This is a genomic window from Cryocola sp. 340MFSha3.1 (assembly GCF_000383315.1).
In the GTDB taxonomy this organism is placed as follows: domain Bacteria; phylum Actinomycetota; class Actinomycetes; order Actinomycetales; family Microbacteriaceae; genus Leifsonia.
Genome location: NZ_KB911088.1, coordinates 280,422 through 336,291, shown reverse-complemented (window position 1 = coordinate 336,291; position 55,870 = coordinate 280,422). Strand labels below are relative to the sequence as shown.

Here is a 55,870-nt window from a genome sequence, read left to right as displayed (position 1 = left end):
ACCTCCACGGGTCGGGTGCTCGTCACGATACCGGTGGCCCAGCGGTGGGCTGAATCCGTGCGGCCACCCAAAAGGCCACCGTGCGGTCGCGGAGCCGCGCCGTTCACCGGCCGTTCCCCGCCACGCCCTACGCTGTGGCTATGACAGGTGCCGAACCCCGCGGCGTCGACGGCGACGCCCTGGTGACGACCGCGAGCCCGCTCTTCGCCGACAGCGCGACCGACCGCCGCATCCCCCGCGGGTGGGTGGTCGCCTGGGCGGCCTGGGACTGGGGCGGAGCCGCCTTCAACGCGGTCATCACGACCTTCGTGTTCACCGTCTACCTGACCAGCAGCCTCTTCGTCTCGCCGTCGATCGTGGCGGCTCGGGATGCCGAGGCCAGTACGTCGGGACCGGCGCATGCCGCGTACGACGCCGCTGTCGCCGTGCTGTCGAGCGGGCTGGCGTGGGGCGTCGGCATCGCCGGCGCGGTCGTGGCCCTGCTCGCTCCCGTGCTCGGCCAGCGCACGGACGGATCGGGACGCCGCAAGCTGTGGCTGGGGGTCAACACCGGCGTCGTGGTGCTGGTCACCGCATCCATGTTCTTCGTGGTCGGCGAGCCGTCGTACTTCCTGCTCGGCGTCGCGCTTGTGGCGATCGGGACGGTGTTCTACGAGATCGCGACCGTCAACTACAACGCGATGCTGGTTCAGGTGTCGACGCCGAAGACGGTCGGGCGCGTGAGCGGGTTCGGCTGGGGCGCCGGCTATCTGGGCGGCATCGTGCTGCTCCTCATCGTGTACTTCGGGATGGTGACGGGCTCGGGCGGTCTGCTGCATGTCCCGACCGAGGACGGCCTCAACATCCGCATCATCGCGCTGATCGCGGCGGCGTGGACGCTGATCTTCTCGCTCCCCGTGCTGTTCGTCGTGCCCGAGATCCCGCCGAACGCGCGCACCCCACGCGTGGGCTTCTTCCGGTCGTACGCGGTGCTCGTGCGCGACATCGGCAAGCTCTGGAAGGAGAGCCGGAACACCGTCCTCTTCCTGATCGCGTCCGCCCTGTTCCGCGACGGACTGGTCGGCGTGTTCACGTTCGGCGGCATCCTCGCGCAGGGCACCTTCGGGTTCACCAGCGGCCAGGTCATCATCTTCGCCATCGCGGCCAACGTCGTCGCCGGCGTCAGCACTCTCCTGTCCGGCCGGCTGGACGACCGCTTCGGCCCCAAGTCGGTCATCGTGACGTCGCTGATCGGACTGATCGTCGCCGGCCTGGCGGTGTTCTTCACGCACGACCTCGGCGCCGCCGCGTTCTGGGTCGGCGGCCTGGTGCTCTGCCTCTTCGTCGGGCCGGCGCAGTCGGCCAGCCGCACGTTCCTCGCGCGGGTGACGCCGGCCGGGCGCGAGGGCGAGGTGTTCGGGCTCTACGCGACGACCGGTCGCGCGGTGTCGTTCTTGGCGCCGACGCTGTTCGCGGTGTTCGTGGCGATCGGCGGAGCACAATACTGGGGCATCCTCGCGATCGTGCTCGTGCTGGCGGCGGGGCTCGCGCTGCTCCTGCCGGTGCGGGCGCCGCGCCGGTCCGCCGCCTGACAGGCGGGGGCCTTCCGCTTCCGTAGGTATGAAACGTTCGAAACTCCGCCGCACCGCGGTGCGGATGGCGATTCGGCCCGAGAACGGCGGAATGTCCGACGGTGGCGGCCGGCGGGCGCGGCTCAGCCCGAGACGGGGTCGCCCTCGTCGACGAACGTGGCGAGCGGCTCCCCCACCTCCACGATGTACGTCGAGAGCATCTCGCCGGTGCCCGGCCCCACATCCAGCGCGTTGTGCGGCGTGCCGGGCGGGATGAGGAACCCGTCGCCCGCGTCCAGGTGGAGCGTCGGCCGGTCGTGGATGCGCATCTCGACCGATCCGGCGAGGATGTAGCCGACCTCCTCACCGGGATGGATGTGCCAGCCCGACTCCACTCCCACCGGGATCTCGGTCAGCACCTGGACGATCTCGCGCCCAGGGATCGACGACGGCTGATGCTGCACCTCCGTCCGCCGCAGCTTGCCCGCCAGCGCATCCGACATCAGGAGACCGCTTTGAGCGCGCGGAGGATGTGGTCGGTCACGGCGCGCGGCTGCGAGATCATGATCACGTGCGAGCCCTCCAGCTCGATCGCATCGGCGCCCGCCCGCTCGGCCATCGAGCGGATCACGTCGGCGCCGGCCGCCTTGTCGCCCGCGGCGACGACGGCCCACGACGGGAGGGTCTTCCATGCGGGCGACCCCGTCTTCTCCGCGAAAGCGGCCGCGGCGACGGGGCGCTGCGACGCCCCGAGCACGGCCGACTGGTCCGGCGGCAGGTCACTGGCGAACGCCTCGTGGAACCGTGCCGGGTCGACGTAGAGCTCTGGAGCGGGCTCGCCGTCGGTCGGATACGTCGCCGGCTTGAGCGCCGCGTTCAGCACGCTGTCCGTCGAGCCAGCCTCGACATCCCCGAGCGCCTCCCCCTCGTCCGGCGCGAACGCGGCGACGTAGACGAGTCCGCGCACGTTGGCGAGACCGGTGGTGGCGTTCGTGATCACAGCGCCGCCGTAGGAGTGGCCGACGGCCAGCACCGGGCCCTCGATCTGCTCGATCACGCTGCGGACGTAGGCGGCGTCGGCGGCCAGGCCGCGCAGCGGGTTCGCGGGCGCCTGCACCTTCACGCCCTCAGCGAGCAGCAGTTCGACCACCCCCGCCCAGCTGCCGGCGTCGGCGAAGGCGCCGTGCACGAGCACGACGGTGGGAGAGGAAGCGGCGTTATCGGTCATCGCGGGTCTCGTCTCTGAACTCGCCGGCCGCTCGACGACCATCGTCAGCGAAGCGAGGTGAGGCGGTTCATGCGACCGGGTGCGCCGTCGCCCGCGAGCCGGGAGGGCCCCAGGATAGGGAGCGGCCGGGGCGGCGGCAAGAGGATGCGGTCAGCTCTCAGCGTCCCTCTCGCCGGGGCGCGGCCACGCCCGCACGAAGCGGTCGAAGAGTTCGGCGAAGGTGCGTGCCTCCTCCGGCGTGAACGCCGACAGCGCCGCTTCGACCGCGGAGCGGCGGTGCGACCGCAGCTCGGTCAGCTGAGCCTTTCCGGAGGTGGTGAGCTGGATGAGCGCGCGCCGCGCGTCGGACGGGTCCGGCACCCGACGCACGAGGCCCCGCTCCACTCCCTCCTGCACCAGGCGGCTCGCGCGCGGCTGGTCGACGCCGATGGCCTCGGCCACGCCGCTCACCGACAGGCTGCGACCATCGGCCTCTGCCCCCTCCAGCGCCTCCAGCATCCGCACCCGGGCGATGCGGCCGAGGGAGCCGTCGCGGCCTCGGCGTCCGGGACCGGGGCGCGCGGAGTCGCCGAAGGGCGCGCCGGCCGGTGCACCGGGACCGCCGGGCGCGGCCCCGGACCCGCCCGACCCGGGGGCGAAGGGGCCGGCCCCGAACGGTCCTGCACCGAAGGGACCGCTGCCCCAGTGGCCGCCACGACCCCCGTGGTGCCCATGGCCGTGGGGCATTCCGTCGGCCCACGGCGGGCGCCTCCGCGACTGGTCGCGGCGCACCGCGAGCAGTGCGCTCTCGACCATGGCGACGATGTCCGCCTCTGGCGGAATCGGCGGATCCTCTTGACGTCCATCGCTCATGCATGTAACTATACATTTACTTGTAACAGTACATACATCGAAAGGAGAGTCCACGATGACGAACATCGATGACTCCGCACAGACACCACCCGCACAGACGCCGCCCGGATACTGGTTCGGCGTGATCGAAGGCCGGCTGCACGACCGCATGCGCGACGCACTGGCCGACCAGGGACTGCGCCGCGGAAGCTGGCGCATCCTCCACACCCTCGCCGACGGACCCGCGACTCCCGACGAGCTCGCCGCCCGGATGCCGCACGGCGGCCGAGGCGACCATGGCAACCGAGGCGACCGTGGCGACCGGCCGGAGAAGTCCGGTGGCCGCGAATTCGGCCGCGACTACGGCCACGGCCATGGGTTCCGGCCCGGATGGCGCGGCCAGGAGCCGCGGGACGAGCGACCGGCCGGCCCCTCTACCGAGCACGGCGGCGCACATGAGCACGGCGGCGCACATGAGCACCACGGCGACGACCCCCGCGGTGACCAGCGCGGACACCACGACCACCACCACGGCCACGACCACCCGAACGCCTTCGAGCGCGGATACGAGCGCGGCTTCGACCGCGGGTTCGCGTTCGGCACCGTGCGCGCCGGCCACCCCTTCGCCGCCTACCCGCCGCACGTCGGCGGCCCCTTCCCCGGCGGATACCCGTTCCCGGGCCCCGCTCGCGACTTCGGCGGACCGTGGGGCCACCGCCACCACCCGTTCGACCGCGATCGCCGCGGCGGACGTCGGGGCGCCCACCGCATCCACCGCGTCCTCGCCGAGTTCGTCGAGCGCGGCTGGGTCTGGTTCGACGGCGACCGCGCGACGCTGACCGAGGAGGGACGCGCCGCTCACGACGAGGCCTTCACCCGCGTCCAGACTGTGCGCGCCGAACTCGCGAACGGCATCTCGGAGCAGGACTACGCCACCACGATGAGCACGCTGGAGACCATGGCGCGCAACCTCGGCTGGCAGCCGGGACGCCCGGCCGGGTCGCAGGATGGCGCGCCTAGTATGGACGCATGACGCCACCCCGCGAAGAGGTCGTGCTGCTCGCCGAGGACGGCACGCCCATCGGCACGGCGGACAAGGCGACGGTGCACACGGAATCCACTCCGCTGCACCTCGCCTTCTCGTGCCACCTCTTCGACGGGGAGGGTCGCATCCTGGTCACCCGCCGCGCTCTGACGAAGAAGACGTGGCCCGGGGTCTGGACCAACTCATTCTGCGGGCACCCCGGCCCCGGTGAGGCGATCGAGGATGCGGTCGTCCGGCGCGCGGAGCACGAGCTCGGCGCCCGCATCGACAACCTGACGATCGCGCTCCCGGACTTCCGCTACCGCGCGGTGGATGCGGCGGGCATCGTCGAGTACGAAGTGTGTCCGGTCTACACCGCGACCGTCGTCGGCGAGCTGTCGCCCGCCGCGAGTGAGGTCGCCGAGTGGGCGTGGGCCGACCCGCGCTCTCTGCTCTCGGCCGTCGGCGAGACGCCGTGGGCGTTCAGCCCCTGGCTGACCCTCCAGTTGCCCGCGCTGTACGCCGACCAGAGCCTCGAAGCTTCGGGCCAGCTGTGAGTCCTGCTCATATTTTCCACCTGTGAAATTGACTGTGGATAACTAGCGCGGCGTATGCCCGCGCGGGCATCCCTGATGGCACGAATCAGTTCGCCCAGACCCGGTCGACCGAGAGCGTCGGCACGAACACTCCGCCGGCGCGGTCATCCGGCCACTCCGGGAAATCGAACACGGCGAGCATGAGCTGCAGCGGGTACTGCGGGGGCGCATCCAGTATCCGCACCACCCGGCCGTCCACCCGGAACGTCGCCTCGTCGCCGTCCCAGTGCGCTTCGTAGGCGTGCGGCTCGGTCACGTCGATCGGCAGCCGGATGCGCTCGAAATCCTCGGTGAGGCGCGGGTCGCGGAACGCGTGAAAACCCATCCCGACCAGCGCTTCGTCCTCCTCGACGTCGCGGCCGAACACCTCCATCACGCACAGCTCCCCGCTGCGCTCGGGCTCGTCTTCGAAGCCGACAAGCCAGAGCGAGGCCATCGACCGCGGGCTGAGGTAGAGGGAGGCGCGCATGCCGACCGTGCCGCGGTCGACCAGGCAGCCGCGGAACTCCTCCTGCGCCTCCCGGACGCGCAGTCCGTCGCGGAACGGCTGCTGACCGACGGTCGAACCGACCGGTCCGGAGAAGTTGCCGGTCTGCATCCCGGAGACCCGCAGCGGGGGCTGGTGCTCGTCCGGGCACCACAGGCCCTGATCCGGCGGGATGCTCAGCTCCAGGCGGGAGTCGTGGATCAGGTAGCTCGCACGCGTCTCGGCGAGCGAGCTCCACGCGGGCAGGTAGTGCGGAAGCCAGACCGAGCGGTCGAGCTGCGGCGCGTCGAAGTCGTCGAACACCGCGCCGGCCTCATCCCGTGCGGGTGGCGTCGATGTGCTGCTCGAGCCACCAGGTGCGGCCCTCGTCGTCGGAGACCCAGCCGTCCCACTCGAACGAGTCGTCGGTGATGTTGGAGAAGTTCCAGCGGATGGGGCGGCCATCGGTCTGTGTGCCGTCCTGCCGGATGCCGTCACGGCGGTAGGGCGTCGCGACCAGGGTGCAGAAGTCGCCGGCCGCCGCCCCGAACCAGCTGACCCGCCAGGCGCCGAGAGCCGTGTCGTACACACGGACCGTCGAGCCGCGGCCGCGGGTGCCGTCCGGGTCTGTCTCGTCGCGGATGACGAGGACGTCCTGCACCGCCCGGCCGCCGAGCGTGTAGGCGAAGATCCACTCGTTGGTGGACTCGTTCCACACGCCGGTCTGCTCGTCGAGCAGCCGGACATCGGCGGTCCAGCTGCCGACCAGCCGGCCGAACAGGTGCATCCGCTGCGGGTTCTCCGGCATCGGACCCGAACTGATCAGGGCCCGTGCGAAGGCCGCGTCGGTGGTCTCGCTCATGGTGCCCCTCTCGGTCGGCGTGCGGGTCAGGCGGGACGACCCGCCTCGGTGGTGGAGACGTCGGTGCGGTGGAAGTTGAGGTACGACCGGGACGCCGTCGGCCCGCGCTGCCCCTGATAACGGGACGAGTACTCCGCCGATCCGTACGGCCGCTCGGCAGCGGACGACAGCCGGAAGAAGCACATCTGGCCGATCTTCATGCCCGGCCACAGCTTGATCGGAAGCGTAGCGACATTGCTGAGTTCCAGCGTCACGTGACCCGAGAACCCCGGGTCGATGAATCCGGCGGTGGAGTGGGTCAGCAGTCCGAGCCGGCCGAGCGAGCTCTTGCCCTCCAGGCGCGCCGCGACGTCGTCGGGCAGGCTCACCAGCTCGAACGTCGACCCGAGCACGAACTCGCCGGGGTGCAGGATGAACGGCTGATCCGCATCCACCTCGACGAAACGGGTCAGCTCGGGCTGGTCTTCCGCCGGGTCGATGAAGGGGTACTTGTGGTTGTCGAACAGCCGGAAGAACCGGTCGAGCCGCACGTCGATGCTCGACGGCTGGACCATCTCCGCCTCGAACGGCTCCAGAGAGATCCGCCCGGCACCCAGCTCGGCCTTGATGTCGCGATCGGAGAGAAGCACGTGGCCAGCCTATCGGGTGGGCGTGGTCGCGCACCCGTCGTTCTCGGCCGTCCCGTCGTGTGTGCTCAGTCTCGGCGGAACCCCTGGGTCGCGTCGTCATAGGTGGTGTGCGGGCGCTTGATGGGGCCCTGCACCGGCGGAGGGACGTCGGCACGCGCGAGGGCGTGGAGGACGAGCTCCTCCACCATCTTCGCGGCGGTCGTGTGCCGGTGCTGGGCGATGCGGACCAGGGCGGCGTACTCCGGTTCGCCCAGATGGATCTTCAACGGCATCCCACCCGGAACACAACCGGGACCGAGGGTGGTGGGTGCCGTGATGTCGGCTTCACTCATGGCCGAAGTGTGAACCTCCCGGCGCGCCGCGGCTAGACAGCACCTGCCGCCGGCCCTCCGGAGCCCGGCCAAGTGGTGCATAGCCAGAAGCGCTGTCGGAGGCGCACCATTCGCCCAACAGGATCACTGGGAGGTGCGAGATGTCGGACGTCAGAACCACCGGCTGGATCGGCTGGGCTTATTTCGCGGCGGTCATGCTCTTCATCGGGGCGGCGATCGACCTGTTCTACGGGATCATGGCGATCATCGGCCCCAATACGGCCTACTTCGTCGGGTCCGGGGGCGGCGTGGCTTCGTTCAATGTGGCGGCATGGGGGTGGTGGTCGCTGATCGTCGGCGTGCTGATGCTGCTCGCCGGCCTCTTCCTGCTCCAGGGGGCCACCTGGGCGCGCGTCGTCGTCGTGATCATCGCCGCGATCAGCGCCGTGTCTCATGTGATGTCGCTGCCGGCGCAGCCGTGGTGGTCGATCATCGCGATCGCCCTCGATGTGCTCGTGATCTACGCCGTCACGGTGCACGGCCGAGAACTGCGCCGTTAGCCGCCCGGAGGTGTCGCGTGAGCGCTGAGACGTACCGAGCCCTCTTCCTGCACCCGGATGAGGATGAGGACGATTTCAGCGCTCAGCTCCCCGTGGTGAGTACCGCTCCGCCCGCGCTGATCCGGGCCGCGACGACCTTCGCGGGCGCCCAGGCGGTCGCGGTCTACCGGCTGGCGGAGGCGAGCGCGTGGCCGGAGGCGGCCGCATTCCTCTACGAGAAGACCATCCCGGGCACGGTGCCGGACGGCGAGCTGCTCGAGCAGGTCGAGACCCCGGACGACTGAGTGCGTCGGACCTCCGAGAACGTCAAGAAAGGTGAAGGAAAGATGACCGATCAACCGTATGTGGCGATCGCCGCCCAGTACGCGAGCGAGGACGAGGCGGTGGCGGACTTCGACCGTCTCCACGCCCACTATAAGGAGCGCGGACATCACGCCTCGTTCGATGCGGCGGTGGTGGTGCGCGACAAGGAGGGCAAGGTCTCCATCCCGAAGCGGGACGACGGCGGCAAGCACCACGGTGGCCGGAAGGGCCTGGCCATCGGGCTTGCCGGCGGCCTGGTGGTCGCGCTGTTCCCGGCCGTCGCGCTCGGCGGCGCGCTCCTCGTGGGCGGCGGTTCGGGGGCGGGCATCGGCGCGCTCGCCGGCCACATCTCCAAGAAGTCGTCCGCGCAAGACCTCAAGGCGATCAGCGAGACCCTGCACGCCGGGAGCTCCGGCATCGTGGTCGTGGTCGATCCCAGCGAGGCAGACGAGATCGAACGCCTGCTCACCAACGCGACCGGGATCACCAAGAGGGAGATCGCCGTCGACGAGGAGAAGCTGGAGAACGAGGTGCAGGACGCGGCGGACTGACGGTCCGCCGCGGGATCAGGCCTTCCGGCTGCGGCGACGTACGACGCCGGCGAACACGCCCGCCGCGATCAGACCGAATGCGAGGGACAGGGGGCCGGTGACGTTACCGGCGGTGACGTGACTCCCCGTGTCGGCCAGCGTGCTCTGCGCATCCGTTGCGGCGGAGCCGTCGGTCGGGATGGGCGGGGCGCTGCCGATCGGGGTGCTGCCGACCGGCGTGGCGACGGCAGGGAACGTGACCGCGGCGACGTTGGACGGCGCGCTCGCCCCGGCGTTGTTGAGTGCGAACACGCGGTAGCGGTAGGTGTGGCCGGCGGTGACGCCGGTATCCGTGAAAGTGACAGCGGTGGACTGGGTGTCGCCGACGAGCGTGGTGAACGCGGCGCCGTCCGTGCTGCGTTCGATGCGGTAACCGCTGACCGCGTCCCCGCCGTCGGAGGTGGGTACGGTCCAGCTGAGCTCGGCGGTCACGCCGACGGCTGTCGCGGTCAGGTTCAGAGGAGCGTCGGCTGGAAGGGCGGCGACGACGAGCGTGTACGACTGCGTGGCCGTCGCCGGGATGCCGCTGACGGTGCTGCTCGCGGCGAGCGTGAACGTGTACGAGCCGACGGCTGTCGGCGTGCCGCTGAGGATGCCGCCGGCCAGCGAGAGTCCGGGAGGCAGCGCTCCCGCGCTCACGGAGAGCGTCGGCGCCGGGGATCCGGTCGTCGCGATGGCGGTGGAGTAGGAGGAACCGATCGTGCCGCCCGGGACGGTCGCCGTGGTGATCGCGGGGAACGTGTCGATCCCGATCACGGAGACGGTGTCCGACGTGGTGTTCGCGACGTAGGCGAAGGCGCCGTCCGGTGAGATGGTGAGGCTGCGCGGCGTCACGCCGACCGCGATGGTGGAGACGACCGCGTTCGTCGCCGTGTCGATCACCGACACCGCGTTCGCGGTCGAGTCGGTCACGTAGAGCCGTGTGCCGTCGGGGGTGACGGCGACATCGTACGCGCCGGGACCGGCGGAGATGGTGGCCGTGACGGTCCCCGTGGCGGTGTCGATCACTCGCACGAGGCCCACATTGGCGCTCGCCACGTAGAGGGTGCTGCCGTCGGCCGAGATCGCGAAGCCGGTCGCGGCGTCCGCGAACGCGCCGATCGCGACGGTTCCGGTCACCGTGTTCGTCGCCGTGCTGACGATGGAGATGTCGTGAGACGAAGGAGCGGTGTGCGAGACGTAGAGCCGACTCCCGTCGGGCGACACGATCATCGACCGCGGCCCCGGCGCATCCACGATGCTGGTGACGAGCGTGTTGGTGGCGGTGTCGACGACCGACACAGCGGTCGACCCGTTTCCGCTGGAGTTGCTGACATACACGCGGGAGCCGTCCGGCGAGATCGCGATTCCCGCCGGCGACGACCCGACCGGGACGGACGCGACGGCCGCTTGCGTCGCCGTATCGACGACGACCAGGACGTTCGCGGGGTTCGTCGACACGACGTACAGGCGGGATCCATCCGGCGAGATCGCGAGCCCGATGGGACCTGCGACCGGAATCGTCCCGAGCACCGTCCGGGTGGCGGTGTCGACGACGGACACCGTCCCGGCGTTCGTGTCGGACACGTACAGCCGCGAGCCGTCGGGCGACACCACCACGGTCGGCGTGGCCGACGACGTCGTGGAGGCGACCGGGATCGTGCTCACCACCGAGTCCGCGGCCGCAGCGATCGGCACGCCGACGCTCAACGTCACGGCGCCGACGACCACGGCGACAGCGGCACCCCAGCGCGCAGACACAGCCCGACCATCCATCTTGCGAGAGCGCACGCTCTTCCCTCCGCCACGGAGCCGCGACGTCTCTCCGGATGCGAATCGACGTGCCGGTCCTCGGCGAGTCTCCCGGATGCCGCGAAGGGAGCGCAACGGCGTCGCAGAGTTTTCACCCCGGCTTCACCCCCGGGTCGCTCCGGAGCGATGGGCGACCAGGACGGCATCCCCTCGTGCGCTGCTCGCGGGGTCATCCACCCGAACGCCCGAGCTCCTCACGTCGCCGCACATACTCCTCGTGATCGATCTCCCCGCGCGCGTAGCGTTCATCGAGGATCACCCGCGCGGACGAACTCGGCGGCGAGACCGGCCCCGCACCGGACGGACCGCGCCGGGTCAGGCCGACGACGAGAAGGACCACGATCGCGATGACCAGCAACAGCAGGAGCAACCACAGAATCCACCACGCGCCTGGGCCACCCATCATCCACCCGTACACGTCCACCACCTCCAGAGCGAGTCTCCGACCAATATGAACACCGATCGGCGGGGGAAGGCGGGGCCATAGGTCCCGCCGAGGTGGATACCCCAAGCGGGTATTCAGCGGACTCCGTTATGGTGACCGGCGGAGAGGAGGACGCATGCTCGCCGATTGCATCTCGATGCGCACCCGCACCTGGCGCTGCGTGATCGTTCTCCTGGTCGCGGTCGCAGGAATCGTGACCGGCCTCCTTGCAATGCACGTGGTCAGCACGACCGCCGGCCACCCGCACGAGTACGCCGCCGCGCCGACGGTTTCACATGCTTCTGCCGATTCGTCGCACGCAGTCGAGGCGCACGCTATCCAAGCGCACGCAGGGATGTCCGGCGTCTCCCTGGACAGCGGATGCGCCGGCGGGTGCGACCCGACGCACGACATGACTGTCATGGTGTGCACGCTCGCGCTGCTGGCCGCAACCATCCTCCTGCTCGCTCCCGCGTGGAGCCGAGCGATGCCCGGTACCGGTCCGAGGGCCGCAGCGCCGAACCTGATCGGGATCGTCGCCCGCTCCGTCGGATCGCGTCCACCCCCCTCTCTTCTCGCCCTCTCCGTCGATCGCAGATGACGCACGCCGCACCCCCGCGAACCGCGCGGTGGTGCTCCCGCCTGCTCATTATCCGCAGATACACGACGAAAGAGACCGCAACAATGAAGACCAGACTCATCGCAATCGCCTCCGGCGCGCTCCTGACCGCAACCGCATTGACCGGGTGCGCCGCCGGCTCATCCGAGAACGACTCCGGGATTGGTGACATGGCCGGAATGGACCACGGATCCTCGAGTTCCGCAACGACCACCTCCGAGCACAACCAGGCCGACGTCACCTTCGCGATGGACATGGTGGCCCACCACCGGCAGGCCATCGAGATGTCCGACACCCTCCTGACCAAGCAGGGCGTGGACGCGCGTGTGACCGAACTCGCTCAGAAGATCAAGGCTGCTCAGCAGCCGGAGATCGACACCATGAACGGCTGGCTCTCCACCTGGGGGCAGGAGACCGGAATGGGAGGGATGGACATGGGCGGCGATGGGATGATGTCGCAGCACGACATGGAAGCACTCGAGAACGCGCCGGGAGCGGAAGCGTCGAAGGTCTTCCTCAGCCAGATGATCCAGCACCATCAGGGCGCCATCACGATGGCCACGACCGAGATCGAGAAGGGGCGAGCGACCGACGCCGTCGCGCTGGCGAAGAAGATCGTCGCCGCCCAGACCGCCGAGATCGAGACGATGAAAGAGCTCCTCGCGAGCCTCTGACCCAGTCCCGCCCCGCCGGCGCGGGCGCCGTCGCGTCTCCTCGATGACGCGACGGCGCCCGTCGCGCTCGTGGAATCCCGGTCGCCTTCGTCCGGACGTGGACGGGCGGTGGGCGACCGGCGGGTTTGGCCAAAAACCGTCGACCGGGTAGTCTGGGCGGCAGCCTCACATCCCAGTAATTCACTGGGATTCGCGGGCCGCGCGAGTGTAGTTCAATGGTAGAACCTCAGCTTCCCAAGCTGATAGCGCGGGTTCGATTCCCGTCACTCGCTCCAGTTGTCACTTCTTGAGCTATCTGGGCTTTTCTCGTTCTACTTGGGCATGGGCGCGGAGGCAATGACGGAGTCCGTCGCTCGAAAGCCGGCGAGGCACGCCTCCATGGGCGCAATCAACGCCACACCCTGAGGTTCGATCACGAGCCCCAGGCTGTCGGCGTTGGACAAGAGGTCTGTGCCTTCCTCGCCGAGCGTTACGGCTGTGGTGCCGTGATTGATCACGAACAACGTGTCGCCGCGCTGCACGGTCTCCACGAACCCGCCTTCGCCGTCGATGAACGGCGTCCGCACGTGGACGCCGCTTTCCGCGATGAGCTGTGCCACGAGAGCGGCGGTGTCTCGGCGACCGAGCCTGGTCGCCAGGTACCACGCCGCACCCGCACCATGCGCTTTGCGGGTAAGAGCCGGCCATCCGCTCAGGTGACCCTCCTCGAAGACCGCGCGGACGGTGGCATCTCGCACGTGGACGGACTCGCTCCATTCGACTCCGTCAATGGCCTCCGGGCCAAAGACGCTGCCGCGAACTCGCACGGTCGGCGCGACCGTTGACTCTGGTGCCACGGGGATGGCGCCTGGGCGAGCCCAGGCGCCTCCGAGCGGCCAGAACTCCTCGATCCACACGCCGAGGGTCTGCTGGAGTCCGCCGAGGTATCCCCCGAGGCGGGCGTGGAGGTTCTCGTCGACGACGCCCGTCTGGCTGGTGACGAGAACGACCGAGCCTGCCCGGGCGGCTGCGTCGATGGCTTTCGCCTGCGCATCGGTGAGCACGAACAGACTGGGCACGATGACGATCGGATAGGCGGTCAAGTCTTCGTCGCCACGGGTCAGATCGACGGTCAGCCCGGCCTCGGTCAGCGCCGCGTGCCAGGGCGCGACGAGCGCAAGGTAGTTCGACGTGGCGGGAAGGCCGGTCTGCTCGATGGCCCACCGGCTGTCCCAGTCGAAGACCAGCGCAGCGTGCGCCTGGGTCGATGCTCCCACCAGGTCTCCGAGTTCTCCGAGCTCCGATCCGAGCCGCACCACCTCCCGCCAGATGCGCGTCTCCGTGCCGGCGTGCGGAAGCATCGCTGAGTGGAACTTCTCGGCACCGGCGGCAGACTGCCGCCACTGGAAGAAGCAGATCCCGTCGGCGCCGCGCGCGATCGCCTGATAGGAGAGGGCACGCAGTTGTCCGGGTGCCTTCGGGACGTTCACCGGTCGCATGTTCACGGCAGCCGTCGACTGCTCCATCAGCAGCCACGGTTTGCCGCGCCCGAGTGAGCGCATGAGGTCGCGTGCCAGCGCGGCTCCGCGCGCGGCGTCCGGGTCGGCGGGGTCGGGGTAGAGGTCGTCGGAGATCACGTCGACGTGGGGCGCCCAGGTCCAGTAGTCGACGTTCCGGAAGGTGCCCATGAAGTTGGTGGTGACCGGGATGTCGGGAGTCACATCCCGCAGCACCGCTTTCTCTTCGAGGAAGCAGGCCAGCAGTTCGTCGGAGCTGAAGCGATCGAAGTCGAGCGACTGCGTCGGGTTCGGAAAGGCGGGCGTCGCGCGTGGAGGCAGAATCTGCTCGAAGGACCCGTACGACTGAGACCAGAAGGCGGTCCCCCACGCCGCGTTGAGTGAGCCGATAGTCTCGTACTTGGCCTTGAGCCATCGTCGGAATGAGGCCGCCGATTCGTCGCAGTAGCACCGTGAGACATGGCAGCCGTACTCGTTGTTGACGTGCCACATCACGACGGCGGGATGGGATCCGTAGCGCTCGGCGAGCGCCCGCGCGAGGCGGCGCGCGGCTGAACGGTAGGCCGGCGAGCTGGGGCAGTACGCCTGGCGCGATCCGGGCGAGAGGCGGACGCCGTCCACCGTCACCGGGAGCGATTCCGGATAGCTCTCTGAGAACCAGGGCGGCGGCGCGGCGGTGGCCGTGGCCAGGTCTACCCTGACGCCGTTGGCGTGGAGCAGGTCGAGTGCGCGGTCAAGCCACCCGAATTCGTATCGGCCCTCCTCCGGCTCCAGCAGCGACCAGGCGAATACACCGACCGTCACGAGGTTCACGCCTGCGCTGCGCATCAGCTCGACGTCCTCCTCCCACACCTCCTCCGGCCACTGCTCGGGGTTGTAGTCGCCGCCGAACCAGGGAGTGTCGGCAAAGGCAGGACGAAGCGTCACGGAGTTCCTTCCGGAGGGGTGGACGGCTACTACTTGATGGCGCCGGCGCTGATGCCGTCGACGATCTGGCGCTGAGCGAACAGGTAGAACACGACGACGGGGACGATCGAGATCAGCGTCGCCGCGAGCAGGATCTGCGGCTGCGGCGTCTCCGCCGACACGAAGCTGGTGAGTCCCCGCTGGACGGGCATCAGCGAGGTGTCGTTAAAGATCACGAGGGCCATCAGGTACTCGTTCCACACGGCGAAGGCCTGGATGACCGCCACCGCTGCGAGACCGGGCTTGGCGAGCGGCAGCATGATCCGGAAGAAGATTCCGAGTGCGGATGCACCGTCGAGCGCCGCCGCCTCCTCCAGGTCCTTCGGCTGCGACGCGAAGAAGCTGCGCATGATGAGGGTCGAGATGGGGATGCCCGTCGTGATGAGGATGAAGATGTAACCCGGGCGCGTGTTGGCCAGATCGAGCGCGAGCAGCACCTTGTACTGCGCCAGGAACATCGCCGGCGCGGGGATGATCATCACAGCGAGGATCAGCGCCATGAAGATCCCCTTGCCGCGGAACTCGAGCCGCGCAAGCGCATATCCGGCCAGGCTCGAGACCAGGAGGATGCCCGCGACCGCGCACAGCGTGTAGATGATGCTGTTGGTCAGGTACACCCCGAGGTTGCCCTTGACCCACGCGGTGGCGAAGTTCTGCCACTGCGGTACGGCCGGCAGGAGCGCGTCACCCTTCAACAGCTCGGGCAACGTCTGCATCGATCCGGAGATCATCCAGAGAATGGGGAACAGGGCGCTCAGGGCGGCTGCGACCAGCAGGGCGTAGAGCGCCACGCGGCCCGGGCGGACCGGCTTACGCGAAGCACGCACTGTTGCTGCCGCCGTCTTGTCGCGGCGCGCCACATACTCGGGCGCGTTCGTCGTCGTCGTCATCGTCGTCTCCGTCTCTGGTCAGCCGTTCGCGCGACGCCGGGAGAAGCCCAGCTGAAGCAGCGACAGGAGGATCAGGGCGCCGCCGAAGATCACCGACATCGCAGCGGCTGCGCCGTAGTTGTTGTAGGTGAAGGCCTGGGTGAAGATCTGGAGCGTGGGCACCATCGTCGTGTAGCCCGGGCCGCCGTTGGTGAGCACCTGCACGGTGCCGAAGATCTGCAAGGCAGCCAGCAGGGTGAGCAAGCTGACCACCGTCGTCACCGGGGCGAGCTGGGGCCAGGTGATGTAACGGAACTTGGCCCAGCCGCGCGCGCCGTCCAGCTCCGCCGCTTCGTACAGATACTTGGGGATGTCCTGCAGGCCGGCGAGGAAGAGGATGAACCCGAATCCCCAGTGCAGCCAGAGGAACACGGCGATGACCGCGAGCATCGCGACGTTCGGGTCGTTCAGCCAATCGTGCTTCAGGAACCCGAGGCCGACCCATCCGAGGATCTTGTTGATGACGCCCGACCGCGGGTCCAGCATCGCCGAGAACACCATGCCGACCACGACCACCGACAGCACACTGGGAAGGTAGTAGACGGTGCGGAAGAATGTGCGGCCTTTGCGAATCGCGTTCACCGCGAGCGCCATGATCATCGAAACCCCGTTGCCGACGACGAAGCCGACGATGCCGAAGATGAGGACGTTCTTCATCGATGCCCAGAACGCGACGTTCTTGAACGCCGCCTGGTAGTTGAGCCAGCCGACCCACGGAGTGTCCGGGCTGACGCCGTCCCAGGACTGGAAGCTCAGGACGATCGACTCGACGAACGGCACCAGGGTGAAGACGGCGATCAGAGCGATTGCCGGCAGAAGGAACAGGTAGCCCGTGAACGCCTTGCGGCTGCCGATCCGGCGCCGCCTGCGCGGCGCCCCGAGGGAGCGCCGCGCAGGGAGGGCGGTGGTCGAGGTGGTCACTGGCTGGCGTCCTGCGCGCTCTGCACGTCGGCGAGCAGATCCTTGACCGTCATCTGACCGAGCACGAGGCTCTGCACGTCGCGGTTGATGGCGTCGGTGACCTGGGCGCTGAAGGTGTTCGGGATCACCTGCTGGTTCTTCGCCGCCGCGGCGAAGCCGGTGAGCGAGTCCGGCAGCTTGGAGCCGCTTTTCAGCAGTTCCGGGCTGGTCGGGATGATGTACGCCTCCTTGGCGAACACCGCCTGCTGTGCCGGCGCGGTGAGCCACTTCACGAAGTCGAGGGAGGCCTGCACGTGCTGGCCGCGCGGGTTGATGACCGCGCCCTTTCCGGGAACTCCCGGGGAGCGAGGGGTGTACTTGGCGTCGGATGCCTTCGGCAGCGACATCGAGAAGAACGACGTGTAGTCCGGAGCGGTCTTGTGGGCGACGGAGACGCCGGGCGAGGCGTCGAAGATGGTGCCGACGCTGTGCTTGGTGAAGAAGTTCGTCTCGACCGTCGGGTTGTCCGTCTGCCCACCGGGGATCGCTCCGCCCTGGATGGCGCCGGCCTTCTTGAGGTCGGCGATCACCTGGAACGCTTTTTCCCAGCCGGAGGACGTCCACTTGTACTTCCCGGCGAACGTGTCGTTGATCTGCGCGTCCGTGAGCCAGTTCGATGCCAGGTACTGCACGAACTGCGGCGTCAGCGATGCGGCGACCGAGAACCCGCCGTTCGCATCCTTGTTGCTCGTGGCGAGCTGCTTGATGAGGTCGGAGACCGACTTCGGCGGGTTGGCGGAATCGATTCCCGAGTTCTTGGAGTCCGAGATCAACCCGTACGCCTGGTTCTCCCAGTGGACGGTGTAGATGCCCGGCTTGACGCCGAGGTTGTTGCCCTTCGCGAAAGTGGCGAGCTTGAGGACCTCAGGGGTGAAGTCCTTGCTCCAATCGCCCTTCAGCTCCTTGGTCAGGTCCAATGCCCAGCCCGCCTTGTAGAACGGCGCCATTGAGACCGGGTTGAACGAGGAGTAGATGTCGGGCATCTTCTTCGACTGCGCGTCGGCCTGCAGCTTGGGCAGGTAGTCCACCGGTCCCGGCGTGTCGATGGTGACCGTGACGCCGGTCTGCTCGCCGTACTTCTTCGCCAGCTCATTCAGCACCGCCTCCTGGCCGCGCGACTGATTGAGGAACGCCAGCTGGACGTCCTTCTCGGCCGTCGCGGAGGCTGACGACGTGGCTGCGGGAGTCCCGCCGCTGCAGCCGGTCAGTACCAGCGCGATGGCCGCTGTCGCCGCCGCTGCGATAGCGATGCGTCGATCTTTGTATCGATTCAACTTGCGTGAAAGCATTCGTCCTCACCTTTGAGTCGTGGATGGGATGTGCAGGACGCCAACTCTGAGTCTCTTATAGAGTTCGCAATCGCGATGCTAACCAGCACCGGCCCTCGCTGTCAATTCTTAGTGGCTCATAGTTTTAAGATTTTCTGAGCTAGGGTTTCCGCATGACGAATACGGTGGGCGTCCGCGGTCCTCGCGGCGCATACGCCAAGACGAAACAGCGCCGTCGAGCGATCGCGGAGGCGGCTCTGGAGATCGTGCTCGAGAAGGGCCATCGCTCCCTCATCACGGCGGACGTGGCTCAGCGGGCCGGCTTGAGCGAGCCCGGGGTCCTATACCACTACCCCACCAAGGACGACCTACTGCTCGCCGCCTTGCGCCTCTCCGACGAGTTCGAGTGGTCGACGATGCCGCTCGGCGAATCGGTCCGCCGGGCGCCGGCGCGCGCGGCGGAGAGCCTCGCCCGCATCAACGTCGTGCGGCTGCACACGGCGATGTTCGGCGAGTCCAGCGATCCAGCACATCCCGCGCACGAGTACTTCAAGGAGCGGTGGCGCGCCGGCGACGAGCGCATGGTGGAGAGCATCCGGCGGCTCCAGGCCGCGGGCACCGTCGACAGCGCGCTGGACCCCTACCGCGCCTCGCGCTGGATCCACACGGCATGGGAAGGCCTGCAGCTCCAGTGGCTCGCCGAGCAGAACTTCGACATCGAGGCGGAGCTGGGATCGCTCATCGAGCGGATCCTCGGTGTCACCATGGAGGAGATCGACCGCGCCTCGAAGCCCTAGAGAGTCTCCCCCGCGTCAGCTAGCAGTGTGCTGCCGGTCATGATCAGCGAGAGATCGCTCGCGGCGAAGAGCACGACACGGGCGATGTCGTCCGGCGTGCCCAGGCGTCCGATGCGGCTGTGGGACATGACGTCGAGAGCCGGCATCTCAACACCGGCCGCGGCAGCCTGTTCAGCTCCTGCTTTCGCCGCCGCGATGTTGCCCTCCGTCGGGACGAAGCTCGGTGCGACGCCGAGCACGCGCACACCCAGCGGCGCCAGGTCGACCGCGAGCGACTTGGTCAGGCCGCGCGCCGCATGTTTCGAGGCGACGTAGGCGGCCATGCCGGGGAACGCGACCTGGAAGCCGGCCGTCGAGATGATGTTGACGATGACGCCGCCGGAGCCGTCCGCCGTCATGCGACGCGCGGCCTCGCGTGAGCCGAGGAACACCCCGCGGGCATTGACCTCGAAGACGCGGTCCCACATGTCGTCCGGCATCTGCAGCACCGGCGCGTTGGGGAACAGCCCGGCGTTGTTCACCCAGATGTCCAGACCGCCCAGCTCGGCGAGCGCCAGGTCCGCCGCCGCGACCACGGACGCCGTGTCGGAGACATCGGCGCGGGTGCCGATCGCCGTCACGCCGTACCTCTCCGCCAGCTCGGCGGCCGCCGCGCGGGCCGGCTCCTCGTTGATGTCCACCACGACGATGTCGGCGCCGGCCTCGGCGAGGCGCTCGGCGATGGCTTTGCCGAGGCCTTGAGCCCCTCCCGTGACCACCGCGCGCCGGCCGGCGAGCGAGATGAGTTCGGCGAGGGATGCGCCGGACACATCGGCGAAGGGAAAGGACATGGGTGACCTCCTGGTGAGATGAACGGGTGAATTGGGGCGCAAGCGCTACTCGAGCAGGTCCTCGATCCTCCGGACGTGGTCGCCGTAGCGGGCGAAGCCGAAGCTCTGCGGGGCGCCGCCGTCTGCGGTTCCGAACAGCAACCGGGTCCCGTCGCCGATGCCCGACCACGAGGCGCGCAGGTGCATCTCCCCGCCCACGTCACCGGTGAGAGTCAGATCCGCTTCGTAAACCGCACCGCTCGCCATCGACCCGTGAGACCGCTCCACGCCGTCGTAGAGGTTGCGCCCATCATCGCTGTAGGCGACGTAGCGAGCTTCGACCGACCAGGTGCCGCGGCCGTCGGAGCTGCGCTCAAACTCGAGGTGCCCTGAGTGGGCGCCCGCGATCCGTCCGGAGGGGATGAAGGCGGCCGTCCGGGCGAGCAGCGCGTCGGCTTGCGGGCCGCCGATCGCATACGGCGTGGTCGCGGGCGTCGCCGTGATCGGCACCTGTTGCCCGGGCACATGGTCCAGCAACTCGGCGGTGCGGATCCGAAGGGTTCGGTCGAAGCCGTCGCCGCTGCCGCGCTTCATCTCCATCCAGGAGACGTGGCGCCCGTCCGAATGCCAGGACATGGGAGAGACGTACACCCACGAGCCGTCAACGCACGCCAGCGAGGCGCCCGTGTAGTCCGGTTCGTTGCGGGAGCGCTCGACGTCGATGAGCACTGGACCGATGTTCCCTGGACGGAAGCGTCGGACGCCGTCGACGGCGTACTGGTAGAGCACCCAGGCCAACGGCATGGTGACCAGTGTGGCGTGCGGGCGAGGCAGCAGCCCGAGGAACGCCGGGTCGGTGCGCGCGGAGGCCCGCGCTGTCATGACGATACCGAGCCGCTCGTCCGGTGACAGGATGGTCGTCTCGTCGTACCCGGGGGCGCGGGTGATCGGTTCGATGGAGTCGGTCAAGAGATCCTGGATGACCGAGTCGGTCAGCGGCGCACCCCCGTCGCCGACCGACGAGATCGCCGTCCCTCCCCGCACGAACTGCTTGACCTCGCCGCCCAGCATGCGGTGCGCGCGGAAGTATCCGTCGCGTTCCGGGTCCGGTTCCAGCGCGTCCGAGCTGCTGATGATGACCGGATCGATGATGGTGTAGCGGTCGGCGTCGCGCCGCAGTCCCCCCAGCGCCACGACCGCGGTCATGTCGGTGCGGAGGATCGTCCAGGCGATCCGTTCTCCGTCCGGTGAGACGATGATCTCCGACCAGTGGTGCGATGTCAGAGGGTCGTCGGTCAGCCCCCAGGGGTACTCGACCGGAACCAGGTCCACGGAGCGCGGATCATCGAACCCGGGTGTCGCTTCGAGCACGTGATCGCCTAGGAGCACGCGCCGCCCGTCGGCGAAAGGCATGTGGCGGATGCCGTTGGCCGTGGGCCGCTGAGGGATCGGACCGGCGAACACCTCGTCGAAGTCGGATCCGTCGTCATCGACGACCGCGGCACGCCACCAGTCCGCGGGATCGCCGTCCACCCGGAAGAGGAGGAACAGGCGTCCCGACGGCAGGTACGTGGCGCTCGGCACGCGGACCTGACCGGGCAGCGGGACGGTCGTGATGCGGATGCGGCCGAGCGCAGGGTCCGCGACCTCCTGCAGGTCGAGCTGTTCTGCGCCGGAGGCCCAGCCGTCGATGCGCGCCGCGACCTGGGCGGGTGCGACATCGATGGAGAACACGGCGCCGTCCTCATCATCGCCGAGCGGCTCGAGCGTCTCCAGCTGCGAATCGAGGAGGGCGGGCGGCATGAAGTGATCGGCCCGCGCCTCCATCCGCTCGCGGATCACCTCGCGCTCGCCGGACAGGTGCGCGAACAACACGCGGCCGCCCGCCTCGTAGGTGATGGCGTCCCGGTACCGCCGCCGCAGCGCCGAACATGCGACGACCACTCCCGAGGCGTGCTGTCCGATCGTCCGCGCGACCGTGCTGAGCCATGGCGCGCGGTCCTCATCGGTGAGCGGGATGCCGCCGGCCATCTTCGCGCGGTTGGCCTCGGGATGGAGGTCGTCCGCGTCCACGAACGGCAGGCCCAGCCGGTGTGCCAGCTCCCGTCCGACGGTGGACTTGCCCGAGCCGGAGACGCCCATCACGATGATCGCAGTCATGTCAGCGGACGCTCTTGACCTTGGTGAAGATGATCAGGCCGCCGACGAGGGCGAACACGGCGCCGATCAGGTAGAGCGCGGTGTAGTTCTTGTCGGCCCCGACGGCGCCGATGGTGATGATCAGGGGTGCGATGAGCGGCGCGATGGCGCTCGGGATCTTCTGGGCGAAGGCGACGACGGCCAGGTAGCGGCCGGCCTCCGCGCGGTTCGGCAGCACGGCGAAGACGATCGCCTGGTCGACAACGCTGAACGCGGCGATCGCCAGCTGCATGAGGACGGACCCGACGATCAGCTGCACCAGCGAGTGCGCGAAGGCTTCGGTGATCGCACCGCCGACGAACAGCAGCGCGCCGATAAGCGTGAAGAGCTTGCGGCGTCCGAGCTTGTCCGACAGGAACCCGCCGAGCAGCGCTCCGCCCATCGCGGCGACGACGCCGATGATTCCGATGGCCGCGACGATTCCCGCGACCTGGACCACCGGGATGTGCAGCCGCTGCGCGTAGAAGAAGGTGCCGAAGGTGGTGTTGAAGTACAGCCCCATGAAGAAGATGAAGCGTCCCAGCCAGTTCCAGCCGAAGTCGGGGTGCTTGCGCGGGTTGAAGACGTAGCTGTTGAGCAGCGTCTTCACGCTCACGGTGTCATCACGGACGATCTCGCGCGAGCTGCCTTCGCGCTTGATCAGGACGAAGGCCAGGATCATTACGAGTCCGACGAGGGCCGGGACGAGGAAGACGAGCAGGGTGGACTTCACGAAGGCGTAGGCGATGCCGATTCCGATCACCGGGGCGATCTGCGTCGAGACGCCGGTGAGGGCGGAGGCTCGTCCGCGCTGCTGCTCGGGGACCCGGTCGGCCAGCATCGTCTGAATACCCTGGCCCGCGGTGGCCCAGCCCAGCAGGCCGACAACCCAGCCCACACCGATCAGCAGCAGGTTCGGCGCCAGGGCGATGAAGGCGACCGCCACGACTCCGAGCAGCGCGCCGCCGACGATGAAGGGGGTGCGCCGTCCGAACGGCGAGCGCAGCCGGTCGCTCCACACGCCGAGCAGCGGGCTCAAGATCAGGTAGATGAGCTGCGCTGTCCCGGTCACGTAGCCGAGGACCTCCTCGTGCCCGGGTTCGAGCTGCGAGATTCGGACGGCCAGGGAGTAGGACAGCGGCACCATGAGCGCGAGGCTCGCCCCGAAGTTGGCGACCGTGATCCAGAACAGGTAGCTCGCGCTGACTTTCTGGAGCGGCGGTGCGACGAGGTCGGGGCCATTGAGCTCCTGGTTCTGCGGACCGGCGGCGGGGCCGGCGGTCGGCGGGAGCACGGTGGCCGCCTCCACCCGCACGGCTCGGGAGGATTTGGTGTCGAGGTTGCTGTACTTGCGCATCGGGTTGACTCCTTCGTCAAGGGTGGTGCTCAGGGGCGGGGGTCGTTCACCAGTCGTGGACGGTGCCGTCGGCGAGCCGGTTGTAGGGCAGGTAGGCGCGGATGTAGGGGTACTTCCCGGCCTCGTCGGTATCGAGTTCGACGCCGAGACCGGGCTGGTCGCCGGGGTGCAGGAACCCGCCGGACCAGGTGAAGGACTGCTGGAAGACGCTGTCGGTCTTCTCGCCGTGCTTCATGTACTCCTGGATGCCGAAGTTGTGGATCGCGAGTCCCAGGTGCATCGCGGCGGCCATGCCGACCGGGGAGATGTCGGTCGGGCCGTGCATGCCCGACTTGATCTGGTGCTGCGAGGCGTAGTCGAGCACCTTCTTGAGGTGCGTGATGCCGCCGGTGTGGGTGACCGCCGAGCGGACGTAGTCGATGAGCTGCTCGCGGATGATCTGCTGGTAGTCCCAGACGCTGTTGAAGATCTCCCCGATCGCCAGCGGCGTCGTCGTGTGCTGGCGGACCAGCCGCAGCGCCTCCTGGTTCTCGGCCGGAGTGCAGTCCTCCAGCCAGAACAGGTCGTAGGGCTCCAGCGACTTCCCCAGCTGAGCGGCCTGGATGGGCGTCATCCGGTGGTGCCCGTCGTGCAGCAGCGGCAGCTCCGACCCGAACTCGGCCCGGACCGCCTCGAAGACCGTCGGGATGTGCCGTAGGTACGAGCGGGTGTCCCAGTCCTCCTCGTTCGGCAGACCGCCGCGCTGGGCGGGCTCGTGGTCGTACCGGACGCCGGTGTTGGCCTCGTAGGTGGCGTTGGAAGCGATCCCGTAGATCGACTTGAGACCCGGAACCGCCGACTGGATGCGGATCGCCTTGTACCCCTGCTCCAGGTGCTCGTTCACGCTGTCGAACAACTCGGGCAGGTCACGCCCGGAGGCGTGCCCGTAGGCGAGCAGGCCGTTCCGTGACGCGCCGCCGAGCAACTGGTACACGGGCATCCCGGCGGCCTTGCCCTTGATGTCCCACAACGCCATGTCTACCGACGCGATCGCCGCCATCGTCACCGGGCCGCGCCGCCAGTACGCGCTGCGGTACAGGAACTGCCAGGTGTCCTCGATCCGCGACGGATCCCGCCCGATCAAAAGCGGGACGACATGCTCGGCCAGATAGGCCACCACCGCCTGCTCGCGCCCGTTGAGCGTCGCATCCCCGAGACCGGTCAGACCGTCGTCCGTCGTCAGCTTGAGCGTGACGAAATTGCGGTCCGGGCTGGTGACGATCACCTCGGCCTTGTCGATGATCATGCGCGGTCCTCCTTCTCGTGCGCGCCGGGCTTGCGTCCATCGAGACCGCGCCAGCGGTCACGCAGCGAGAACGCCGCACCCTTCGGCTTGCGGTCGCGGGTGAAGACGCCCTTCTTGTTGCCGTCGACGCGGTGGATGCCGGGCCCGGTCATGAAGTCGGCGAAGTTCCAGATGTGTTCGCCGACGAACTCCGGGATGCGGTCGAAGACCCGATGGTACGTCGCCAGCAGATCGGTCTGGTACTCCTCGGTCCACGGCATGTCCCACACCGAGTGCAGCCCTGGCTGGGTGTCGGCGCCGTACTCCGACATCATGATCGGCTTGCCGAACCGCTGCACCCAGCCGCGGAGCTCCTGCTCGAGCACGCCCTCCGCAGTGCCGAGATCGCCGGTGAAGACGTACCAGCCGTAGTAGCGGTTGATCGAGAGCACATCGAAGAGGTCCGCGATCTTGTCGTTCGTCGGGTTGGCGAACATGACTGCAGCGTAGGTCAGCGGCCGGGTCGGGTCGAGCTCGCGAGCGAGGTCCACGAGCGGCTCGAAGTACTCGCGCGCGCCGTCCTCGTTGGAGGCCGGCTCGTTCGCGATGCTCCACATCACGACGCTGGGGTGGTTTTTGTCGCGTGCGATGAGTTCGCGCAAGTGCTGGGCGTGCACGTTCTTCGTCTCGCCGCCGAAATTCTCCTCGGCGAAGGTCGGTGTCGGCGGAATGCCGGTGAGGCCCCCCTGCACGCCCAGGTTGAGGCCGACGGCGGCCGTCTCGTCCACGACCACGATGCCGTGCCGGTCGGCGAAGTCGAGCACCTCCTCCGCGTACGGGTAGTGACTGGTGCGGAAGGAGTTCGCGCCCGTCCACTCCAGCAGCTGGAAGTCGTGCACGAGGTACGCGTCGTCGTGGCCCTTGCCTCGCACCGGGGTGTCCTCGTGCTTGCCGAAGCCGGTGAAGTAGAACGGCTCACCGTTGATAAGGAACTGCGTGCCGCGTACCTCGACGGTCCGGACGCCGAACGGGAGAGTGTAGCTGTCGACCACGGCGTCCCCAGCGATCATTTCCACCAGGAGGTCGTAGAGGTAGGCGGCACCCGGTTGCCAGAGGATGACGTCGTCGAGACGCAGGCTGCCTTCCGCGCCCCCACTGGTCGCCACGACGGCGCCGCTCTCATCCAGGACCCGGATTCGGATCCCGTCGGCGTCCTCGCCTCCGGTGACGACCGCGTAGTCGACGAGGCCGGCCGGGCCGTCGATTCGCGTGACGACGGTGATGTCGTCGATGTAGGACGCGGGCGTGCTGTAGAGCTTCACCGAGCGGGCGATGCCTGCGTAGTTGTAGAAGTCGTGGAAGTAGGCCTGCCGTTCGCGTCCATCCGGGCCGGTGGTGACGGTTCCGGGCGGGATGGTGATGTTCGTGAGGCGGTTGTCCACCGCCACGGTGAGGCGGAACTGCCGCCCGGGCGCGGCGACATCCGTCAGGTCGGCCTCGAACGGCGTGTATCCGCCCACATGCTCGGCGATCAGAGTGTCGTCGACATAGACCTTCGCTGCGTGCGTGACCGAGCCGAACCGCAGCACCACGCGCTCGCCCGACCAGCCACGGGGCACTCGCACGTCGCGTTGGTACCAGACGACGCCGACGTGATCGCGGATGCGGGAGTCGGTGAAGAGGTCGTTGTAGCTCGCGGGAACCGGAGCCTCGAGCGCGGTGTCGAGCCGGGATTCCCAGGGCCGTTCGCCGGCGTCCGAGTCGAGGGCGAAGCGCCAGAGCCCATCGAGGGCGACGACATCGCGGGCGGGGGTGGTGCGGGTGCTGAGCATGGTTCTCCTACGCGGCACTGCGGGGACAGTGCACCTAGTACAACAGCTTTTTGGAGATTTGGCAAGCGATTGCCATAATGGGGCGACAGGACACGTTCTTACGCTTATAGGAGGCGATGACGCCGATGACCGAGAATGCCCCGTCCGGACTCCGGATCGACGCGGGAGGCGACCAGTTCGCGGTGTCGGGCGAGCGCCCGCGGCTGTCCTGGCTCCCCCTGAACGGCGCGGAGGGCTACGAGCTCGCCGCCGACATCGACGGCATCGAGCAACCGATCGCCACCGCGACCACCCACCGACTCACCGCGTGGCCGTGGCGCGATCTCGCCAGCGGCGAACAGGTGCGCTGGCGAGTTCGCACCCCCGGCACAGCATGGAGCGACGAGCACGTGTTCGAATCGGGGCTCTTCGATCAGGACTGGACAGCCCAATGGATCTCTCCGGCCGATCCCGGCCACGGAACATACGGCAAGCGCCCCGGTCACCTGTTCCGGCGCGAGGTCGCGATCGCGGACGAAGTCGTTGCCGCCCGCCTCTACTCCACTGCGCTCGGCGTCTATGAGGCCTTCGTCAACGGGCAGCGAGTCGGCTCCGCCGAGCTCTCGCCCGGCACGACCTCCTACGACAAGACCCTGTACGCGCAGGCGGCGGACGTCACCGACGCGCTCCGCGCGGGCGACAACCTCCTCGAACTGATCGTCACCGATGGCTGGTACCTCGGTCAGATCGGCGCCTTCCACGCGCCCGCCGCCTGGCGAGGCGAAGACGTGGCCGTCCGCGCCGAACTCCACCTCGAGCTCGCCGACGGATCGACCGAGGTCGTCCGCACCGACGGCGACTGGACGAGTTGGTCCTCCACGATCGTCCGCGCCGGCCTGATGGACGGGCAGGCGACCGATCTCACCGTCGAGCCGCAGCTGCTCGGGCCCGTCCGGGTCGGCGTCGTGTCGGCTGCGCCGGTGTCGTGGTCGCCCGCCCCTCCCGTCCGACGCGTGGGAGAACGCGCGCCGCAGAAACTGACCCGCCTGGGGTCGGGCGCCTGGATCGCGGACTTCGGTCAGAACGCGTCCGGCTGGACCCGCCTGACCAACCTCGGCCCCCGGGGCGTCCGCACGGTCATCGAGCACGGCGAGCACCTGGATCCCGCCGGCGACCTCGATATGTCGCACCTCGACTCCGAGCGCGAGGGTGACGGCCTGGTGGTCCTCGACCAGCGCGACGAGGTCGTCTCTGCCGGCGAGACCGGCGCGGTCTTCGAGCCGCGACACACGGTGCACGGCTATCAGTACGCGCGGATCACTCGCGAGAACGCGCCGCTGACCGCCGACGACGTCCGGATGATCGTGGTCAACACCGATCTCACTCCGACCGGCTCCTTCCGCTGCAGCGACGACGACCTCAACCGTCTGCACGAGGTCGCCGCGTGGAGCTTCCTCGGCAACGCGGTCGACATCCCCACCGACTGCCCCCAGCGCGAGCGACTCGGCTGGACCGGCGACTACCAGGTCTTCGCCTCGACGGCGGTGCGGCTGTTCGACGTGCACGGCTTCACGCGCAAGTGGCTGCAGTCCGTCCGTGACGACCAGCTCGACGACGGACGCATCGCCAACTTCTCCCCCGACGGTCGCCAGGTGAAGCATCACCCGGACCTGCAGATCGCGCAGATGACCGGGTCTGCCGGCTGGGGCGACGCGGCCGTCCACGTGCCCTGGGTACTCTACGAGGCCTATGGCGACCGAGATGAGCTGGCCGCGAATTGGGACACGATGACCCGGTGGGTGGAGTGGGCCCTCGAGACCGCGCGCACTCGGCGTCACCCGTCGCGGGTCCAGCGGTCGGCGGAGCCGCTTCCGCACGAGGAGTTCCTCTGGGACGGGTCGTTCCACTGGGGGGAGTGGTGCGAGCCCAAGCTCCGCACCCCTGAAGGCGAGCTGATCGACCCGGTCGCCGACAACCCGATGGCGTGGTTCGTGGAGGACAAGGGCGAGATCGGCACCGCCTTCCTGTACCGCTCGGTGTCCGAGTTGGCGGGAATCGCCCAGGTGCTCGGTCGGACCGCCGACGCGGACCGCTACGACGAGCTCGCCCGCCGCGTGCTCGACGCCTGGCGCACCGAGTTCCTGCGGCCCGACGGGCGGACGGTGAAAGACACGCAGGCGGCGTACGTTCGCGCCCTCACCTTCGGCCTGATCCCCGACGAACTGCGTGCGGCCTCAGCTAGTCGCCTGGTGGACCTGGTTCGCGCCGCCGGCACGCACCTCGGTACGGGGTTCCTCTCGACTGCCGACCTGCTCCCGATCCTGGCCGCGACGGGCCACGCCGACCTGGCGTACGAGCTCCTCTTCCAGCGCACGTCCCCCTCCTGGCTAGGGATGCTGGACCGCGGGGCGACGACGATCTGGGAGGACTGGGACGGAGTCGATGAGAACGGGGCCGCGCACGAGTCGCTCAACCACTACTCCAAGGGCGCCGTGGTGCGGTTCCTGCACACGCATCTGCTGGGACTCGACCAGGCTCCCGGCTCGGTCGCCTGGGAGTCGTTCGTGCTGCGCCCGGTGCCGGGAGGTGGTGTGACCTGGGCCGACGGCTCCTACACGACCCCTCAGGGCACGATCGAGGCGTCCTGGTCTATCAAGGACGGCCACATCGTCGTGACCGGACGTGTCCCAGCTGCGACGACGGGGACGGTCGTGCTGCCCGATGGCACGACCGTCCCCGTCGGAACCGGAGGGTTCCGCGTCAGCGGCTCGCTGTGAGCGCCTGAGCGTTCTCGCGGGCGACGCTGCCGAGCCAGCCCAGGCTCGGCTTCGGCGTGCGCACGAAGGTCTCCCGGTCGACCTCGATCAGCCCGAAGGTGGGCTCCCAGTGGCCCCACTCGTAGTTGTCGAGCAGGCTCCAGTGCAGGTAGCCGCGCACATCGATACCGTCGGCCATTGCGAGCCCGAGGTGGCGCAGGGCCTCCCCGGTGTACGCGATCCGGCGGGTGTCGTCGTGGGTGGCGATGCCGTTCTCGGTCACGACGATCGGCACGCCCCCGGTGACCTCGGCCGTGTGCCGCACCGCGATGCCGAGCGCGTCGGGCCGGTACGCGGTGCCGACGAGCGTGTTGTCGGGGTGCGCGGGGTACGGCTCGATGCCGTCGGCGTTCACCCACTGGGCCGAGTACGACTGGACGCCGACGAAGTCGTCTCCGCGCGACCCCTCCAGATAGAGGTCCTCCCAGATGTACTCGAGTTCGCGGCGCTTCTCCTCGCCGCCGGGCCGGGTCTCGAAGGCGCGGTTCGCGACCGTCCAGCCGACCTTCGCGCCGGTGCGCTCGCGGACGATGTCGCGTACAGCGTGGTGCGCCTCCACGAAGATGCGGCCGATCTCCGGACTAGGCGCCGGCAGGGCGGGTCGCGGCCCGTCGGTGTCGACGGTGGGACTCTGCCAGCCCTCGCCATTCTCCTGCGCTTGCTGCATGAAGACCGCCATGCCGGTCATCATCGCCAGCATGTTCGGTTCGTTCATCGTCGCGACCCACTCGACCCCGTCGAGGATGCCGGTCGCGGCCTCGACGTAGGAGCGGAACCGGTCGATCGCGCCCGGTGCGGTCCATCCGCCCTGCTCCGCGAACCAGCGCGGGTTGGTGAAGTGGTGCAGCGTGACGAACGGGGTGATGCCGAGTTCGTACGCGGTGTCGATCATCCGGCGGTAGTGCGCGAGCTCAGCGCGGGAGATCAGGCCGGGCTCCGGCTCGATGCGCGCCCACTCGATCCCGAACCGGTACGTGTTGAGGCCGGCGTCGGCGAGGAGCTGCATGTCCTCGCGGTAGCGGTGGTAGCTGTCGCACGCATCGCCGCTGCGTTCCATGCCGGGGACGCGTCCCTCGTTGGCCCAGAAGTCGCTGTTGAGGTTGTTGCCCTCGATCTGGTGCGGGGCGGTGGAGGCGCCCCAGAGGAAGCCGGGTGGGAAGTCGGTCATCGGGCTCTGCTTTCTATCGTGTCGGGCCGACCGGGAGGGTCGACAGGAGATGGCGCACGGTCGCGACGAAGTGCTCGTCCCGGCCGAGTGCGGGTGAGAGATCACGGGTGACGGTCGCGACGTCCGAGTCGGGCGACTCCTGCCGGATCCACGCGGCGATCGCCGTCGCGCACCCGGTCGCCGCGCGTCCCGCGGCGCGCTCGGCCTCCGCGACCGGGACGATGCGCAGGCGGAGTTTGGTCTCCGACCCTTCCGCGATCTGGGCGAGACGATGGACGATCCGCGGATTGGCGAAGCGCTCGGCGAGCGCGGAGCGGTAATCTCGGGTCTCCACGTCCGCCAGGTTGGCGGCGGCCTCGTCCCACAGCCGCTCGACCTCGGCCCGGCAGTCGGGGTCGGCGAACGCCTCTGCTACGGTCGCGTGCCCACGCAGCCGTCCGGTCGAGGCCAGGAGCGTGTGCGCGCCGTTCAGCATCCACAGCTTCCGTGCCTCCCAGGGAGCGATCTCGTCGACGAAGCGGGCGCCCGATGTCTCCCACCTTGGTCGGCCGGACGGGAACTCGCCCGCCAGCACCCAATCGGAGAAGGGCTCGGCGACGACAGGCACCTGATCGGACCAACCGGTCGAGGCGGCGACCAGCGCCCGGTCATGTGGATCAAGTCGCGGCGTGATGCGGTCGACCGAGGTCGAGACGAAGGATGCACCCTGCGGAAGCCACGCGGCCAGCGTCGGATTGACGCGCTCCGCAAGCCGGGTCAGCGTGCGGCGCACGAGGTCGCCGTTCGCCGGCAGGTTGTCGCAGGGGACGATCGCCACGGGCGGCGCCTCCGCCTGACGGCGGGCATGGAGGCCGAGGAGTAGGCGCGCCGGAGCGGTCCGCGGGGACGTCGAGGGGATCGTCCCCCCGTCGACGACGAGGTCGCGGAGCAGAAGGATGTCAGAGGCGACGACCGGATCGTCGAGGTCGAGCTCCCCCGCGGCGGTCAGCCGATAGCCGGCCTCCGTGATGGTGAGCGTCACGACGGCGACAGCCGGCGCGGAGACCGTGCGAACGAAGCGGGTCACGTCATCGCCGGACCACGCCTCGACAATGCTCCCGATCGCCTCATACCGGTCGCCCTGCGCGTCCCGCTCGACCAAGGTGTAGACGCCCTCCTGCGTGCGGAGCGCTGCGGCGGCATCCGGGGTGCGCCCGGTGAAGGCGGCGATCCCCCACTCGGCGGAGTCCTCCGCGCGAGCGGTGTACCAGGCCTGATGGGAGCGGTGGAAGGCACCCAGACCCAGGTGGACGATGCGCACCGGAGGCACCGGTTCGGGCTGAGCGAGCGCCCGTCGGGTCAGCGCTGGTGCGGTGGCGGTGTCGATCGTGGTCACAGCTTGAACACCCGCTTCGGCTGGGCGCCCACGAGCTCGTCCGCGATCTGCTCCGCCATCGCGAGCGTGATCCGCCCCTCCGCGACATAGCGGGCAAGGAAGCCCGCGTCTGCGCGCCGAGCGGTGTCGTGGCGCGCCGGAATCGACAGGAACGCGCGGGTGTCGTCGATGAAGCCCGACCCACGGAAGAACCCGGCTGTCTCCGTGACGGCCGACCGGAACCGGCCGATCGCGTCCGGCGCATCCAGGAACCACCACGGCGCGCCGATGTACACGCTGCGGTAGAAGCCGGCGAGCGGCGCGATCTCGCGCGAGTACACCGTCTCGTCGACGGCGAACAGCACGAGGTGGAAGCCGTCGGCGTTTCCGAAGCGCTCCAGCAACGGCCGCAGACCGTGGACGAAGTCCGTCGTGACCGGGATGTCGTGCCCGGTATCGGGTCCGAACCGCTCGAAGGTCGCGGTGCTGTGATTGCGCAGCACACCGGCGTGGACGGTCATGACCAAGCCGTCGTCGACGCTCATCCGGGCCATCTGGAACAGCATGTGACCGCGCAGCACGCGCCGCTCCTCCGCGGTCGCGCGCCCGTCGAGCGCCCCCGCGAACAATTGTTCTGCGTTGGCGGGCGGAAGGTCGAAGGTGACCGGTTCCTGGACGCCGTGGTCGGCCGAGACTGCACCGTGTGCGATGAAGTAGCGCCGCCGCTCCTCCAATGCCGTGAGGTAACCGGCGAAGGTGGTCGGCTGTCCGGTTGCGGCGAGCAACCGTTCGACGCTGTCGCGGTAACCCCGCGCGTCCGGGTCGAGATAGCGATCCGGGCGGAAGGTGGGGACGACGCGGCCGTTCAGTCCGACGTCCCGCAGCCGGTCGTGTGCCGCGAGATCGTCGAGCGGGTCGTCCGTGGTCGCCAGCACCTCGATTCCGAAACGCTCGAACAGGGCGCGCGGGCGATACTCCGGTTCGGCCAGTCGTGCGGCGATCTCGTCGTAGATGAGGTCGGCTGTCGAGGCGCTCAGCTCCTCCTCGATGCCGAGCACGGTGGTCAGCTCCTCCTCCAGCCAATACCCGGAGGCGGTTCCCGCGAAAAGATGCCAATTCGCGGCGAGGAGGCGCCACACCGCACGCGGGTCGGCCGCGCGCCCCAGCCCGAGCTCGTCGAGATCGACGCCGCTGGCGTGGAGCAGACGCGTCACGTAATGGTCGTGCGTCACCAGCAGGTCGGCCGGATCTCCGAACGGACGATCGTCGGCCAGCCAGTCGATGGGCACATGGCCGTGAGGGGAGACGATGGGCGCCTCCGCCACGCGTTCGTAAAGATCGCGGGCGATCTCGCGGGTGCGTGGATCCGAGGGGAGGAGGCGATCGGGGTCGCGTCGTCGCGGCTGGAGCATGGGTCCAGTCTCGCCGTCCAAATCGGCGTTTGTCAACCGATTGCCAAACTTGGTCGGCCCGGTATCCTGCCGAGGTCGGAGGGCCGACGATAGACTGTGCCAACCGTTTGCCGGGCGCGAGCGGGTGGAAGGAGCCGCATGAGCGAGTCAGAGGTCAGCAGCCCGCCGCGCGCGCATACGCGGAGGCCACCGGCCACGATCTACGACGTCGCGAAGGCGAGCGGCGTCAGCCCCTCAACTGTGTCTCGAGCCCTCAACAAGCCGGGTCGCCTCAAGGAGGCCACCGAGCGCCGCATCCGAGACGTCGCGGACGAGTTGGGTTACCGGATCAACCCGATGGCCCGCGCACTCCCCACCGGCAAGACCGGTACCCTCGCCCTCCTCGTTTCCGACATCACGAATCCGGTGTACTTCGACGTCGTCCGCGGCGCGGAGCGTGTGGCGACGGCCGCGGGGCAGACGCTGGTCTTCGCCGAGTCCCAGGAGTCGCCCGAGTTGGAGCTGGCGACGGCAAGGCGTCTCCAGACGTCGGTCGACGGCCTGTTCCTCGTGGCCTCCCGTCTCTCCGACGAGGAGATCATCGACCTGGCTTCGGTGAAGCCCCTGATCGTCGCCAACCGGCAGGTCGAGGGCGTCTCGGCCGTCATCCCCGACCCGCGTCCGGGCATCGCCGGGGCGCTCGACCAGCTCCGCGAGTTCGGCCACCGGCGTATCGCCTACCTCGCCGGCCCCGACGCCTCATGGATGAACGACGTGCGCTGGCGGACGCTCTTCCACTTCGCGGTCGATGCAGGGATGTCGATCGTGGAGATCCCGTCGACCGCCCCGACGCGCGCGGGCGGCGCCGACGCCCTTCCACGTGTGCTCGCGGCCGATGTGACCGCCGTCTTCGCCTACAACGATTTGATAGCCCTGGGCCTGCTCCGGGCCGCGCGTGACCGGGCACTCGACATCCCTCGCGAGCTCAGCATCGTCGGCTTCGACGACATCTTCGGCGCCGATCTGCCAACTCCCGCCCTCAGCACGATTAAGAGCCCGCTTCGCGAGGTCGGCGAAGCGGCCATCCACCGCCTCCAGGTCGAGATCGCCGGCATCGAGGAGAAGCACGAACCGCGCCTGCCGACCACCTACATCAGCCGGGAGTCGGTCGCGGATCTGGGGCGGGACAGGACGCGATAGTCAGCGCACCCGGCGCGGTCAGTGCCTTCGCGATCTCGGCGGGCGGCGGGGCGTCCGCGATCAGGCCCGTCACCTCGCCGAGCGCAGCCACCCGGTGGCGGGCGACCCGGCCGAACTTGGATGCGTCAGCTAGCACGTACGCGGCACGTGAGTTCTTCAGGATGCTGCGGAACGTCGCCCGCGCCCGGGACGACGCTCGAACTCGGCTCATCCAACTCGCGTGTCGCCCGCGCCATCGCCGCACTGCTGAAGCGCGTGCACAAGGACGCCACCCGCTACGGCTACCGGAGGACGGGACCACGCGGAGCGGTCCGCGCGGTGTTCTTCAGCGCGTTGGGCGCCACCCTCCTCGCCATCGTCGGCGCGGTGCTGTGTCTCGCGGGCGTCTTCGGAGGCGCACTGCCCGTCGGAATCATCATCGGCGCCATCCTGCTCCTCATCGTCACCGCCATCCTGCTGTCGCACTCGCCCCTGAGCACCACCGGCAGCACCCTCCGCGAGTACGTGGAGGGCCTCAAGATGTACGTGCACCTCGCCGAGGCCGACCGCATCCGCTACCTGCAGTCACCGCAGGGGGCTGAGCGCGTGCCCGTCGCCGTGAACGACCCGCGGGAGATGCTGAGCCTCACCGAGCGCCTCCTCCCCTGGGCCGTGCTGTTCGGCGAGGAGAAGAAGTGGCTCGCGGAGCTCGGACGGTTCTATGAGGAGACCGGACAGAGTCCGACCTGGTACGCCGGTCAGACCGCATTCAACGCGGCCGTGCTCTCCCAGATGGTCAGCGGGATCTCCTCCAGCACGACCATCGCGAGCAGCTCGTCGTCCGGCGGCACCGGCGGCGGTGGGTTCTCCGGCGGCGGTGGGGGCGGCGGAGGCGGAGGGGGCGTGTAGGCGCCGCCCTCACCTCACCTCACCTCGACGGCCACTGTGTATCCCGCGCACGAGCCAGAGCGGCTCTTGCCGCACTCGTCGTACGGGCTTCCCGTGACGGCGACGGTCGCCGGCCCCAACGGGAAGTCGGCGGGGATGGGGAGTGCCGCCGAGAAGCGCCCGTCCCGATCCACATCCGCCCTGATCGGCGGCGAACTCACCCCGACGGCCCGCAGCCGAATGATGTACTGATGGCCGGGCTCATAGTTCAGATCGCACTCGGGCGGATCGGCGGAGACGGTCACGACGTCACCCGGCGCGACGATCGCAGGATCCACGTTCATGCGGGCGGGAAGGCACGACGCGTAGCGGGGAAACCTCGAGCCGGAGCACCCCGCGGTCGCCAGCGCGCCGGCAGCAATCAGCATCACGGCAACGGCGCGTGCCCCCCGACTTCGCATGGTCCGGAGCATACCGGCCGCGACCGCTCAACCACCCCTCGTATGCGGGTCTGCCGTGCCGCGGCCACTGCCGCAAGACTGAGGCGATCACCCGAATCTCCGAGGAACTCTCATGCGCAATCGAACGCTGCTCTCCACCGTCGTGCTCGCGGGAGCCGTCATCGGCTCGCTGCTGACCGGGCCGGTGCCCGCGACAGCCGCTCCGACCGAAACCGTCATCACCGTGCCCGTCACAGGGGCTAAGAAGGTCGTCGTTCCGAAGGTCGTCGGTCTCGACGGCGCAGCAGCGAGCAAAGCGCTGAAGGCGGTCGGGCTGAAATGGAAGTGGTCCAAGTTCGTCATCGTCAAGAGCAACTGGACCGTCACGAAATCCTCGCCGAAAGCCGGCGCGAGCATCAAGCGTGGGGGAACGGTGAAGCTCACCGTCACCAAGGGGACCTCCGGGAGGCAGACGGCAACGCCCACGCCGACCACCACAGCAACCCCACCGGCTCCGGCACCGGCTCCTGTTGCACCGGCACCCGCACCCGTCGCGCCAGCGCCCGCGCCGGCTCCGCCGGTGCCAGCTCCGGCCCCGCCTGCGCCTGCGCCGGCACCGGCACCGGCACCGAGCGTGGACTACCCGAACTGCACGGCCGTCCGCGCGGCCGGCAAGGCTCCGCTGTACGCCGGTCAGCCGGGCTACTCCCGCAAACTGGACCGTGACGGCGACGGAGTGGCCTGCGAGTAAGGCCGCAACCCGCCCCCCACGAACCGCACCCACGGCGGTACCCTTCCACCGTGGACGACGACGCCGCGCGATTCCAGGGGTCCATTCCCGAGTTCTACGACTCGGAGCTCGGACCCGTTCTCTTCCGCCACTACGCCGATGTGCTCGGGGAAGCGGTGGCGTCGACGGCGCCCGAACGCATCCTCGAGGTGGCGGCCGGGACCGGGATCTCGTCGGCAGGGATCGTCGCGCACAATCCCGGGGCGGAGCTCGTCATCACCGACCTGAACGAGGCGATGCTGCAGCGGGCCGCCGGCAAGGTGCCGGTCGGGACGCGCATCCAGGTCGCGGATGCTCAGGCGCTGCCGTTCGAGGACGCGAGCTTCGACGCGGTGGCGTGCCAGTTCGGCATCATGTTCCTGCCGGATGTCGGCGCGGGATTCCGGGAGGCGCGGCGCGTGCTCGCCGACGGCGGCGTGTACGTGTTCAGCGTGTGGGACAGCCACGACCGCAACCGGTTCGCCGGGCTTGTCGACGCGCTACTGACGGAGACGTTCCCCGACGACCCTCCGCCGTTCTACCGGGTGCCGTTCGGGATGAGCGACGTCGAGCGGCTGCGGAGGCTGGCGCAGGACAGCGGGTTCAGTACGCTCCGCATCGACGTGCTGCCGCACGACGCGCCCGTGGCCTCGTGGTCGGACTTCGCGGACGGCCTGATCCGCGGCAATCCGGTCTCCGATCAGGTGCGGTCGCGATCCGGAGACGTGGATGCGCTGATCCGCGCGGTGGAGGAACGGCTTGCGGCGGAGTACGGGCCCGCGCCGACGACCATCCCGGTGCAGACGATCCTGTTCCGCGCCTGGGCCGCCTGAACGCGACCCGACCCGACCTCGGACCCGGCGCAGCACGAAGGCCGCCGAGCGACGCCCGGCGGCCTTCGTGGTGATGGGTGCTAGGTGTTACTGATGCGGCGTCGGCGCAGGAAGAGCAGCGCTCCCCCGGCGGCGAGCAGGATGCCCGCCAGGCCGCCGACACCCCAGCCGATCGTCGAACCGGTCGAGGCGAGGCCCGCCGTCACGGCCGGGTCGTCGACGCGGTGGCTGGTGGCGCAGTCCGGGTTCTTGTCCGGCGCGGGCACGCAGAGCGCGTCGCCGTCGGGGCTGGTGACGACGTTGGCGATCTGCTTGTCGCCGTCTCCGGTGACCACCACCGAATAGGTCACGGTGACGACCTGCCCGACGGCGAGGTCACCGGTCCAGGTGAGAGTCGAGCCCGTGCGGGTCACAGTTCCCGAGGTCGCCTTCTGGTCGCCGGCCCAGGTCGCATCGTCGAGCACCTTGCTGAGGTCGTCGACGACGTTGCCGCCGGTCACCGGCGCCGCGCCGAACTGGGCGATGGTGAGGGTGTAGGTGATGCGGTCACCGGTCTTCACCGCGTGGCCGGACGCCGGGTCCGACGTCTTGGCGAAGGTGTAGCTGCCGAACCGGTGCACCGTCTCGCAGTCGGAGGCGGGAGCGCAGCCGTCGGAGGTCACCACGTTGTCGAGCGTGCCGTCGCCCATCGAGCGCGCACCCTTCACGGTCACCGAGTAAGTGATCTTCGCCACCGCACCGACACCCAGCGTTCCGGACCAGGCGATCGAGCTGCCGGTCACCGTCGCCGTGCCCGCATCCGCTGCGACGTCGCCGTTATAGGTGGCGTCGTCGACGACCTTGCTGAGGTCATCGGTGAAGGACGCCGCCGACGGGACCGGCCCGCGCTGCGTGACGGTCACCGTGTAGTGGATGACGTCACCCGAGTGCACGACCGAACCGGGAGCAGGGTCGGCGGTCTTCACGACCGAGTAGCCCGCGATGTCGATGCCGGCCGGGTCACAGGGGATGGTCGGAGCGATACCCGAGTCCGCCGGGGTGTCGGCGGTGGCGCAGGCCGTGTTGACGAACCCGCCGCCAGGCAGTGTCTCGTCGAGCACCAGGTCGTACTCGTGCGACTCGGAGGCGCCCGGCGCGAGCGAGGCGATGTGGAAGGCACCGGCCCTCGGGCTCTTGTCATCCGTCAGGTCGACGTTCGTCAGCGTGCCCTGACCCGTGTTCGTCACGGTGACGCGGTAGTGGACCGTGTCGCCGTAGTGGAACGCGGGGTAGTCGACCGAGCTGTTGGCGTCGTGCCAGGTGCCGTCGGCCGCCTGCACCTCCTTGAGGATGGTCGCGGAGTAGTAGTTCGCCACGCTGATGGCCGCGGAGGTGCGCATCACGAGTGCGGTGTGACCCGCGATGGCCTGCGCCCGGTTCACGAGCGTGTCGCCGCCCTTCACGCCGTTCGTCGTGATGTGGACGCCGAACTGCTGGGTGGCGCCCGGCGCGAGGCTGCCGCCGATCACGCGGACCGCGGTCGGGTTCGCCGGCATGGTCGTCGTCCAGCCTGCGGTGTTGCCGGTCGGGTCGCCCGGGGCAGCGCCGTTCTGCGCAGCCGACGGGTCGTCGGACAGGGTCGTCGGGTCGGCGGTCGTGTAGTACACGGTCGCTCCGAGCGGGGCGTTCACCGAGGTGAGCGCGTACGAACCGGAGTAGGCGGTGCCGCGTCCATCGCCGTTGTACGGGAGGATGTCGATCGTGTCCGTGAACGGCTGGGTGACCGGGTCGTACGACTTCACGGTGACCGTCCACGAACCCGTGCCGGTCCCGTCGCCGTTCACGTTCGGGATGAACGGAGCGTCGGCGGTCTTCACCACGGTCGTGTAGCCGTCGGTGGCGACGGTGACCTGGGCGGCGGCGGACTTCGTGATGCCGGCGTAGGTGGCGCTGACCGAGTTGACCAGGGCGGAACCCGGCGTCACGCTGCTGTCCGCGACCGCCTGGTAGGTGAGGGCGTGGTCGGCGTTCGTGGTGACGCCGTTCAGGGTCCATGTCAGCACCTGCTGGCCGGAGCCGTTGGTCGACACCGCCGGCTCGGGGGATGCGGTGCCGGGCACGTAGGTGACGCCCGCCGGCAGCGTGTCGACCAGCTGGTAGCCGTCGACGGTCGCCGGGATGGCGCCGGCGCCGTTCGCCGAGTAGGTCAGCGTGTAGACGGCCGGGTCGCCGGGGCTGACGACCGAGCGGTCGGCCGACTTCGAAATGGCGGGCGTGGCGGTCACGATGCGGACCACGTCACGGAACCCGGTCGTGCAGGGGTAGCGCGAGCCCGCGGTCGGGGTGATGCACCCGGTGCCGTTGAACCAGCCCTCGGTCGTCGCACTGAAGTCGACGATGCCCGAGAAGAAGGACCACACGTCCGTACCCGCCGGCACATCCGGCTTGATGGTCTGCGTCACGACGGCGGTGATGTTCGTCATCGTCGAGAGCTGCTCGAACTGCCCCTGCGTTCCGATGATGCGAAGGGCCCTCACCGTGCTGAGGTCGGCCGGAGGCGTCGTCGTCCACCCCGTGGTCGAGCCGCAGTCGAAGGCGTTCGGGTCGTAGCCCGCGCTGGCCGGGTCGACGGTCGGGTCGTTTCCGACGTAGTACTCGGCCGTGGCGCCGATCGTGTTGGCCAACGGCTGCGCCCACGCCCATCCGCCGAAGGTCACGTACTTGGTGTCGAGGGCGGTACACATGCCGACGTGGTGGTCGTCAGCGCGATCCGTGTGCCGCTGCCATGCCGTGTCCATGTACTGGCCGAGGACTGTTCCGGCGGACACCCGATAGGTGTCGTCCCACTGCGTTCCACCACTGCCGGTGTACCCGCGACCCCACCCGGACGAGTAGATGCCCAACGTCGTCCACGCCTTGGACTCGGAGTTGTTGGACAAGTCGTCCTGAGCTGTCTGCCCGCTGACCGAGGTGTAGGTCGGTGCATCGGAGTTCAATACGGCCGAGCCGGAGGATGCCGTGTTGACGCGAATCCAGATGGAGCCGGATGCGAGGGCGACCTGGTCGACAGGAAGGCGGTTCCCGGCCGAGTCCAGGGTCGGCGGGTTCGCCGGAGCGTAATCGATCCCCGTGAGGGTCATCTGGAAGGTGTTGGGTCCGGTCTGGGTGATGGTGCACGTCCCCGCCGGTACGGTCATCTGGCTCGCCGGGTGCGACCCGCCCGACCAGGGGTGGCCGTCCGCGGCTCCCGGACCGGTGAAGGGTGTGCACCCCTGAGCATCGACGGAGACGGGGGAGCCCTGTGGGGAGGCGATGTTGAGGTTGTACGTCAGGGTCTGCGGGCCGGCTTCGCTGCCGAGCGCCTTGCTCAGCGTCCACTCGTAGTCGACGAGGTAGCCACCGTCGCCGAAGGTGAAGGCAGGGCTACCGACACCCCAGCGGATGTCCATCCCGAACGGATTCGTGATGTCGATCGGGCTCAGCGACGCGGTCTGACCGCCGATGCTGCCGTCCGCGGTGATCTGGTCGTCGGTCGCGCCGTCGGCGACGATGGGCGCCTGGATCACCACGGCGGTGCCCTGGTCGCGCGTCCCGACGTTGCAGACGAGGGTGTGCCCGTCGGCGGAGATGCTGGAGGCGGGCGTGACGCCCGTGGTGAGACAGAGCGAGGGGACCGCCGTGTAGCGGCCGTTCTGCGCCGTGATCGTGACCGTCACGTTGTCCACCGGGTCGTTCGACGGCGCCGGGGCGTCGTCGTTGACGTTGATGCGCCAGACGCCGGTGACCACGTCGCCGCTTTTCACGGTCGTCGGGGTTCCTGCGGCCCAGGATGCTTCGATCTGGTAGACCGGCGCCGCCATCGCCGGCGCTCCGACAAGCGCCGCGGCGAGTGCGAGCGTTCCAGCGACCACTGCGGCCAGCCAGCGCCAAGGCGAACCCAGCGCGATTCGACCCTCGCGGCGACGGCCGCGCCCATCCTGGTGTGCAGACACAGCAGCATCCCCTTCGTCCTGCGTCATGGAGCGGCGGAGCACCACCGAGACCGGTGCCCGCCGCGCCACACGCTAGCGGCGGCCCAGCGGGCTGCGGCCGGATTTCACCCCGGCTTCACCCCCAGAAAGGTCCGATGACCCCCGAACGAGTGACACCTCCATTCGCATGCCGCGGCGCGGGTCGTCAGCGGTGCAGCGGCGGGAGCGAATGGAGCGGCGACCCGAGCAGCGAGGCCCCGAACACCGCGGCGGCCACCGTGACGATGAAGCACAGCCAGTAGAGGGCGGACACGGCTCGGCCGCGCGACACCCACCGGGCGAGCGACAGGACGAGGAATCCGCCGACGGCGCCGGAGGTGTTCAGGATGACGTCGGTGACGTCCGAACTCCCCGATGCGAGAACGTACTGTGCCGCCTCCAGAGCGCAGCTGGTCAGCGCCGCCACGACGGCGACCGGCCAGACGCGCCACCGGGGCGCGAGCACCCCGAGGTAGACGCCGAACGGCACGAACAGAGCGACGTTCGCCAGCATCTCGGACGGCCGGTTGACGCCGAACCCCTCGCTCGCGACGAACGGCACCAGCTTGACGGCGCGCACGCCCTCCCCGCCGAAGTCGGGCACGTGGAACTTCCACAGCACGGCCCACACCAGCAGCACGAGGTAGACGGCGAACAGCACGGCCGGAAGCGAGCGGGGAGCGGTGCGCGCCGGATGCGTCGGACGGAGGGAGAGGGATGCGGTCACCTTCTCGACGCTACGGACCGCGCCCGCGGCGCGAGTCAGTCGCGGGTCGCGACGGTCTACGACTTCCGAGGGATTGCCGGGGAAGCGACCTCAGGGGGCGACGCGCACCGCGTGCCCGGCGAAGGTCACCACATCCCCGACCTGCAGCTGTCGCCCACGCCGGAGCTCGACCTCGCCGTTGACGTCGACATCGCCGTCGGCGATCGCCTCCTTGACGCTCCCGCCGGAGTCGAGGAGTCCGGCGAACTTCACGAACTGGCCGAGCCGGATCGCGTCGCCGCCGATCGACACGTCCTCGATGGGAGCTGGCTTCTTCATCCCCGAATAGTAGATGACACGGCGACCAGCAGGCCGGAAATCGGGAGGCAGAGGAGGCGTCCGGAATGGATACGGTATGGCCAGGAGGTGGGTCCGATGGGGTACCTCGCTTACGACGGTTCAGCGCGGGTGTCGTTCGACGACGTCGTCCTCGCCCACCTGGAGGTGGCCATCATCGCCAAGCTCCAACGCAAGGAGTCCTTCGCCCTCTCCTGGCGCGAGTCGCGGGCCAACGGAAGCGGTCGGAGCACGATCTGGCTGGACTCCACGCTTCCCATCCGATTCCACTACGACAGCCCCCGGCCGCCCGAGATCAACCGGGAGTGGCTGCGCCGCCTGACGGACTCGGCCAACTCCAACGGCGGGCTGATCGTGCTGGACGAGGACGGCGACCTCTGCGCGGGGACGTCGCACGACCGGGGGATCTAGGACGGGATCGCGGTCGGGTCGCGGTCGCGCCCTCACACCGGCAGCACGGCGTTACCGCGCCGAAGCACCGTGGCGCCGAGCCGCACCCAGACGACACTGATCATCCCCGCGGTCACATCGACGGCGATCGTCGCGGCCGGCTGCCCGTCACGGCGCAGCAGCAAGCCCGGCCGGCCGTTCACCGGGCGTTCGACGACCTCCCGTCCGCTCCGGTCGCCGAGGCCGTAGGCGAGCAGGAGCGCGGCATCCTCCGCGCCGCGCACCACGCGGACCTTCGCGCGGTCGCCCTCGCCCGCATCGACCACGACCGCGACCTCCGGGTCGAGGAGCCGTCGCAGGCGTCGGGCATCGCGCGCAGCGGTGGCGACGCGCAGCTCGCCCACGAGCTGTCGTCTCCGGGTGAGCACCGAGGGCAGCCACGCTGTCATCGACATGGGAACGCCTTTCTCTCGTGAGGGAACTCTTCACTCATGACGACCGCGCAGGGCGACCGGATGTGACACTGCGGACGGAAATCGCGCGCCGCTGTCACATCCCGGGCACCTGTCCGGTCAGAGCTGGTGACGCGCGGAGCGTCCGCGCAGAAACGGAGCAGCACATGAAGATCGTCGCCATCGGCGGAACCGGCCTGATCGGCCGCGGAGTCGTCTCTCGTCTGCAGGAGGCGGGCCACGACGTCGTCGCCGCATCGCCGTCGACCGGCGTGGACACGGTCACGGGCGAAGGGCTCGCCGCGGTCCTCGAGGGTGCGGACGTCGTCGTCGATACCCCGAACGCGCCGTCGTTCGAGGACGGCCCGGTGCACGAGTTCTTCGAGCGGTCCGCCACCAACCTCGTGGCGGCCGAGAAGGCCGCGGGCGTCCGCCACCACGTCGTCCTCTCCATCGTGGGCGCCGACCGCATGCCCGACATCGGCTACATGCGGGCGAAGGTGACGCAGGAGCGCATCGTGCGCGAGAGCGGGGTGCCGTTCACGATCGTGCGCGCGACGCAGTTCTTCGAGTTCATCGGTGCGCTCGCCGACGGAGCGACGCAGGATGGCACGGCCGTGCTGTCGGATGTGCTGATGCAGCCGATCGCCGCCGCGGACGTGTCGGCCGCCCTGGCCGAGGTCGCCGTGGCAGCGCCCCTCAATAGGATCGTGGAGCTCGCCGGTCCGGAGCCCCTGCGGCTGGACGAACTGGCGCGCCGGCTGTTCTCCGCGACGGGCGACCCGCGGACCGTGGCGACGGATCCCGACGCCGGATACTACGGCGGCCAGGTCGACGACCGATCGCTCACGCCGGGCAACGACCCCGCGATCACCGACCACCGGTTCGGCGGGACGACGTTCTCCCGCTGGCTGGAGGAGCGCCACTAGCATTCGACCATGACGGGGCCAGTGGAGCAGGACGACCTCGACACCGCCGCGGCGACGTTCGCGGCGGTGCGGCCGCGCCTGTTCGGCATCGCCTACCGGATGCTCGGGACCGTCGCGGACGCGGAGGACATCGTCCAGGACACCTGGGAGCGCTGGCAGCGCACCGACCGCTCGGCGGTGCGCGAGCCGGCGGCCTTCCTGGCGACCGCGGCGACCCGGCTGGCCATCAACCAGGCCCAGTCTGCGCGGGTGAAGCGCGAGACGTACATCGGGCCGTGGCTGCCCGAGCCCGTGGACACCAGCGCCGACCCCTCCCTCGGTGCCGAGCGCGGTGAAGCGCTCGAGTTCGCCGTGCTCGTGCTGCTTGAGAAACTGACGCCGACCGAACGCGCCGCCTACGTGCTGCGGGAGGCCTTCGACTACCCGTACCCGCAGATCGCGGAGATCATCCAGGGTTCCGAGGCGTCCGCGCGGCAGCTCGTCAGCCGCGCGCGGAAGCACCTGGCCGAGGAGCGGCACGTGCGCGAGGTCGACCACGCCCAGCGGAAGCGGATGCTGGAGGCCTTCCTCGAGGCCGCACAGTCCGGCGACATCGCCGAACTCGAGCGCATCTTCACCGCCGACATCGTCAGCTACTCCGACGGCGGCGGACTGGCCCGGGCGTCGCGCATCCCGGTCTTCACCCGCGAGACGGTGGCGAAGTACGTCCACGCCTTCGCCGACCGGTTCTGGGACGGCACCGTGCGCCTCATCGAAGCCAACGGCGGCCCCGCGGCCGTGCTGGTCCGCGACGGCGCCGTGGTCGCCTTCATCGCGCTCGACGTCACCGCCGACGGCATCCGCCGCCTCCAGTGGGTGCTCAACCCGCAGAAGCTGGAACGCATCCCCGTCCCGGCGTGAAATCCCGCCCCCGATGTCACAAATCGGGACGCTGTCCGGTCATAGCGGGTGAAGGCACATTCATCGGCCGGACAGGAGGCACTCATGCGCCGGATCCTCGTGGTGGGCGGCGGTTACGCCGGTTTCTACACCGCATGGAAGCTGGAGAAGAAGCTGCGGAAGGACGAAGCCGAGATCGTCGTGATCGACCCCCGGCCGTACATGACGTACCAGCCGTTCCTCCCGGAAGTCGCAGCGGGGTCGATCGAGGCGCGGCATGCCGCCATCTCGCTCCGCAGCCACCTGAAGCGCGCGCGGCTCATCCCCGCGTCGGTGACCCGGATCGACCACGCGTCGAAGACGGTGACGGTGCTCCCGAAGGACGGCGAGCCGTTCCCGCTGGGCTACGACATCATCGTGGTCACCGCCGGCGCCGTCACCCGGACCTTCCCCATCCCGGGCATCACCGAGCAGGCGATCGGCATGAAGCATGTCGAGGAGGCGGTCGCCATCCGCGATCGGCTGCTCGACGCTTTCGACCGCGCCTCGGTGCTGCCGCCCGGACCGGAGCGCAGCCGCCTGCTCACCGTCGCGTTCGTCGGCGGCGGGTTCTCGGGCGTCGAAGGGTTCGGCGAGACGCTCTCGCTGGCCACGGCGCTTCTGAAGTCGTATCCCGAGCTGACCTTCTCGGACCTCTCGTTCCATCTGATCGAGGCGCGCAACCGCATCCTCCCCGAGGTGACCGACGAGCCGGGACGCTGGGTGGTGCGCGCCCTGGAGCGCCGTGGGGCTCACATCCACCTGGATGCGCAGCTCGTCTCGGCGGACGGCGGCCACCTGGTGCTCTCGACCGGTGCGGAGTTCGACGCGCACACCATCGTGTGGACCGCCGGCAACGGCGCGAACCCGGTCGTCGCGAACCACACCGACCTGCCGGTCACGGCGCGCGGATCGGTGATGGTCCGCGCCGACCTGCGAGTGGGCACGCCGGACGCGGTCGTGCCGGACGCCTGGGCGGCCGGGGACGACGCGGCGGTGCCGGACCTGGCGTCCCCGATCGACGGCGCCGTCACGGTTCCCAACGCCCAGCACGCCGTTCGGCAGGCCAAGCGGCTGGCGAAGAACATCGTCGCGAACCTGCGCGGTGAGCAGCCGAAGGACTACGTGCACCACTGCCTCGGCGTCGTCGCGACCCTCGGCCTCGGCACCGGCATCTTCCAGTGGCGCGGAATCGTCATCACGGGATTCCTCGCCTGGGTGATGCACCGCGGGTATCACGTGCTCGCGATACCGACCTGGGAGCGCAAGGTGCGGGTGCTGCTGATCTGGGCGAGTGCGGTGTTCTTCGGGCGCGACATCGTGTCGCTGCTCTCGGTGCAGCATCCCCGCCGGGCGTTCGTCGGGGGCGGCGTGCCGGAAGCGTCCGACGTGCGCGAGCTCGCCGGGAGGGCCGTCTGATGTCCGTCGACCGCAGGCACCGGCCCTCCGCGACGGCACGGCTCGCCGGAGTCGTCTCGAACAGTGCTGCAGGACGCCGTGTCGCCGCACTCCGCGACGAGCTCCGGACCCGGCGCGTGCCGCTGCACTGGACGAACATGTTCGGTGTCATCGCGTTCGCGTGCGTCCTGGTGCTGTTCGTGACCGGCTTCATCCTCATGTTCGTCTACACGCCGTCGAGCACGCGCGTGACCTATGACGGCCCGTACACGCCGCTCGCGGGCGCCGAGATGTCGAAGGCCCTGCAGTCGACGCTGGCGATCACGTTCGAGGTGCCCGGCGGCCTGCTCGTGCGCCAGGCGCACCACTGGGCGGGACTCCTGCTCCCGGCCGCGATCATGCTGCAGCTGGCGGTCTCGTTCTTCACCGGCGCGTTCCGCCGTCCCCGCCGGCTGTCGTGGGTGCTGCTGTTCGGCCTGCTGATCACCGCCCTGCTCGGCGGCTGGAGCGGGTACGCGCTCCCGGACGACATGCTGTCCGGCACCGGACTGCGCATCGTGGAGGGCATCGTCCTCGGCATCCCCGTCGTCGGCACCTGGCTGTCCGCGCTGCTGTTCGGGGGCGAGTTCCCCGGGCGGATCATCGAGAACCTCTACCCCATCCACGTCGCCGTGGTGCCGGCGCTGCTCGTGCTGCTGCTCGCGGCGCGGGCGCGACGGGCGTACCTCGACAAGCCGGCGCAGTTCGCCGGCCCGGGCCGCACGGAGGAGCGGATCGTCGGGGTCCCGGTTCTGCCGAACCTGGCGGCGCGTGTGGGCGGCCTCCTCGCCATCGCGACCGGCGCGATCGTCCTCATCGCCGCGACGGTCACGATCAGCCCGATCTGGCTCTACGGACCCTCCTCGCCCGGCGACGCGTCGGCGGGCAGCCAGCCGGACTGGTACACGGGCTTCCTCGACGGAGCGCTCCGCCTCGTCCCGCCCGGCTGGGAGTTCGAGTGGCTCGGCCGCACCTGGACGCTCGCGATCCTGATCCCCCTCGCGGTGGTCGGGCTCTACCTGCTCGCGATCGCCGTGTACCCGTTCGTCGAGGAGTGGGTGACCGGCGACCACCGCGACCACCACCTCCTCGACCGCCCGCGCAACGAGCCGACGCGCACCGGCCTCGGCGTCTCGGGCATCGTCTTCTACGCCGCCCTCTGGGGCGCGGGGAGCGCCGACCTCGTGGCCACGCATTTCCACCTCACCGTGGAGTCGGTGGTGGCCGGCTACCAGGCGCTCGTGGTGCTGGGTCCGGTCGTGGCGTTCGTCGTCACCCGCCGCGTGTGCCTCGCGCTGCAGAAGCGCGACCGCGACATCCTGCTGCACGGGTACGAGACCGGGCGCATCGTCCGGCTGCCCGGCGGCGAGTACGTGGAGGTCCACGGATCGGTGGATGCGGCCGAGCGGTACCGCCTGGCGGGCCCGGTCGCCGTGCACCCGGTCAACGCCAGGCCGGACGAGGACGGGCGGCTCCGGCCCACCGAACGGCTCCGGGCGGCTCTCGCCCGGGTGTTCTTCGAAGACCGCTTGGAGCCGGTGGGCCCGCTGACCCGCGACGAGGTCGTCGCCGGAGGACGAACGGATGAGGCGATCACGCACACCGCGGAGGCCCGGTCGGGCGCGGCGCGGGCGGGCGCGGCATGAGGCGGAGGCGGCCGCGGCGGCCGCCGCTCTGACGACCTCGCTGCGCGACGCCTACCTCGCCGGCGACGCTCCGGCCCTGGCTCGGCTGCTCGGCCCGGACGTCCACGTGGTGGTGGACCGCGGCGGCGACGCATCCCTTCCGGTGGCTGTCGGCGTCGCCTCGGGCCTGACGCTCCTGCACGGCCTGCTCGGCGACCCCGCATCGCTCGGTCTGGACGTCCGGCCGATGAATGGGCGCTCAGGACTCGTCGCCTCCCGTGACGGACGCGTCTTCGCCGTCGTTGTCGCGGACGGCGTCGTCGGGGCCGTCGACCACCTCTGGGTCGTGGCGGATCCGGAGAAGCTCCGGCGCTGGGGGGAGCCCCGGTGAGCGGCTGGCGAGGAACGGAAGGTATGACGCGGAGTGGTCGTGGCCGCAGGCACAGCGCTCGACATCGCCGTGCAGCAATCGGCTGGGCGTGAGACCGGTCAGTCGCAGGCATTCCCGGTTCAGGTGGGCCTGGTCGGCGTACCCCGCGTCGACGGCGATCCCGGCGATCCCGTCGCTTCCGCGTCGTCCGCTCGCCGCTACGCCGGCCTGTGCCAGCGCCAGGAATCCTTGGAAGCGGAGGGTCCGCTGAAGCACCTTCGGGCTGAGCCCGACCGTGTGGAGAGAGCGACGTCGCAGCTGACTCTCCGACAGCGCGACGTGTGCCGCGACGGCGCCGACATCGTGGGGTCGCCACGGCATCAGCGCGGAGACGGCCTCCCGGATGGCCCGGTCGATCCGCTCCGCCGCGCGGAACTCCCCGAGAAGGAACGCCTCCAGGACGGCCACGGCGCGCTCGTCCCGGCCGGACAGCGCCATGGCCTCGCCGAGGCGCTCCGCGGATCCGCCCCACACCTCCGACAGACCGACGTTTTCATCGACCAGTTCGTCGAGCATGACCGGCAGCGGCGGCGCGCCGGCAGGCAGGAACCGGGCGCCGACGATGGTGGTGTGCGGCGGGATGACCTCCAGCCGGGGCCCGGTCAGCGGCCCCATCAGCCGGGGCTGGCCGCCGAGCGGCACGTGGATCTCGACACCGCCGGTGGGGAGGTGGCGTTGGACGTACGGGGCGTCGCCGGTGCGGTGGATCCAGATCGTGCGCACCACCCGCGCGAGCGCCGGCGTCGGCGGCCGCTCGACATACGATTCCATGCTCCCCCTCTCCGACCCCTGTCGTCAGCGGGCCCTGGCGAACGCCCGGCGCACGACCCGCCTGTTCAGGAACACCGCGATGATCGCGATGATGGCGCCGACGGCAGCCTGCTCGACCTTCATCCAGATCGGATAGCCGGTGTCCGGCGCCACGATGATCACGACGATGCCGATCGGCGCGAGCAGTGAGATCCACCGCATCCGGGTGTAGGCCGTGCGGTTGCCCCGCGCGGCGGCCCGGGTCACGAAGACGAACACGATGCTCGCTCCGGCGACGACGGCACCACGGAGCCAGACCACCCAGTTCACGTCGGCGGGATCGACCGCGCTCAGGATCGCCGCCACACCGAGGGCGGTCAGGGACACGGCGGCGCACAGCACCCAGAGCCGGGTGACGGCTGCGAGAGCAGACCGCACCTCGAGCGGGTGAGCGGCGGTGGACGTCATGCGGGTTCTCCTTGCCGGGTCGCGCGGTCGAAGAGGTCGACGATCTCGGCGATCGCCGCATCGGTGGCGGAGGGGGAGCCGGGCATCGTCGTGGCGAACGCGTCGATCGTCGCCCGGATCGAGCGCGCGACCACGAGGGTGTCGAACTGGTGGAACTCGCCGGCCTCCTGGCCGTGTGAGAGCAGCACCGACAGCAGCAGCGCCGAGGTGTCCTCCCGGAGGCCGTTGTCGGCGCGCGGCGCGTTGGCGATGACCTCGATCACCGCGCGCGCGGCGAGGCGGTTGTCGGCCAGGTACCGAAGGTTGGTGGTGATGTACGCCGCGAGCTTGCCTCGCCAGGTGCCGGCGGCCTCCATCGCCGGCACCATCACGGCGGCCGCGCCGTCGATCACGTGCGCGACCACCGCCTGCATCAGTGCCGCTTTGTCGGCGAAATGGTACGAGATCATCCGGGTGCTGCTGAGGCCGGCGTCCTCGCAGATGCGGGCGAACGAGGTGGCGGCGAAGCCCCGCTCGGCCAGCACCGTGATCGTCGCGTCGACGATCTCGCGCCGGCGCTCCTCGGTGGACCGATAGGGACGAGTAGCAGGAGTCACCTGTCCATATTTACTTAATCAGGTAATTGCGCGCAAGTGCGGAGCGAAAAGAGAGACCGGTGCGTTCTCCAGCTGTTGGCGCAGTTCCGCGCTCGGGCTGCCCAGGACCTCGCCGGTGAGCGTTCCGGTTGCCGAGATGGCGGTCATCAGGTCGGGGCCGATGTGTGCGAGGTGATCGAAGAACGCGGCGGCGTCGACGTATTCCTCGATCACGATCGCCTCCGTCCGATCGGCGTTGAGGTACACCTCGTACCGCGTCGTCCCCGTGTCCTCCTGCTCGACGATCTGCACGCACTGTCTGGACAGTCGTGTGAACTCGTCGACGGCACCCGCGCGGAACACGAATCGGGCGATTCCCATCACCGTTTCCATCGGCTTCCTCCCTCTCTGGTCGTGCTGGTTCAGCGGCTGTGGGCGTTGCGCCAGGCCACGTAGTCGGCGACCGCGGCCGCGACGTCGAACTCCGGCGTGAAACCCGTCTCTGCCCGGAGACGGGAGATATCGAGGTACGGATGTTCTCCCGGCCCCGTGGAGCGACCCTCCAGCAACCGCACCGGCGTCTCGGGGAACGCGGCGTCCAGGGCTTCGGCGAGTTCGCGGTGGGTATAGCGGTGCCCGCTCGAGACGTTGTAGACGGTGTGATCCAGCACGTCGGCGGCCATCAGGAGCGCAATCGCGCGACCGGTGTCCGGGGCATAGCCGAAGTCGCCGCCGTCGTCGGCATGCAGCGCCGGCGGCTGCTCACCCCGACGCAAGGCCCCGACAGCGGGCGGGATGGGATTGAAAGGCGATTCCGGGTCCATGAGCGGTCCCCACGTGCTCCCGATCCGCAACAGCACGGGATGCACGCCGGTCCCCGCCAGCGCGAACAGCGTGAGCGGCTCCACCGCCTTCTTGAACGCGACGATCGCATGCGGAAGATCGGCCGATGGGAGGTCGAGGTCTTCCGTCCACGGGATTTCGGGGCGACCGGTGTAGACGCCGATGCTGCTCGCGACCGCGAACCGGCCCACCTCCCACCTGCGGGCGGCTTCGAGGGCGTTGAGGAGGCCGGCGGTGTCGCGCCGGAAGAACTCGATGGGGTCCGCTTCCGGGATGCTGCCGGCGAGATGCACGATGTCCCGGATGTCGTGTCGGTCGCCCAGCGCCAGGAACGCGTCCCGGTCGGTGGTGTCCACATTCTCGACGGTGACGCGTCCGTCGAGGAACGACGGCACCTCGGTCGTGCGGTGAGCGGTGACGACGACCTCGTGCCCGCGGTCGACGAGGGCGGCGGCGGTGTGCGCTCCGATCATCCCGAGTCCGCCGGTGACGAGGATCATCGCTTCACCTCGTAGTGCAGGTGCGTGACATCGGGGGCCGCGACGACCTCGAGGATCCCCAGCCGGATGTGCTGCGGCAGCTCGTGGAAGAAGCGCCGTCCGGCGCCGAGCAGGATCGGCACCTGATGCAGGATCAGCTCGTCGACCAGGCCGGCGGCGAGCGCCTCCGTCACGAGCACTCCGCCCATCAGCCCGACATCCTTTCCGGCCGCCGCGCGTTTGGCGACGTCGACGGCATCGTGGATGCCGGTGCTGACGATGGTCTGCCGTGGGTTGGCCGGCGGAAAGTCCGAGTGACTGAGGACGACGAGCGGCGCGGTGGGATGCGGTGCCCCCTCTGCGAAGCGGTTGGAGTCGGTGTAGGTGGTGTGGCCGGCGAGCGTTGCGCCGACGCGGGACGCCAGCTCGTCGAAGATGCGTGCGCTCGGTTCCGTCAGACGGAATCCGTCGAACACCTGGCTGGGCACGTCGCCGCTGCCGTACCAGTCGAACAGGACGCCGCCGTCGCCGAGCCCGCGACCCGGTTCTGGTTCGCGGCCGGTGATGTAGCCGTCGACGGAGACGGCCAGGCCGCAGATCACTTTGCTCATGGGTGAACCTCTTTCGTGTTTTCGGTCGGGCGTTCTGCACCCGCGGGCGGAACCGCCTGCGGGAAGTCGAAGAACCGGCGCGGGTCGTAGCGCTGCTTCACGGCGGACAGCCGGGGACCGTTCGCACCGTGGTACGCGCGAAGCGGACCCTCGAGCGCCGGGTCCGGGAAGTTGGGATAGACGCGACCGGAGGCATGTTCGTGTGCGAGCTCCCACGACGCATCGATCCAGGGGTCGCCCGGTGTTCCGGCGTGCTCGAGCAGGAATCGTTGCCCGCGGTGGGCGAACGCGGTCGCGGTCTCGGCCACGCGGTTGTACGCGCCGGCCAGTGCGGTGAACGTCAGGCGTCGGCTGCGTGAGCCCTCACCCGTCTCGAGGCACGACACGAGCGCGGAGACGGCGCCGTCGTCGATCGGACGGTCGAAGAATTCCGAGCGGATGCGGACGCTTTCCGCGCTCGACGACCTCGCGTCATCCGACAGCGCGTCCTTCAGGGCCGAGTAGGGCATCGGCTCGCTCACCGCCAGCAGCGTGGGCCGGCCCGCGCGGCTCGCGAACTCGTGCAGGAGTTCACGCGTGCGGCTCTCGGACAACGTGGACGCTCCGTCGATGTGGACGCGCGGGCCGGAGCCATTCGGCTGGCTCTCGACCGTCGCATTCAGGGTGAGCTCATCCGGTGTGTCGGGAGCCCACGACTGCCACGCGGTGAGCACCGCACGCGGGTCGATGTCGCGCCAGTGCGCCTCGATCCGGCACACTGCGGGTTCCGGGAGGGTGGAGAAGCGGAGGGAGGTGACGACGCCGAACTGTCCGCCACCGGCACCGCGCAGCGCCCAGAACAGCTCCGGTTCGTTCTGCGCATCGCAGTCGACCACGGAGCCGTCCGCGAGGACGACGCGTGCACCGAGGAGCCGATCGCAGGTCAGCCCGTAGGCACGGCCGAGCAGTCCGATCCCGCCTCCGAGCGTCAGCCCGGCGATTCCGACGCTCGGCCCGCATCCCGCGGGCAGCGTGCGCCCGTGCACGTGCAGGGCGCGGTAGACGGCCCCGAGACGAGCACCGGCGCCGATCAGGGCCGTCCCGTCCGGATGGACGGCGACCTCGTTCAGGGCCGACAGGTCGAGGACGATCCCCTCGGTCGAGGACCGACCCGCGAAGCAGTGACCGCCTCCCCTCGGCACCAGGCGGAGTCCGGTCGAGCGCGCGTAGGCGATCGCTCGAACGACGTCCTCCTCCGACCGGCACAGCACGATCAGAGCAGGGAGCGTGTCCCGGAACGCACGGTTCTCCGGACGGCGTGCCCGCTCGTAGCCGGGAGAGTCCGCGGTGAGGACGTCCCCGTCGAGGAGCTCGCGCAATCGCTCGATTCCGGTCATGGTTCGACCGTAGGGATGGCGCCCGGGTCAAGTCTTGAACGAATCGAGCATCGTGCTGCGCCCGGGCGGCGGCCCGGCTGCGGCGAACGTCAGTCGGGCAGCCGCACCAGGTGCCGGTCGAGCGCGACGGCGATCGCCTCATCGCGGTTCGACACATCCAGCTTCCGGTAGATGCTGCGGATCTGGCTCTTGACCGTGTTCACCGAGACGCCGAGCTCCTCCGCGACCTGGGGCACGCGCGGGGTGCGCAGGTAGACCTCCAGCACGGCCAGCTCGCGCTTGCTCAGCGCTTCTCCCTCCGGCAGCGGCAACAGCAGGGAATGGGCCGGCACGCCGGCGAGCACGTCGCCGAAGCCGGCGCCGTCGAGGGCGCCGCGCACGGCCGGGAAGTCGTCCACGGGAATCAGCGCGACGGCGAGCCGCTGTCCCGTTGCGCGGAGGAGTTCGCCCAGCTGATCCACGGCGGTCTCGCGGCGAGGACCGCTGGAGAACCGCAGCAGCGCGGCGGCCTCCAGAGCCAGCGCCTCGGCGCGCGTACGCGAGTCCATCGGGGATCCGGCGGCCCGGCGCACCTGCTGGAGCGCAGCACCCGTGTTGCCGAGGGCCAGCTCGACGCGGGCGAGGCCGACGTGGCGGTGGACGCTGCCCGGCTCCAGCTGCCGAAGCACCGCCGACGCGGTGGTGAGGTCGCCGAGCGCGATGTGCAGCAGCGCCCGACACGGTGCGAGCTCGCGGCGAGCCGCCATCCCGCGACCTTCCGCACCGCGGAGCGCAGCGAACGCGTCGATCCCCGCGAGGCCGGCGGAGGGCCGGCCCGCGACGAGGTCGACGAGCGCCTCGGTCGACGCGATGGCGCGCCAGTGCTCGATCGTCCGGCGATCGTGGGTCATCGCCGCCAGCTGGTCGCGCGCCGTCGCTGCGTCGAACTGCTCCAGCGCCACGATCGCCTGGGCGACGCGGTAGAAGGTTCCCGGATACCAGGAGCGCTGCTGGGCGGTCCACTGCTCGTCCTGGGCCAGTTCGATGGAGGCCATCGCCTCGTGGATGTCGCCCCTCAGCGCGTGGATGCCTGCCGTCATCGCGATGTTGGCGAAGCCGGAGGAGTATCCGGTGGGAGGCGATTCGGCCATGCCCTTCTCGAACGTCTCCAGGGCCGAATCGACCTGGCCCGCGTAGTACTGCGTCGTGCCCACGTGCGCGTAGATGCGCGACAACGCCTGCACGGCGGCGCGCTGATCCAGGGTGAGGCCGTCCAGGGCTGCGACGGCCTTCCGCGCCGGCGCGATCCCGAGGCGCGGGCGCCCGATCAGCCGGTAGGCGGCGCTCTCGCTGGCGAGAATGAGCGCGCGGTCGACAGGTCCCACCCGGTCTACGCCCTGGCGCGCGGCCCGGGCCGCTCCGACGAAGTAGCGCAACCCCTTCATCCGCCGGTTCGGCTGCAGGTTGTAGGCGATTCCGAGCAGCATCATGAGCAGCGGCCGCGTGTGAAGCGCTGCCGGCGGGATGCGCTCGGCGACCTGCGCGAAGCCCAGCCGGATCCCGATGACGACATCGAACCAGTGGTCCCGGACGACGGCCGTCGCCGCGTCATAGTCGGCCGCGTCGACAGCATCCTGGAACAGCCGGAGCACGTCCCGATCGATCGTCAGCCGGATGTCGTCATCACTGTCGGGCTCGGGGTCGGCGCCCGCGGAGAAGGAGTGCGCGGACTCATCGGAGAACGAGCTCATTGCGTGTACTCCAGGTTCGGGTAGTAAGGAGTGGCGTCCACTTCATCGTAATGACGTGTCGGGAACATTCACCGGCGGCCCACTCGGATGGCGGCTCCCCGCGGAGCGGGTCTTCCACGGCCTCCATCGGTCGGAAAGGAGGCCGCCGGCCCACTCGGCGCGTATCCTGATGCCGTGGTTCGGAGAACGCCTCGTGATGACGCCGAAGCGCACGTCGTTCACCTGCTCCCTTCTCTCGGTGCGCCGGCCGCTCCACCCCAGCAGCTCGGTTTCCCTCACCGCATGGGCGCCGCCGGTCGAACAGTGCTGGCTGTCGTCAATACAGGCGCGTCGATTGCGGCCGGCGCCATGATCGCCGGGATCTGGACGGCCGATACCCCCGGGCTGTGGTTCGACGTGCTGTTCACCGTGGTCATCGCCGGTCTCGCTGCATCGCTGTGGGGGGTATTCCGGGGGTCGGTCATCGAGGCGAACCAGGAGCGGGCCCTGAACACGCGGTGGCTGCACGTCCGGTCCCACGCACGAGCAGAGACCGGACGAGTCGTGAACCGTGCCGTCAACCTCTCCGAGGACGGAGCGGTGTCGACGTTCGACATCCAGGTCGTCATGGCCGACCGGTCGACCCTTCGCGCCCGATGGCGTCCGCGAACGATGTCGGCACGCTCGCTTCCCCT

The 55,870-nt window shown here is 69.5% G+C and carries 54 protein-coding genes and 1 tRNA gene (1 of these 55 running past the window's edge); 21 read left to right on the top strand and 34 right to left on the bottom strand.

From position 1 onward, the window contains the following. Positions 1 to 140: 140 nt before the first annotated feature. Positions 141 to 1,571, top strand: coding sequence for an MFS transporter (locus H284_RS0112615; protein WP_020076532.1), 1,431 nt, complete (start codon positions 141 to 143; stop codon positions 1,569 to 1,571). A gap of 122 nt (positions 1,572 to 1,693) precedes the next feature. Here the strand turns inward: H284_RS0112615 and H284_RS0112610 are convergent, their stop codons facing one another. From H284_RS0112610 to H284_RS0112600, 3 genes are all read right to left on the bottom strand, one after another. After that, positions 1,694 to 2,053 (bottom strand): cupin domain-containing protein, encoded by a 360-nt coding sequence (locus H284_RS0112610; protein WP_020076531.1) that lies wholly within the window; start codon positions 2,051 to 2,053, stop codon positions 1,694 to 1,696. Further along, complete coding sequence (locus tag H284_RS0112605; RefSeq protein ID WP_020076530.1) at positions 2,053 to 2,778, bottom strand: alpha/beta fold hydrolase; 726 nt, start codon at positions 2,776 to 2,778, stop codon at positions 2,053 to 2,055. Before H284_RS0112605 ends, H284_RS0112610 begins: the two co-directional genes overlap by 1 nt. 150 nt (positions 2,779 to 2,928) lie before the next feature. After that, complete coding sequence (locus H284_RS0112600; protein WP_231371212.1) at positions 2,929 to 3,630, bottom strand: MarR family winged helix-turn-helix transcriptional regulator; 702 nt, start codon at positions 3,628 to 3,630, stop codon at positions 2,929 to 2,931. A gap of 55 nt (positions 3,631 to 3,685) precedes the next feature. Here H284_RS0112600 and H284_RS21060 point away from each other — a divergent pair, with 55 nt between their 5' ends. Together H284_RS21060 and idi are read left to right on the top strand one after the other, a co-directional pair. Beyond that, positions 3,686 to 4,642: a winged helix DNA-binding protein gene (locus H284_RS21060; RefSeq protein ID WP_020076528.1), complete on the top strand. Its 957-nt coding sequence runs from the start codon at positions 3,686 to 3,688 to the stop codon at positions 4,640 to 4,642. Beyond that, positions 4,639 to 5,190 (top strand): isopentenyl-diphosphate Delta-isomerase, encoded by a 552-nt coding sequence (idi, locus tag H284_RS0112590; RefSeq protein ID WP_018192460.1) that lies wholly within the window; start codon positions 4,639 to 4,641, stop codon positions 5,188 to 5,190. The genes H284_RS21060 and idi overlap by 4 nt, the downstream gene beginning before the upstream one ends. Positions 5,191 to 5,275: 85 nt before the next feature. Here idi and H284_RS0112585 read toward each other — a convergent pair whose 3' ends face one another. From H284_RS0112585 to H284_RS0112570, 4 genes are all read right to left on the bottom strand, one after another. Beyond that, on the bottom strand, positions 5,276 to 6,019 hold the full coding sequence (locus H284_RS0112585; RefSeq protein ID WP_020076527.1) for a glycoside hydrolase family 16 protein: 744 nt from the start codon (positions 6,017 to 6,019) through the stop codon (positions 5,276 to 5,278). Positions 6,020 to 6,029: 10 nt separating this feature from the next. Next, on the bottom strand, positions 6,030 to 6,557 hold the full coding sequence (locus H284_RS0112580; protein ID WP_020076526.1) for a hypothetical protein: 528 nt from the start codon (positions 6,555 to 6,557) through the stop codon (positions 6,030 to 6,032). A 26-nt stretch (positions 6,558 to 6,583) separates the two neighbouring features. Further along, positions 6,584 to 7,186, bottom strand: coding sequence for a dCTP deaminase (dcd, locus tag H284_RS0112575; protein WP_018192463.1), 603 nt, complete (start codon positions 7,184 to 7,186; stop codon positions 6,584 to 6,586). Between the two features lie 65 nt (positions 7,187 to 7,251). Beyond that, a complete protein-coding gene (locus H284_RS0112570; RefSeq protein ID WP_029042926.1) occupies positions 7,252 to 7,518 on the bottom strand; it encodes a hypothetical protein in 267 nt (88 codons plus the stop codon). A gap of 140 nt (positions 7,519 to 7,658) precedes the next feature. Between H284_RS0112570 and H284_RS0112565 the strand changes: the two genes are divergently transcribed. Genes H284_RS0112565 through H284_RS0112555 form a run of 3 tightly spaced genes read left to right on the top strand, consistent with a single transcriptional unit; the run spans position 7,659 to position 8,911 of the window. Further along, positions 7,659 to 8,057 (top strand): DUF7144 family membrane protein, encoded by a 399-nt coding sequence (locus H284_RS0112565; RefSeq protein ID WP_018192465.1) that lies wholly within the window; start codon positions 7,659 to 7,661, stop codon positions 8,055 to 8,057. A gap of 17 nt (positions 8,058 to 8,074) precedes the next feature. Next, positions 8,075 to 8,341, top strand: coding sequence for a hypothetical protein (locus H284_RS0112560; RefSeq protein WP_020076524.1), 267 nt, complete (start codon positions 8,075 to 8,077; stop codon positions 8,339 to 8,341). Positions 8,342 to 8,383: 42 nt separating this feature from the next. Then, positions 8,384 to 8,911, top strand: a complete 528-nt coding sequence (locus H284_RS0112555) for a DUF1269 domain-containing protein (protein WP_020076523.1) — start codon at positions 8,384 to 8,386, stop codon at positions 8,909 to 8,911. Positions 8,912 to 8,926: 15 nt separating this feature from the next. Here the strand turns inward: H284_RS0112555 and H284_RS20540 are convergent, their stop codons facing one another. Together H284_RS20540 and H284_RS0112545 are read right to left on the bottom strand one after the other, a co-directional pair. Continuing rightward, entirely contained in the window at positions 8,927 to 10,690 is a 1,764-nt protein-coding gene (locus H284_RS20540; RefSeq protein WP_020076522.1) for a beta-propeller fold lactonase family protein, read from the bottom strand. Positions 10,691 to 10,910: 220 nt separating this feature from the next. Further along, on the bottom strand, positions 10,911 to 11,111 hold the full coding sequence (locus H284_RS0112545; protein ID WP_231371211.1) for an SHOCT domain-containing protein: 201 nt from the start codon (positions 11,109 to 11,111) through the stop codon (positions 10,911 to 10,913). A gap of 190 nt (positions 11,112 to 11,301) precedes the next feature. Between H284_RS0112545 and H284_RS0112540 the strand changes: the two genes are divergently transcribed. The 3 genes from H284_RS0112540 to H284_RS0112530 all read left to right on the top strand — a co-directional run bounded on the left by H284_RS0112540 (position 11,302) and on the right by H284_RS0112530 (position 12,733). Beyond that, positions 11,302 to 11,766, top strand: coding sequence for a DUF6153 family protein (locus tag H284_RS0112540; RefSeq protein WP_020076520.1), 465 nt, complete (start codon positions 11,302 to 11,304; stop codon positions 11,764 to 11,766). Positions 11,767 to 11,849: 83 nt separating this feature from the next. After that, positions 11,850 to 12,458, top strand: a complete 609-nt coding sequence (locus H284_RS0112535; protein WP_020076519.1) for a DUF305 domain-containing protein — start codon at positions 11,850 to 11,852, stop codon at positions 12,456 to 12,458. 201 nt (positions 12,459 to 12,659) lie between these two features. Next, positions 12,660 to 12,733 (top strand) — tRNA-Gly (locus H284_RS0112530). A 36-nt stretch (positions 12,734 to 12,769) separates the two neighbouring features. On the opposite strand, the gene H284_RS20230 is transcribed toward H284_RS0112530, so the two are convergent. Genes H284_RS20230 through H284_RS0112510 form a run of 4 tightly spaced genes read right to left on the bottom strand, consistent with a single transcriptional unit; the run spans position 12,770 to position 18,083 of the window. Further along, a complete protein-coding gene (locus tag H284_RS20230; protein WP_020076518.1) occupies positions 12,770 to 14,881 on the bottom strand; it encodes a beta-galactosidase in 2,112 nt (703 codons plus the stop codon). 29 nt (positions 14,882 to 14,910) lie between these two features. Further along, positions 14,911 to 15,810, bottom strand: a complete 900-nt coding sequence (locus H284_RS0112520) for a carbohydrate ABC transporter permease (RefSeq protein ID WP_020076517.1) — start codon at positions 15,808 to 15,810, stop codon at positions 14,911 to 14,913. An 18-nt stretch (positions 15,811 to 15,828) separates the two neighbouring features. Then, the gene (locus H284_RS0112515) at positions 15,829 to 16,770 is read right to left on the bottom strand and encodes a carbohydrate ABC transporter permease (protein WP_020076516.1); all 942 of its coding nucleotides are present in this window, start codon (positions 16,768 to 16,770) and stop codon (positions 15,829 to 15,831) included. Continuing rightward, the gene (locus tag H284_RS0112510; protein WP_231371210.1) at positions 16,767 to 18,083 is read right to left on the bottom strand and encodes an ABC transporter substrate-binding protein; all 1,317 of its coding nucleotides are present in this window, start codon (positions 18,081 to 18,083) and stop codon (positions 16,767 to 16,769) included. The genes H284_RS0112515 and H284_RS0112510 overlap by 4 nt, the downstream gene beginning before the upstream one ends. Positions 18,084 to 18,250: 167 nt before the next feature. Between H284_RS0112510 and H284_RS20225 the strand changes: the two genes are divergently transcribed. Continuing rightward, positions 18,251 to 18,874 (top strand): TetR/AcrR family transcriptional regulator, encoded by a 624-nt coding sequence (locus tag H284_RS20225; protein WP_081630409.1) that lies wholly within the window; start codon positions 18,251 to 18,253, stop codon positions 18,872 to 18,874. Here H284_RS20225 and H284_RS0112500 read toward each other — a convergent pair. Genes H284_RS0112500 through uidA form a run of 5 tightly spaced genes read right to left on the bottom strand, consistent with a single transcriptional unit; the run spans position 18,871 to position 26,314 of the window. Continuing rightward, positions 18,871 to 19,704: an SDR family NAD(P)-dependent oxidoreductase gene (locus H284_RS0112500; protein WP_020076513.1), complete on the bottom strand. Its 834-nt coding sequence runs from the start codon at positions 19,702 to 19,704 to the stop codon at positions 18,871 to 18,873. The two genes, H284_RS20225 and H284_RS0112500, sit on opposite strands and share 4 nt — an antisense overlap. Before the next feature lie 45 nt (positions 19,705 to 19,749). Continuing rightward, positions 19,750 to 21,843: a gluconokinase gene (locus tag H284_RS20765; RefSeq protein WP_020076512.1), complete on the bottom strand. Its 2,094-nt coding sequence runs from the start codon at positions 21,841 to 21,843 to the stop codon at positions 19,750 to 19,752. A 1-nt stretch (position 21,844) separates the two neighbouring features. Continuing rightward, positions 21,845 to 23,218, bottom strand: coding sequence for an MFS transporter (locus H284_RS0112485; protein ID WP_020076511.1), 1,374 nt, complete (start codon positions 23,216 to 23,218; stop codon positions 21,845 to 21,847). A gap of 46 nt (positions 23,219 to 23,264) precedes the next feature. After that, the gene (manD, locus tag H284_RS0112480) at positions 23,265 to 24,503 is read right to left on the bottom strand and encodes a D-mannonate dehydratase ManD (RefSeq protein WP_020076510.1); all 1,239 of its coding nucleotides are present in this window, start codon (positions 24,501 to 24,503) and stop codon (positions 23,265 to 23,267) included. Then, positions 24,500 to 26,314, bottom strand: coding sequence for a beta-glucuronidase (gene uidA, locus H284_RS0112475; RefSeq protein ID WP_020076509.1), 1,815 nt, complete (start codon positions 26,312 to 26,314; stop codon positions 24,500 to 24,502). The genes manD and uidA overlap by 4 nt, the downstream gene beginning before the upstream one ends. A 125-nt stretch (positions 26,315 to 26,439) precedes the next feature. On the opposite strand from uidA, the gene H284_RS0112470 reads away from it, so the two are divergent. Continuing rightward, entirely contained in the window at positions 26,440 to 29,070 is a 2,631-nt protein-coding gene (locus H284_RS0112470; RefSeq protein WP_039731475.1) for an alpha-L-rhamnosidase, read from the top strand. Here H284_RS0112470 and H284_RS0112465 read toward each other — a convergent pair. The 3 genes from H284_RS0112465 to uxaC are packed head-to-tail and all read right to left on the bottom strand — an operon-like array spanning position 29,054 to position 33,043. Continuing rightward, on the bottom strand, positions 29,054 to 30,277 hold the full coding sequence (locus H284_RS0112465) for a glycoside hydrolase family 1 protein (RefSeq protein WP_020076507.1): 1,224 nt from the start codon (positions 30,275 to 30,277) through the stop codon (positions 29,054 to 29,056). The two genes, H284_RS0112470 and H284_RS0112465, sit on opposite strands and share 17 nt — an antisense overlap. Positions 30,278 to 30,290: 13 nt before the next feature. After that, positions 30,291 to 31,652: a mannitol dehydrogenase family protein gene (locus H284_RS20215; protein ID WP_020665332.1), complete on the bottom strand. Its 1,362-nt coding sequence runs from the start codon at positions 31,650 to 31,652 to the stop codon at positions 30,291 to 30,293. Then, positions 31,649 to 33,043, bottom strand: coding sequence for a glucuronate isomerase (uxaC, locus tag H284_RS0112455; RefSeq protein WP_020076503.1), 1,395 nt, complete (start codon positions 33,041 to 33,043; stop codon positions 31,649 to 31,651). The genes H284_RS20215 and uxaC overlap by 4 nt, the downstream gene beginning before the upstream one ends. Before the next feature lie 138 nt (positions 33,044 to 33,181). On the opposite strand from uxaC, the gene H284_RS0112450 reads away from it, so the two are divergent. Both H284_RS0112450 and H284_RS20905 read left to right on the top strand, forming a co-directional pair. Beyond that, entirely contained in the window at positions 33,182 to 34,222 is a 1,041-nt protein-coding gene (locus H284_RS0112450; RefSeq protein WP_020076502.1) for a LacI family DNA-binding transcriptional regulator, read from the top strand. Positions 34,223 to 34,369: 147 nt separating this feature from the next. Then, on the top strand, positions 34,370 to 35,110 hold the full coding sequence (locus H284_RS20905; RefSeq protein ID WP_020076501.1) for a DUF2207 family protein: 741 nt from the start codon (positions 34,370 to 34,372) through the stop codon (positions 35,108 to 35,110). Positions 35,111 to 35,124: 14 nt separating this feature from the next. Here the strand turns inward: H284_RS20905 and H284_RS0112440 are convergent, their stop codons facing one another. Continuing rightward, entirely contained in the window at positions 35,125 to 35,550 is a 426-nt protein-coding gene (locus H284_RS0112440) for a hypothetical protein (RefSeq protein ID WP_231371209.1), read from the bottom strand. A gap of 112 nt (positions 35,551 to 35,662) precedes the next feature. On the opposite strand from H284_RS0112440, the gene H284_RS0112435 reads away from it, so the two are divergent. Then, on the top strand, positions 35,663 to 36,280 hold the full coding sequence (locus H284_RS0112435) for an excalibur calcium-binding domain-containing protein (RefSeq protein WP_020076499.1): 618 nt from the start codon (positions 35,663 to 35,665) through the stop codon (positions 36,278 to 36,280). 50 nt (positions 36,281 to 36,330) lie between these two features. Beyond that, the gene (locus tag H284_RS0112430; protein ID WP_020076498.1) at positions 36,331 to 37,131 is read left to right on the top strand and encodes a class I SAM-dependent methyltransferase; all 801 of its coding nucleotides are present in this window, start codon (positions 36,331 to 36,333) and stop codon (positions 37,129 to 37,131) included. An 80-nt stretch (positions 37,132 to 37,211) separates the two neighbouring features. On the opposite strand, the gene H284_RS0112425 is transcribed toward H284_RS0112430, so the two are convergent. The 3 genes from H284_RS0112425 to H284_RS0112415 all read right to left on the bottom strand — a co-directional run bounded on the left by H284_RS0112425 (position 37,212) and on the right by H284_RS0112415 (position 42,165). After that, entirely contained in the window at positions 37,212 to 41,102 is a 3,891-nt protein-coding gene (locus H284_RS0112425) for a DUF7927 domain-containing protein (RefSeq protein WP_081630407.1), read from the bottom strand. Between the two features lie 184 nt (positions 41,103 to 41,286). Further along, positions 41,287 to 41,847 (bottom strand): VanZ family protein, encoded by a 561-nt coding sequence (locus tag H284_RS0112420; protein ID WP_018192481.1) that lies wholly within the window; start codon positions 41,845 to 41,847, stop codon positions 41,287 to 41,289. A gap of 90 nt (positions 41,848 to 41,937) precedes the next feature. After that, positions 41,938 to 42,165, bottom strand: coding sequence for an RNA-binding S4 domain-containing protein (locus tag H284_RS0112415; RefSeq protein WP_020076496.1), 228 nt, complete (start codon positions 42,163 to 42,165; stop codon positions 41,938 to 41,940). A gap of 96 nt (positions 42,166 to 42,261) precedes the next feature. On the opposite strand from H284_RS0112415, the gene H284_RS0112410 reads away from it, so the two are divergent. Next, the gene (locus H284_RS0112410; protein ID WP_020076495.1) at positions 42,262 to 42,594 is read left to right on the top strand and encodes a DUF7882 family protein; all 333 of its coding nucleotides are present in this window, start codon (positions 42,262 to 42,264) and stop codon (positions 42,592 to 42,594) included. A 32-nt stretch (positions 42,595 to 42,626) separates the two neighbouring features. Here H284_RS0112410 and H284_RS0112405 read toward each other — a convergent pair whose 3' ends face one another. Next, a complete protein-coding gene (locus tag H284_RS0112405; protein ID WP_020076494.1) occupies positions 42,627 to 43,028 on the bottom strand; it encodes a hypothetical protein in 402 nt (133 codons plus the stop codon). 164 nt (positions 43,029 to 43,192) lie between these two features. On the opposite strand from H284_RS0112405, the gene H284_RS0112400 reads away from it, so the two are divergent. The 4 genes from H284_RS0112400 (at position 43,193) to qcrB (ending at position 47,955) form a co-directional block, all read left to right on the top strand. Continuing rightward, the gene (locus H284_RS0112400; protein ID WP_020076493.1) at positions 43,193 to 43,954 is read left to right on the top strand and encodes an SDR family oxidoreductase; all 762 of its coding nucleotides are present in this window, start codon (positions 43,193 to 43,195) and stop codon (positions 43,952 to 43,954) included. Between the two features lie 9 nt (positions 43,955 to 43,963). Beyond that, the gene (locus H284_RS0112395) at positions 43,964 to 44,854 is read left to right on the top strand and encodes an RNA polymerase sigma-70 factor (RefSeq protein ID WP_231371208.1); all 891 of its coding nucleotides are present in this window, start codon (positions 43,964 to 43,966) and stop codon (positions 44,852 to 44,854) included. An 84-nt stretch (positions 44,855 to 44,938) separates the two neighbouring features. After that, positions 44,939 to 46,291, top strand: coding sequence for an NAD(P)/FAD-dependent oxidoreductase (locus H284_RS0112390; RefSeq protein WP_020076491.1), 1,353 nt, complete (start codon positions 44,939 to 44,941; stop codon positions 46,289 to 46,291). Further along, complete coding sequence (qcrB, locus tag H284_RS0112385; RefSeq protein ID WP_020076490.1) at positions 46,291 to 47,955, top strand: cytochrome bc1 complex cytochrome b subunit; 1,665 nt, start codon at positions 46,291 to 46,293, stop codon at positions 47,953 to 47,955. Before H284_RS0112390 ends, qcrB begins: the two co-directional genes overlap by 1 nt. Positions 47,956 to 48,193: 238 nt before the next feature. On the opposite strand, the gene H284_RS0112380 is transcribed toward qcrB, so the two are convergent. The 8 genes from H284_RS0112380 to H284_RS0112345 all read right to left on the bottom strand — a co-directional run bounded on the left by H284_RS0112380 (position 48,194) and on the right by H284_RS0112345 (position 55,196). Further along, entirely contained in the window at positions 48,194 to 49,135 is a 942-nt protein-coding gene (locus tag H284_RS0112380) for a helix-turn-helix domain-containing protein (RefSeq protein WP_020076489.1), read from the bottom strand. 24 nt (positions 49,136 to 49,159) lie between these two features. Further along, positions 49,160 to 49,582 carry a hypothetical protein gene (locus H284_RS0112375; RefSeq protein WP_020076488.1) on the bottom strand — a complete coding sequence of 141 codons (423 nt, stop codon included), beginning with the start codon at positions 49,580 to 49,582 and terminating at the stop codon, positions 49,160 to 49,162. After that, positions 49,579 to 50,178, bottom strand: a complete 600-nt coding sequence (locus tag H284_RS0112370; protein WP_020076487.1) for a TetR/AcrR family transcriptional regulator — start codon at positions 50,176 to 50,178, stop codon at positions 49,579 to 49,581. The genes H284_RS0112375 and H284_RS0112370 overlap by 4 nt, the downstream gene beginning before the upstream one ends. Before the next feature lie 18 nt (positions 50,179 to 50,196). Then, positions 50,197 to 50,538: an antibiotic biosynthesis monooxygenase gene (locus tag H284_RS0112365; protein ID WP_020076486.1), complete on the bottom strand. Its 342-nt coding sequence runs from the start codon at positions 50,536 to 50,538 to the stop codon at positions 50,197 to 50,199. A 41-nt stretch (positions 50,539 to 50,579) separates the two neighbouring features. Then, entirely contained in the window at positions 50,580 to 51,500 is a 921-nt protein-coding gene (locus tag H284_RS0112360) for an NAD-dependent epimerase/dehydratase family protein (RefSeq protein WP_020076485.1), read from the bottom strand. Then, entirely contained in the window at positions 51,497 to 52,090 is a 594-nt protein-coding gene (locus tag H284_RS0112355) for a dihydrofolate reductase family protein (protein ID WP_020076484.1), read from the bottom strand. The genes H284_RS0112360 and H284_RS0112355 overlap by 4 nt, the downstream gene beginning before the upstream one ends. Further along, a complete protein-coding gene (locus tag H284_RS0112350; RefSeq protein ID WP_020076483.1) occupies positions 52,087 to 53,466 on the bottom strand; it encodes an FAD-binding oxidoreductase in 1,380 nt (459 codons plus the stop codon). Before H284_RS0112350 ends, H284_RS0112355 begins: the two co-directional genes overlap by 4 nt. Before the next feature lie 89 nt (positions 53,467 to 53,555). Continuing rightward, the gene (locus H284_RS0112345; RefSeq protein WP_020076482.1) at positions 53,556 to 55,196 is read right to left on the bottom strand and encodes a helix-turn-helix transcriptional regulator; all 1,641 of its coding nucleotides are present in this window, start codon (positions 55,194 to 55,196) and stop codon (positions 53,556 to 53,558) included. Positions 55,197 to 55,478: 282 nt separating this feature from the next. On the opposite strand from H284_RS0112345, the gene H284_RS0112340 reads away from it, so the two are divergent. Then, on the top strand, positions 55,479 to 55,870 hold the 5' portion of the coding sequence (locus tag H284_RS0112340) for a hypothetical protein (protein WP_231371206.1). It continues 118 nt past the right edge of the window; only the first 392 of its 510 coding nucleotides appear in the window; it begins with the start codon at positions 55,479 to 55,481; its stop codon lies beyond the right edge, outside the window.

Coding starts and splice junctions, on each gene's coding strand:
- H284_RS20225 (WP_081630409.1), top strand. CDS start 18,251: ATGACGAATACGGTGGGCGTCCGCGGTCCTCGCGGCGCATACGCCAAG.
- uxaC (WP_020076503.1), bottom strand. CDS start 33,043: ATGCTCCAGCCGCGACGACGCGACCCCGATCGCCTCCTCCCCTCGGAT.
- H284_RS0112520 (WP_020076517.1), bottom strand. CDS start 15,810: ATGACGACGACGACGAACGCGCCCGAGTATGTGGCGCGCCGCGACAAG.
- H284_RS0112345 (WP_020076482.1), bottom strand. CDS start 55,196: ATGAGCTCGTTCTCCGATGAGTCCGCGCACTCCTTCTCCGCGGGCGCC.
- H284_RS0112610 (WP_020076531.1), bottom strand. CDS start 2,053: ATGTCGGATGCGCTGGCGGGCAAGCTGCGGCGGACGGAGGTGCAGCAT.
- H284_RS21060 (WP_020076528.1), top strand. CDS start 3,686: ATGACGAACATCGATGACTCCGCACAGACACCACCCGCACAGACGCCG.
- H284_RS0112355 (WP_020076484.1), bottom strand. CDS start 52,090: ATGAGCAAAGTGATCTGCGGCCTGGCCGTCTCCGTCGACGGCTACATC.
- H284_RS0112605 (WP_020076530.1), bottom strand. CDS start 2,778: ATGACCGATAACGCCGCTTCCTCTCCCACCGTCGTGCTCGTGCACGGC.
- H284_RS0112485 (WP_020076511.1), bottom strand. CDS start 23,218: ATGCGCAAGTACAGCAACCTCGACACCAAATCCTCCCGAGCCGTGCGG.
- H284_RS0112465 (WP_020076507.1), bottom strand. CDS start 30,277: ATGACCGACTTCCCACCCGGCTTCCTCTGGGGCGCCTCCACCGCCCCG.
- uidA (WP_020076509.1), bottom strand. CDS start 26,314: ATGCTCAGCACCCGCACCACCCCCGCCCGCGATGTCGTCGCCCTCGAT.
- H284_RS0112415 (WP_020076496.1), bottom strand. CDS start 42,165: ATGAAGAAGCCAGCTCCCATCGAGGACGTGTCGATCGGCGGCGACGCG.
- H284_RS0112500 (WP_020076513.1), bottom strand. CDS start 19,704: ATGTCCTTTCCCTTCGCCGATGTGTCCGGCGCATCCCTCGCCGAACTC.
- H284_RS0112580 (WP_020076526.1), bottom strand. CDS start 6,557: ATGAGCGAGACCACCGACGCGGCCTTCGCACGGGCCCTGATCAGTTCG.
- H284_RS0112540 (WP_020076520.1), top strand. CDS start 11,302: ATGCTCGCCGATTGCATCTCGATGCGCACCCGCACCTGGCGCTGCGTG.
- qcrB (WP_020076490.1), top strand. CDS start 46,291: ATGTCCGTCGACCGCAGGCACCGGCCCTCCGCGACGGCACGGCTCGCC.
- H284_RS0112535 (WP_020076519.1), top strand. CDS start 11,850: ATGAAGACCAGACTCATCGCAATCGCCTCCGGCGCGCTCCTGACCGCA.
- H284_RS0112470 (WP_039731475.1), top strand. CDS start 26,440: ATGACCGAGAATGCCCCGTCCGGACTCCGGATCGACGCGGGAGGCGAC.
- H284_RS0112410 (WP_020076495.1), top strand. CDS start 42,262: ATGGGGTACCTCGCTTACGACGGTTCAGCGCGGGTGTCGTTCGACGAC.
- H284_RS0112570 (WP_029042926.1), bottom strand. CDS start 7,518: ATGAGTGAAGCCGACATCACGGCACCCACCACCCTCGGTCCCGGTTGT.
- H284_RS0112350 (WP_020076483.1), bottom strand. CDS start 53,466: ATGACCGGAATCGAGCGATTGCGCGAGCTCCTCGACGGGGACGTCCTC.
- H284_RS0112360 (WP_020076485.1), bottom strand. CDS start 51,500: ATGATCCTCGTCACCGGCGGACTCGGGATGATCGGAGCGCACACCGCC.
- H284_RS0112555 (WP_020076523.1), top strand. CDS start 8,384: ATGACCGATCAACCGTATGTGGCGATCGCCGCCCAGTACGCGAGCGAG.
- H284_RS0112390 (WP_020076491.1), top strand. CDS start 44,939: ATGCGCCGGATCCTCGTGGTGGGCGGCGGTTACGCCGGTTTCTACACC.
- H284_RS20765 (WP_020076512.1), bottom strand. CDS start 21,843: ATGACTGCGATCATCGTGATGGGCGTCTCCGGCTCGGGCAAGTCCACC.
- H284_RS0112435 (WP_020076499.1), top strand. CDS start 35,663: ATGCGCAATCGAACGCTGCTCTCCACCGTCGTGCTCGCGGGAGCCGTC.
- H284_RS0112375 (WP_020076488.1), bottom strand. CDS start 49,582: ATGACGTCCACCGCCGCTCACCCGCTCGAGGTGCGGTCTGCTCTCGCA.
- H284_RS0112565 (WP_018192465.1), top strand. CDS start 7,659: ATGTCGGACGTCAGAACCACCGGCTGGATCGGCTGGGCTTATTTCGCG.
- H284_RS0112615 (WP_020076532.1), top strand. CDS start 141: ATGACAGGTGCCGAACCCCGCGGCGTCGACGGCGACGCCCTGGTGACG.
- H284_RS0112395 (WP_231371208.1), top strand. CDS start 43,964: ATGACGGGGCCAGTGGAGCAGGACGACCTCGACACCGCCGCGGCGACG.
- H284_RS0112450 (WP_020076502.1), top strand. CDS start 33,182: ATGAGCGAGTCAGAGGTCAGCAGCCCGCCGCGCGCGCATACGCGGAGG.
- H284_RS0112400 (WP_020076493.1), top strand. CDS start 43,193: ATGAAGATCGTCGCCATCGGCGGAACCGGCCTGATCGGCCGCGGAGTC.
- H284_RS0112405 (WP_020076494.1), bottom strand. CDS start 43,028: ATGTCGATGACAGCGTGGCTGCCCTCGGTGCTCACCCGGAGACGACAG.
- H284_RS0112440 (WP_231371209.1), bottom strand. CDS start 35,550: ATGCGAAGTCGGGGGGCACGCGCCGTTGCCGTGATGCTGATTGCTGCC.
- H284_RS0112600 (WP_231371212.1), bottom strand. CDS start 3,630: ATGAGCGATGGACGTCAAGAGGATCCGCCGATTCCGCCAGAGGCGGAC.
- H284_RS0112365 (WP_020076486.1), bottom strand. CDS start 50,538: ATGGGAATCGCCCGATTCGTGTTCCGCGCGGGTGCCGTCGACGAGTTC.
- manD (WP_020076510.1), bottom strand. CDS start 24,503: ATGATCATCGACAAGGCCGAGGTGATCGTCACCAGCCCGGACCGCAAT.
- idi (WP_018192460.1), top strand. CDS start 4,639: ATGACGCCACCCCGCGAAGAGGTCGTGCTGCTCGCCGAGGACGGCACG.
- H284_RS0112380 (WP_020076489.1), bottom strand. CDS start 49,135: ATGGAATCGTATGTCGAGCGGCCGCCGACGCCGGCGCTCGCGCGGGTG.